This window comes from Caballeronia sp. INML2, assembly GCF_023631365.1.
Lineage (GTDB): Bacteria > Pseudomonadota > Gammaproteobacteria > Burkholderiales > Burkholderiaceae > Caballeronia > Caballeronia turbans.
The window spans coordinates 1-40,416 of record NZ_JALQDH010000085.1 but is presented as its reverse complement, the minus strand read 5'-3'; the positions used below and the strand labels follow the sequence as shown (position 1 = coordinate 40,416).

37 protein-coding genes, 1 pseudogene and 2 riboswitches are annotated in these 40,416 nt (G+C 61.9%); of the genes and pseudogenes, 15 read left to right on the top strand and 23 right to left on the bottom strand.

The annotated features are described in order from the left end of the window. Window positions 1-292: 292 nt before the first annotated feature. Window positions 293-1,201 (bottom strand): transcriptional regulator GcvA, encoded by a 909-nt coding sequence (gcvA, locus tag NCT32_RS29370; RefSeq protein ID WP_250490851.1) that lies wholly within the window; start codon window positions 1,199-1,201, stop codon window positions 293-295. A gap of 105 nt (window positions 1,202-1,306) precedes the next feature. On the opposite strand from gcvA, the gene NCT32_RS29365 reads away from it, so the two are divergent. From NCT32_RS29365 to NCT32_RS29355, 3 genes are all read left to right on the top strand, one after another. Then, window positions 1,307-2,149, top strand: coding sequence for a DMT family transporter (locus tag NCT32_RS29365; RefSeq protein WP_250490850.1), 843 nt, complete (start codon window positions 1,307-1,309; stop codon window positions 2,147-2,149). A gap of 201 nt (window positions 2,150-2,350) precedes the next feature. Beyond that, complete coding sequence (locus NCT32_RS29360) at window positions 2,351-4,372, top strand: diguanylate cyclase domain-containing protein (protein WP_250490849.1); 2,022 nt, start codon at window positions 2,351-2,353, stop codon at window positions 4,370-4,372. 139 nt (window positions 4,373-4,511) lie between these two features. After that, complete coding sequence (locus tag NCT32_RS29355; protein WP_061121340.1) at window positions 4,512-4,730, top strand: hypothetical protein; 219 nt, start codon at window positions 4,512-4,514, stop codon at window positions 4,728-4,730. A gap of 99 nt (window positions 4,731-4,829) precedes the next feature. Here NCT32_RS29355 and NCT32_RS29350 read toward each other — a convergent pair whose 3' ends face one another. From NCT32_RS29350 to NCT32_RS29330, 5 genes are all read right to left on the bottom strand, one after another. After that, a complete protein-coding gene (locus NCT32_RS29350; RefSeq protein WP_250490848.1) occupies window positions 4,830-5,468 on the bottom strand; it encodes a hypothetical protein in 639 nt (212 codons plus the stop codon). Window positions 5,469-6,095: 627 nt separating this feature from the next. Next, the gene (locus NCT32_RS29345; RefSeq protein WP_250490847.1) at window positions 6,096-6,620 is read right to left on the bottom strand and encodes an SLATT domain-containing protein; all 525 of its coding nucleotides are present in this window, start codon (window positions 6,618-6,620) and stop codon (window positions 6,096-6,098) included. Between the two features lie 62 nt (window positions 6,621-6,682). Then, window positions 6,683-7,090 (bottom strand): VOC family protein, encoded by a 408-nt coding sequence (locus NCT32_RS29340; RefSeq protein WP_250490846.1) that lies wholly within the window; start codon window positions 7,088-7,090, stop codon window positions 6,683-6,685. Then, complete coding sequence (locus tag NCT32_RS29335) at window positions 7,087-7,596, bottom strand: helix-turn-helix domain-containing protein (RefSeq protein WP_250478100.1); 510 nt, start codon at window positions 7,594-7,596, stop codon at window positions 7,087-7,089. Before NCT32_RS29335 ends, NCT32_RS29340 begins: the two co-directional genes overlap by 4 nt. Window positions 7,597-7,823: 227 nt before the next feature. Further along, entirely contained in the window at window positions 7,824-8,708 is an 885-nt protein-coding gene (locus NCT32_RS29330; RefSeq protein WP_250478099.1) for a LysR family transcriptional regulator, read from the bottom strand. Between the two features lie 77 nt (window positions 8,709-8,785). On the opposite strand from NCT32_RS29330, the gene NCT32_RS29325 reads away from it, so the two are divergent. Further along, window positions 8,786-10,087 carry an aspartate aminotransferase family protein gene (locus tag NCT32_RS29325; RefSeq protein WP_061121346.1) on the top strand — a complete coding sequence of 434 codons (1,302 nt, stop codon included), beginning with the start codon at window positions 8,786-8,788 and terminating at the stop codon, window positions 10,085-10,087. Between the two features lie 63 nt (window positions 10,088-10,150). Here the strand turns inward: NCT32_RS29325 and NCT32_RS29320 are convergent, their stop codons facing one another. Next, complete coding sequence (locus NCT32_RS29320) at window positions 10,151-10,630, bottom strand: VOC family protein (RefSeq protein ID WP_250490845.1); 480 nt, start codon at window positions 10,628-10,630, stop codon at window positions 10,151-10,153. A gap of 39 nt (window positions 10,631-10,669) precedes the next feature. Beyond that, on the bottom strand, window positions 10,670-11,944 hold the full coding sequence (locus NCT32_RS29315; protein ID WP_250490844.1) for a D-amino acid dehydrogenase: 1,275 nt from the start codon (window positions 11,942-11,944) through the stop codon (window positions 10,670-10,672). Between the two features lie 65 nt (window positions 11,945-12,009). Beyond that, a riboswitch (glycine riboswitch) is annotated at window positions 12,010-12,114 on the bottom strand. A 10-nt stretch (window positions 12,115-12,124) separates the two neighbouring features. Beyond that, window positions 12,125-12,198: riboswitch (glycine riboswitch) on the bottom strand. Between the two features lie 120 nt (window positions 12,199-12,318). On the opposite strand from NCT32_RS29315, the gene NCT32_RS29310 reads away from it, so the two are divergent. The 5 genes from NCT32_RS29310 to NCT32_RS29290 all read left to right on the top strand — a co-directional run bounded on the left by NCT32_RS29310 (window position 12,319) and on the right by NCT32_RS29290 (window position 17,866). After that, entirely contained in the window at window positions 12,319-13,572 is a 1,254-nt protein-coding gene (locus tag NCT32_RS29310) for a cation:proton antiporter (RefSeq protein WP_250490843.1), read from the top strand. 56 nt (window positions 13,573-13,628) lie between these two features. Continuing rightward, a complete protein-coding gene (locus NCT32_RS29305) occupies window positions 13,629-14,447 on the top strand; it encodes a LuxR C-terminal-related transcriptional regulator (RefSeq protein ID WP_250490842.1) in 819 nt (272 codons plus the stop codon). 140 nt (window positions 14,448-14,587) lie between these two features. Then, entirely contained in the window at window positions 14,588-15,943 is a 1,356-nt protein-coding gene (locus tag NCT32_RS29300; RefSeq protein ID WP_250490841.1) for an MFS transporter, read from the top strand. A gap of 21 nt (window positions 15,944-15,964) precedes the next feature. After that, window positions 15,965-17,671, top strand: coding sequence for an FAD-dependent oxidoreductase (locus NCT32_RS29295; RefSeq protein ID WP_250490840.1), 1,707 nt, complete (start codon window positions 15,965-15,967; stop codon window positions 17,669-17,671). A 15-nt stretch (window positions 17,672-17,686) separates the two neighbouring features. Then, entirely contained in the window at window positions 17,687-17,866 is a 180-nt protein-coding gene (locus NCT32_RS29290; RefSeq protein WP_061121374.1) for a hypothetical protein, read from the top strand. A gap of 60 nt (window positions 17,867-17,926) precedes the next feature. Here the strand turns inward: NCT32_RS29290 and NCT32_RS29285 are convergent, their stop codons facing one another. Further along, entirely contained in the window at window positions 17,927-18,088 is a 162-nt protein-coding gene (locus tag NCT32_RS29285) for a DUF1328 family protein (protein ID WP_086961576.1), read from the bottom strand. A 513-nt stretch (window positions 18,089-18,601) separates the two neighbouring features. On the opposite strand from NCT32_RS29285, the gene NCT32_RS29280 reads away from it, so the two are divergent. Both NCT32_RS29280 and NCT32_RS37350 read left to right on the top strand, forming a co-directional pair. Further along, the gene (locus tag NCT32_RS29280) at window positions 18,602-20,521 is read left to right on the top strand and encodes an AAA family ATPase (RefSeq protein WP_250490839.1); all 1,920 of its coding nucleotides are present in this window, start codon (window positions 18,602-18,604) and stop codon (window positions 20,519-20,521) included. A 31-nt stretch (window positions 20,522-20,552) separates the two neighbouring features. Beyond that, window positions 20,553-20,678, top strand: a complete 126-nt coding sequence (locus NCT32_RS37350; protein WP_284502455.1) for a hypothetical protein — start codon at window positions 20,553-20,555, stop codon at window positions 20,676-20,678. A 21-nt stretch (window positions 20,679-20,699) separates the two neighbouring features. On the opposite strand, the gene NCT32_RS29275 is transcribed toward NCT32_RS37350, so the two are convergent. Then, a complete protein-coding gene (locus tag NCT32_RS29275; protein WP_061121355.1) occupies window positions 20,700-21,692 on the bottom strand; it encodes a GlxA family transcriptional regulator in 993 nt (330 codons plus the stop codon). Between the two features lie 546 nt (window positions 21,693-22,238). Here NCT32_RS29275 and NCT32_RS29270 point away from each other — a divergent pair. Next, a complete protein-coding gene (locus tag NCT32_RS29270; RefSeq protein WP_250490838.1) occupies window positions 22,239-23,006 on the top strand; it encodes a class I SAM-dependent methyltransferase in 768 nt (255 codons plus the stop codon). Window positions 23,007-23,039: 33 nt separating this feature from the next. Here the strand turns inward: NCT32_RS29270 and NCT32_RS29265 are convergent, their stop codons facing one another. The 9 genes from NCT32_RS29265 to NCT32_RS29225 all read right to left on the bottom strand — a co-directional run bounded on the left by NCT32_RS29265 (window position 23,040) and on the right by NCT32_RS29225 (window position 34,475). Further along, the gene (locus NCT32_RS29265) at window positions 23,040-24,416 is read right to left on the bottom strand and encodes an undecaprenyl-phosphate glucose phosphotransferase (RefSeq protein WP_250490837.1); all 1,377 of its coding nucleotides are present in this window, start codon (window positions 24,414-24,416) and stop codon (window positions 23,040-23,042) included. Window positions 24,417-24,474: 58 nt separating this feature from the next. Next, a complete protein-coding gene (locus tag NCT32_RS29260; RefSeq protein WP_250478095.1) occupies window positions 24,475-25,989 on the bottom strand; it encodes a mannose-1-phosphate guanylyltransferase/mannose-6-phosphate isomerase in 1,515 nt (504 codons plus the stop codon). A gap of 305 nt (window positions 25,990-26,294) precedes the next feature. After that, the gene (gmd, locus tag NCT32_RS29255) at window positions 26,295-27,413 is read right to left on the bottom strand and encodes a GDP-mannose 4,6-dehydratase (RefSeq protein WP_250490836.1); all 1,119 of its coding nucleotides are present in this window, start codon (window positions 27,411-27,413) and stop codon (window positions 26,295-26,297) included. A gap of 679 nt (window positions 27,414-28,092) precedes the next feature. Further along, complete coding sequence (locus NCT32_RS29250; RefSeq protein WP_250490835.1) at window positions 28,093-29,286, bottom strand: GlxA family transcriptional regulator; 1,194 nt, start codon at window positions 29,284-29,286, stop codon at window positions 28,093-28,095. Between the two features lie 598 nt (window positions 29,287-29,884). Continuing rightward, complete coding sequence (locus NCT32_RS29245; RefSeq protein WP_096031965.1) at window positions 29,885-31,225, bottom strand: MFS transporter; 1,341 nt, start codon at window positions 31,223-31,225, stop codon at window positions 29,885-29,887. A 79-nt stretch (window positions 31,226-31,304) separates the two neighbouring features. Continuing rightward, entirely contained in the window at window positions 31,305-32,516 is a 1,212-nt protein-coding gene (locus NCT32_RS29240) for a M24 family metallopeptidase (RefSeq protein ID WP_250490834.1), read from the bottom strand. A 140-nt stretch (window positions 32,517-32,656) separates the two neighbouring features. Further along, entirely contained in the window at window positions 32,657-33,673 is a 1,017-nt protein-coding gene (locus NCT32_RS29235) for a GlxA family transcriptional regulator (protein WP_250490833.1), read from the bottom strand. Window positions 33,674-33,695: 22 nt separating this feature from the next. Next, complete coding sequence (locus NCT32_RS29230; protein ID WP_250490832.1) at window positions 33,696-34,064, bottom strand: DUF1398 domain-containing protein; 369 nt, start codon at window positions 34,062-34,064, stop codon at window positions 33,696-33,698. Between the two features lie 66 nt (window positions 34,065-34,130). Then, window positions 34,131-34,475, bottom strand: a complete 345-nt coding sequence (locus NCT32_RS29225; RefSeq protein WP_250490831.1) for a MarR family winged helix-turn-helix transcriptional regulator — start codon at window positions 34,473-34,475, stop codon at window positions 34,131-34,133. Window positions 34,476-34,799: 324 nt separating this feature from the next. Between NCT32_RS29225 and NCT32_RS29220 the strand changes: the two genes are divergently transcribed. After that, entirely contained in the window at window positions 34,800-35,168 is a 369-nt protein-coding gene (locus tag NCT32_RS29220) for a DUF2784 domain-containing protein (protein ID WP_250490852.1), read from the top strand. 12 nt (window positions 35,169-35,180) lie between these two features. On the opposite strand, the gene NCT32_RS29215 is transcribed toward NCT32_RS29220, so the two are convergent. From NCT32_RS29215 to NCT32_RS29200, 4 genes and pseudogenes are all read right to left on the bottom strand, one after another. Beyond that, entirely contained in the window at window positions 35,181-35,621 is a 441-nt protein-coding gene (locus NCT32_RS29215; RefSeq protein WP_061121368.1) for a cupin domain-containing protein, read from the bottom strand. 240 nt (window positions 35,622-35,861) lie between these two features. Further along, a pseudogene (locus NCT32_RS37685) lies at window positions 35,862-36,092 on the bottom strand (winged helix-turn-helix domain-containing protein); the annotation flags it as partial. Between the two features lie 204 nt (window positions 36,093-36,296). Further along, the gene (locus NCT32_RS29205) at window positions 36,297-36,599 is read right to left on the bottom strand and encodes a protealysin inhibitor emfourin (protein WP_061121370.1); all 303 of its coding nucleotides are present in this window, start codon (window positions 36,597-36,599) and stop codon (window positions 36,297-36,299) included. A 74-nt stretch (window positions 36,600-36,673) separates the two neighbouring features. Continuing rightward, on the bottom strand, window positions 36,674-37,747 hold the full coding sequence (locus tag NCT32_RS29200) for a M4 family metallopeptidase (protein ID WP_250490830.1): 1,074 nt from the start codon (window positions 37,745-37,747) through the stop codon (window positions 36,674-36,676). A gap of 148 nt (window positions 37,748-37,895) precedes the next feature. On the opposite strand from NCT32_RS29200, the gene NCT32_RS29195 reads away from it, so the two are divergent. Both NCT32_RS29195 and NCT32_RS29190 read left to right on the top strand, forming a co-directional pair. Next, window positions 37,896-38,264 carry a hypothetical protein gene (locus tag NCT32_RS29195; protein WP_250490829.1) on the top strand — a complete coding sequence of 123 codons (369 nt, stop codon included), beginning with the start codon at window positions 37,896-37,898 and terminating at the stop codon, window positions 38,262-38,264. Next, window positions 38,261-40,087 carry a serine aminopeptidase domain-containing protein gene (locus NCT32_RS29190; protein WP_250490828.1) on the top strand — a complete coding sequence of 609 codons (1,827 nt, stop codon included), beginning with the start codon at window positions 38,261-38,263 and terminating at the stop codon, window positions 40,085-40,087. Before NCT32_RS29195 ends, NCT32_RS29190 begins: the two co-directional genes overlap by 4 nt. Window positions 40,088-40,416: the final 329 nt, after the last annotated feature.

Genomic DNA, 40,416 nt, shown 5'->3' with positions numbered 1-40,416 from the left:
TCTGGCAGCGATGCTAACCCGCGTCTGATTCCGCGCGCCAGGCCAGCCCCTGCCTCGCGGAGTCATACTGACTAATGCGAAACGCGGACCATCATCGATACATCAAAAAACCATCAAGCCTCGATGATGAAAACGGACCCGTCTTGCAGAAAGCGGCTGAAGCTCATTTCAGCGGACCGTGGCCCCAGTTCATCAGCGAATAACGCCAGTGCGAATGCTCGACGTCGTGCGGACGTTGCGCGAGGGTGCCGTTTGATATAGCCGATCACTTTGCGCACGTGCGCATAGGTATTCACCCTTCATGCTCGATTTCGAACGCCTGGCCCTCGTGCTCCAGCCACGAGCGAAACAGCACGATCAGATCGTCTTCGGCCTTTTCATCGGCGATATAGGTGCAGTAGCTGCGCGACGGCAAACGCGGACCGGCAAACGGCGCGACGAGCCGTCCCGCGGCGAGGTCGTCGGCGACGAGAGCGGTCGGACCCATCGCGATGCCCATGCCATCGACAGCCGCCTGCAAGGTCAGATAGAAGTGATCGAAAGTCAGCACCGCCGCGGGCGTGAGCGCGGACTGGCCCACCTGCGCGAGCCAGTCAGGCCAGACGCGCGGCAAGCTCGACGTATGCAGCAGAGTGTGCCGCCGCAAGTCTTCAGGCGTTCGCAGCGGCAAGCGGCGCAGCAGCGCCGGACTGCACACGGGCAAGCGCGACTCTTCCAGAAACGGCCGCATTGTGTACCCATAGAACGTGTCCGGGCCGCCACGGATCACGATGTCATGGGCATCCTTCAGGCGCTCCACCGGCTCGTTCGACGTCTCGATCCTGACTTCGACGTCGGGATGACGCACGCGGAATTTTTCGAGCCTCGGCACGAGCCAGCGCAAGGTAAACGTCGCGGGCGCATCCATGGTCAGCGTGCGCGACACCTTCGCCGACACGCCATAGCGCGCGGTGGCCTGCGCAAGCTGATCGAAAAGCGGACCGATCTCCGCGAGATAAGCCCGCGCCGCAGACGTCAGCACGACGCGCCGGTTATGGCGCTCGAACAGTGACGCGCCGAGCCACGCTTCGAGCAGGCGCACTTGCTGGCTGATCGCCCCGTGCGTCACATGCAATTCGGCCGCGGCTTCCTTGAAGCTGCCGAGCCGCCCTGCAGCCTCGAAGGCGCGCAACGCGTTGAGCGAAGGCAATGACGGTCTCATTCACAAGAGATTTTCTAACACGACTACGCAATTTATATGCTTTGTCGCCCGCAGACAAGATAGTTATTCTGTAAATCGTCCGTCACATAATCAACATAAAAACGCATGTTCACTTACACCGGCGGAGTGGTTCTCCTCGCAGCCGTGCTTCACGCGAGCTGGAACGCGATGCTCCATGGCAACCGCGACCGGTTCCTCTCGATGACATGGATGAGCATCGCGATCGGGGTCGTGTCGGCGCTCGTCGTCCTCTATCTGCCGATGCCCGCGAAAGCCGCGTGGCCGTACATCGTCGCTTCGGGGCTCGTGCATATCGTCTATAACGTGAGCCTCGTGCGCTCGTATCGTCGCGGCGATCTCGCGCAGGCTTATCCGATTGCGCGCGGGTCATCGCCGATGCTCGTTACGCTCGGCGCGGCGCTCTTCGCGCACGAAGGCATCGGCTTGCTGCATGCGTTCGGCATCGTGCTGATATCGGGCGGCATCATGGCGCTCGCGCTGCAGGGCGGACGCGTGTCGCGCGCGGGCGGGCTCGCCGCGCTGACGACGGGCGTGACCATCGCGATCTATACGGTCATCGACGGTATCGGCGTGCGTCTCTCCGATGGCCAAGCGCTCACCTACACCGCATGGATGTTCATGTTCTACTGGCTGATGCCGGTGATCTTCGTCGCGAAGCGCGGCCTTCCGGCGCTCTGGACGCCCGTGAAGGAAGCGCCGATGGCCGTGGGCTCGTCGCTCGCGGGCGGACTCGTGTCGATCGCCGCCTACGGCATCGTGATCTGGGCGATGCAGTCCGGCGCGATGGGCGCGGTATCCGCGTTGCGCGAGACGAGCGTCGTGTTCGCAGCACTCATCGGCCGCGTGTTCCTGCGCGAGCTGGTGAGCGCGAAGCGCTGGCTCGCATGCGTGGTCGTCGCGGGCGGGGCCGTGTGTCTGGGACTTTGAAGGCGGGCTTTGAAGCGGGCTATGAAGCATGCCGCGAAGTGAGGCTCAAGGCTGCCTTTGATCGACGAATCGGGATTGCGCAGGGTTCGATAAATTGCTCATCGTGGCATTGGGCGCGATGGCAAACCGCGGCGCACAGTGTCAGTGACGCGCGTAGCGCGATGTTGCCGTCTGTGTGACCGAGAAGAATCGAGAACGACCTTGCAACCCGTACACGAATGGCATGCGGCGCCTTTGCCCGCCGATGAAGCGAAGCGGCTCCAGGTGCTGCGAAGCCTCGACCTGCTCGACACTGCGCGCGAAGAAGTCTTCGACCGGGTGACGCGCGTCGTCGCTGAACTGTTGCAGGTGCCCATCGCGCTGGTGTCGCTCGTCGATGAACATCGTCAGTGGTTCAAATCGCGCGTCGGGCTGGATGTCTGCGAAACCGCGCGCGACGTGTCCTTCTGCGCGCACGCGCTGCATTCGGGGCGCCTGCTGCTCGTCGAGGATACGCAACACGACGTACGCTTCGCGGGCAATCCGCTCGTCACGGGCGCGCCTCATATCCGCTTCTATGCGGGCGTGCCGCTGCGCTCGTCGCACGGGCTCGTGCTCGGCACGCTGTGCGCCATCGACACGAAGCCGAGAACGCTGAGCGCATCCCTGCAAGCCGCATTGTGCGATCTCGCGGCCACGGTCGAGCGCGAGATCGTCCAGCGCGAAGCCGCACGCGAGACGCGCGAGCTTCAGGAAGCCGACCGTCGGAAACTGCGCCTGTCCGAGTCGCGCTTTCACACGATCTTCCAGCAGACGCCGACGGGCAAGGCGATCGTCGATCTGAACGGCCGCTTCGTCGAAGTCAATCCGAAGCTGTGCGACATCACCGGTTATAGCGCCGATGAACTCGTCACGATGACCTTCCAGCAGATCACCGAGGAAGCGGACCTTTCCGTCGATCTGCAACTCGTCGCCGAACTGCTCGACGGCGCCAGAAAAACCTATACGCTCGAAAAGCGCTATCGACGCCGCGACGGCGAACTCGTGTGGATCGAGCTTTCCGTCGCGCTGATTCGCGACGATCGCGGCGCGCCGCTGCACTTCGTGAGCGTGATGCACGACATCACGAGCCGCAAGCACAGCGAACAGATGTTGCGCGATTACCGGCAGGAGCTCGAACGCCGCGTGCTCGAACGCACTTGCGAACTCACCAGCAGCCGCGTCGCGTTGCAGACGATCACGGACAACCTGCCGGTGCTGATCGCCCATGTCGATGCCGACCTGCGCTATCGCTTCAACAATCAGGTGTATCGCGAGGTGTTCGGCATCGAGCCGGCCGCGTTGCGCGGCAAGCGCATTCGCGACACGATCGGCGCGACGGCGTTCGGGCGCTGCCTGCCGTTCTTCCGCCGCGCTCTCGCGGGCGAGCGCGTGACGCATGAGGACATCGTCTACGAAGGTGCGCCGGGGCGGATCTGGAACGCGACGTATATCCCCGAATTTCAGCGCGATGATGTCGGCGGCTTCTACATCATGTCGCAGGACATCACCGAGACGAAGCGGCGCGAGAACCAGATGCGCTCGGAAGTGATGCTGGACGCACTGACGGGCCTGCCCAACCGCCGCGCCCTTGCAGAGCAACTCGCCCTTTGCATCGAAGCGGCCCGCGACGACGACGTGCCCTTCGCGCTCTTCTTCATGGACCTCGACGGCTTCAAGAGCGTCAACGATCAGCACGGACACGATGCCGGCGACGCCCTCCTGAGACAAGTGGCCGCGCGTCTGAAGAAGACCACGCGCGCGGGCGATCTCGTCTGCCGCCTCGCCGGAGACGAGTTCGTGCTGCTCGCGCGAGGCATTTCATCGACGAGCGCGTGCAGCCGCATCGCGCAGGACATCTGCCGCGCGATCGGCCGGCCTTTCGAGCTCGGCTACGCCGAGGCGCGACTCGGGACGAGCGTGGGCATCGCGATGTGCGCCGGCGGCTTCGACACTTCCGCCGACGCGATTCTCGGCGACGCGGATCGCGCGATGTATGAGGCCAAACGAAGGGGCGCAACGGGTTTCGTTTCGCGCCCGTGCTGGCGGACTCGGCCGCGCATTCGACCAACTATCGCCGTGAAATTTTCACGATGCGGAATTGAGGTCCGTTGCCCGAAAATCCACGCTGCATGGCAGCACGGCGCGGGTTGCACATCGGAGGATGGGCTTTCTCATCATGAGAGTCCGCGCTTAACGCATTGATTCTCCTGCATTTTTATATTGCTGCCGTCACCCCGCAAGGCAACCGGCCGCCGTCGTTTCTTCGATAACCTCTTATACAAGAGGTGACGTTCGCCGATGCGAACCGCCCAGTGCTTTCCAATCACGCGGGAGTAACGCAATGCAGAATGTCTATATCGAACCGATGCCGAAGGGCCAGTGGGGACCAATCGATGGCTACACGCTCGAATTCCACGACGGCACGAAGATCACGCCGCAGGTTTATCGCTCGGAGCGGCTTGCCGTCGATGAAATCAAGCTGCGCGGGTATTCGCCGCTGGTCGCGACCGTGCGTGTGACGGACAAGACCGTCGATGATCACTGGCAGCCTGCCAATTAAAGAACCCACACGCGCTTCGCGTCTCGCGCGAAGCGCATTCTCCTTTCCAGTCTCGCCCCCGCCTGGCCGGAAGTTTTTATCCGGCGATTCGCCTTCCGCTCAATTCTTCGCTTTGCCCGGCTTCCAGCTTCCGTCGGCGGTCATGGCCGGTTTCACCGGTGATGGAATGGCCGCGACCTTTTGAAATTCCTTTGTCCCTGTTTTCGCTCGTGCAACCGGGGGAGGATTCGGCGATTTGTTCGCCTGCCGATGCTTCGGCTCCGCGCTAGCGACGCGGCGTTCCGGTTGCTCCGTACACGCACGACCGGTCTTATGCGCACACGCGGCGGCGGGTTTGGAGGCGACCTTGGACACGGGCTTGGAAACAGTCTTGGGCGCGGCTTTGCTCGAGTGCTGCACACGGGTCGCCGAAGGTTTGGCCGCGACCGGTCGTTCGCTCACGACGGCCTCGCGAGTGTGATCATCGCTGGATGCGGCAACCGCAATCAAGGGTGAAGCCGTTTCGACTGGAGGATTCGTCGAAGCGCGAGACGGCGCCTCGACGATTCGCTGCGGCGGCACGTCGGCTTTCGGCGCTGCCTGCCCAACGCTGCCGACCACCGCGACTGGGAGAGTCCCTGCGCGTGGCATCGAAGAATGCTGGTCGAAATAAGCGCGTATCAGGAAACACGCCGCAATCACGATGCCGCCCATTGCGACCGTAGCCAGTATCGAATTCGATGCGCGATGCGGTTCCATCACGGCCGCCGCGCTGGCGGACGCGCTCGCGGGCGCGGGCAAACGCGGTTCGCGCCGACGCGGACGCACGGTCCATCGCACGCGCGCCACTTCGTCTTGCGCCTGAAAATGGCGCGTCACGCCGCGCGCCGCTTCGACAGCCCGCAGCGACGTCTCCGCGCCCTTCGTCAGTACCGCCCCGTGCCTGTCCGCGCCGCAGAACGGGCATACGCTTTCTTCTACGGATGAAAGGCTTTCACATCGGGGGCAGATGACGAGATATAGCGACGAGCAGCCTGCCCGCTGGTCCATTGTCACACTCCATCCGAATCAGTTCGGAAGGCCGATCGACAATCAGCGATCGCCCGGTCGCAAGTAATACATACGAATCACCGTAGCATACCGGGCAACGTTTCGGAAGAACAAACAAACGCATTGGATGCGTTCAATCTTCAGGTGAATAAGTCTCTTTGAAAGATGCGTCCGGCTATGGATTCAAATGGGCGACGAGCGCGAGAAGCCGAGTGATTTCGCGCGTTCTGCGTTTCGCGCGACGGTGCGTTGAGGAAGACAAACGGTAGCGCCGGCGCAAAAATTTCAATGTACTGACCATTCAAGCTCTAATCGAGATACCGCGCCGGACCGAGCTTACCCCTTCGCCTCCATCGCCCCGCCACTCGCCAGCGTGCGCGGCAAATGCGGCGCGGTCTGCGCGATATGGTCGAGTTCGTCGCGCACTGCATCGATCACGCGGACATCGTGCATACAAGGGTCCGCTGCATGGATCGCCTCGAGACGCCGCCGCACCGCGCCGTACTGCGCACCCGCACGCCGATGGAGTTCGGCCCGCTCGCTGTAGCGCAGGAACGTCTGCAATGAGGCGAGCACGGCCGCGCTGAGACTCGTCATGCCGATGACGACGCGCACATCCGGCGACATCGCCGTCGCGACGAGCGACAGGAACGCCGACGTGCCCGTCGCCGCCGTGATGCCGATGACGCCGAGGCCGAGCCGTCTGCCGCAGCCTGTCAGCCTGTCGGCCATCGTGTAGTGACGAATTTGCGATTCGCGGGCACGCCTGATCCAGGCCAGCACGAGCGCCGGCGTGTCGCGAGGCGGATCGTACGAGCAAGCCGTGCCGGTTCGTTGCGGTTGAAGGTGCAAGTCGGTCATGTTCTAAACGTTGTATGAACAGACTTCATCTTCTTCGCAAGCACGGACAGAACATGTCCCGATCAGCGCGGCGCCTGGATCATCTTCCAGCCGTTGCCGGCGGGATCGCGGAATCCGGCATCGACGCTGCCGAAGCGATCGACCGGCTCCTGCGTGAACTCCACGCCGCTCGCCTTCAACCGCTCATAGGTGGCGCTGCAATCCGCGACGGACAGCACGAGCGGCGGCATCGCGCCCTTCGCGACCATCGCGCGCAAAGTGAGCGCGGTGGCGTCGTCGTGAATGGGCGGGCCGGGCGCGAACAGGCCGAGCTGAAACGACGGTTGATCCGGATGCTGCACGGTGAGCCATCGGTACGTGCCGTTGCGCACGTCGGTGTGAACGCGGAATCCGAGCTTGTCGACGTAGAACGCGAGCGCTTCGTCCTGATCGTCGACATAGATGCCCACCACGCTGATGCCCTGGTTCATGCGACCTCCTTCGTTGAAGATGGCCGCACTGTACCGTTCGCCCCGCGCCGCCGCTTCTCCAAAACTGCGATCGTGAGATCGGGGCGCTGCGCCGCCTTCAGCACGCAGGCGGGCACGCGCTCGAGCGCGGGAACGTCTGCGCGGGATTCGATGCGCATCGCGCCCGGACTGTGACCGGTGATATCGCGAAAGATGCGGCCGAAGGTGCCGAGGCTCTCCCAGCCGGTGACGAAGGCGATGTCCGTGACGGAAAGATCGGTGTCGCGCAACAGCGTGACGGCCTGCTCGATGCGCCGCGTCAGCAGATAGCGATGCGGCGGAATCCCGAACGCCCGCTTGAACGAGCGCGCGAAATGGGCTTCGGAAACGCCGCTGACTTCGGCGAGGCGCCTGACCGGCCAGTCTTCATGCGACGACGCATCCATGCGGTCCTTGGCGCGCAAGAGGCGCCGCAGCAGCGCCGGGTCTTGCGAGTCGTCGGCGCTGTCGTGGTCGCGAGATGGCATGGCGTTCAGGGCGCGGAAAGTGAGCGGCTAGTGTAGCCCGCGCGCGCAATCTTCCGCTGCAAAAGAAAAACGTCGTGCGGACGGAATCCGCACGACGCGAAGTCGCTCACTCCCTGGAGGGAAAAGAGCTGGAGGGGATGGAAAGCATCGTAGCGCGCGTCAGCAAATCGCCAAGCGCCGGAAAGCGGGCGATTCTCGGCCTACTTCGCCGAATCGAATCAATCTCATCAAAGCAACGGCAGCGTGAGCCGGATGTGGTCCGCAAATGCCGCCGTCAGCAGCGAAGGCCGGTCCCGCGCGAATTTCAGCGATATGCCCACGCCCGGCAAGGCAGGCAGGCCGGGGTCGGCATTCAGCACGCAGAGGTCCGCGGGCACCGCCGTCTGCGTGATGACCGCGAAGGCCTGCCCGGAGCGCACGAGCGCGGTGAGACCCGCGAGGCTGCTGCTCGCGTACGCGATGCGATACGCCTTGCCCGTGCGCTGCAACGCCTCACACGCGGCAATGTGATCGAGCGTATCCGGATCGGAGAGCGCGAGCGGCAACGGGTCGTAGTGCGCCGAATCCATCCCCGGACAGCCGATCCAGACAAGCTGCTCGCGCCGGATCACGTCGTCGCCGGGGCTGTCTTCGGGCAGCGAGAGCATCGCGAGATCGAGCGCCCGCTTCTTCAACTGCTCGGCGAGCCGGGGCGTCGGGCCGCACACGACTTCCACCAGCGCATGGGGATGCTGGCTCGAAAACTGCCGCAACAAGGCCGGCAGAAAAACGGCCGCGTAGTCGTCTGGACAGCCGAAACGGATGCTGCCCGACAGCCCCTTGCCGCATAAATCGGCCATCGCCTCGTCGTGCAGCCGCAGGATGCGCTGCGCGTGAACGAGCAGACGCTCGCCGGGATTCGTCAGCACGACGCCTCGGCCAGTGCGCTGAAAGAGCGGCTGATCGACGATCTCTTCCAGCCGCTTCATCTGCTGACTGAGCGCGGACTGCGTCCGGCCGATCCGCTCCGCCGCGCGGCTCAGCGCCCGCACTTCCGCGATGACGGCAAACGATCGCAGCAATTCGATCTCGAGCGAAAGACTCAAGGTATTAGCGCCTCTTCTATCTTGCATTAGAACTATTCGATTCTATAAAACCAGAGCGCCGACTACACTGCAAATTCCCTTCACCTTTCGAGAGGAGAAGCAAGGTGTCCCGGAACGACGACGCAATTTTTTGGCAGAACGCCAGACAGCACCTCATCCGCTACGGCGGCACATTCGAGCCGATGATCATCGAGCGCGCCCAGGGCAGCTTCGTCTACGACGCCGACGGCCGCGCGATCCTCGATTTCACGTCGGGACAGATGAGTGCCGTGCTGGGGCACAGTCACCCTGAAATCGTGTCGGTGATCAGCGAATATGCGGGCAAGCTGGACCATCTCTTCAGCGGGATGCTGTCGCGTCCCGTGGTCGATCTCGCGACGCGTCTCGCCGATATCACGCCCGCCGGGCTCGATCGCGCGCTTCTGCTCAGCACGGGCGCGGAGTCTAACGAGGCGGCGATCCGCATGGCGAAGCTCGTCACGGGGCGGTACGAAATCGTCGGCTTCGCGCAGTCGTGGCACGGCATGACGGGGCATGCCGCGTCGGCCACGTACAGCGCCGGGCGCAAGGGCGTCGGTCCGGCGGCGGTCGGCTCGTTTGCGATTCCCGCGCCGTTTCCGTATCGCCCGCGCTTCGAGCGCAACGGTCACTACGACTGGCTCGCGGAACTCGACTACGCGTTCGATCTCGTCGATCGTCAGTCGAGCGGCAATCTCGCGGCGTTCATTGCGGAGCCGATCCTGAGCTCGGGCGGCATCATCGAATTGCCGGAAGGCTACATGGCGGCGCTGAAGCGCAAGTGCGAGGCGCGCGGCATGCTGCTGATTCTCGATGAAGCGCAAACCGGCATCGGCCGCACGGGCACGATGTTCGCGTGCCAGCGCGACGGCGTCACGCCCGACATCCTCACGCTATCGAAAACGCTGGGCGCGGGTTTGCCGCTCGCGGCCACCATCACTTCGGCGGCGATCGAAGAAAGAGCGCACGAACTCGGCTATCTGTTTTACACGACGCACGTGTCCGATCCGCTGCCGGCTGCCGTCGGCTTGCGCGTGCTGGACGTGGTCGAGCGCGATGGGCTCGTCGCGCGCGCGAACGTGATGAGCGCGCGGCTCAGACGCGGGCTGCTCGATCTGATGGAGCGCTTCGACTGCATCGGCGATGTGCGCGGACGCGGTCTGCTGCTGGGTGTGGAGATCGTCAGGGATCGCCGCACGAAGGAGCCCGCCGATGGACTCGGCGCGAAGATCACGCGCGAGTGCATGAAGCTCGGGTTGAGCATGAACATCGTGCAGTTGCCTGGCATGGGCGGGGTGTTTCGTATTGCGCCGCCGCTTACCGTGAGCGAGGAAGAGATCGATCTCGGGATTGATTTGCTCGGCAAGGCTATCGAGCGTTCGCTGTAGGTCTTGCCGGATCCCGGCGAAAGCCCGATTAACAAAAGCTCCAAGCACGCCCTGGACGTAGCGTCAACGATGCGCGCCCGCCGCCGCGCGCTCGATCACGGCGATGTCGATCTTCTTCATCGTCATCATCGCGTCCATCGCGCGTCGCGCGGCTTCGCGATCGGGGCCGCTGAAAATCTCGAGCATCCGCTTCGGCGTGATCTGCCATGAAAAACCCCAGCGATCCTTGCACCAGCCGCACCGACTTTCCTCGCCCCCATTGCCGACGATCGCGTTCCAGTAGCGATCGGTCTCTTCCGCGCTGCCGGTATGCACCATGAAGCTCACCGCTTCGTTCGGCTTGAAGTTTGGGCCGCCGTTCAGTCCGAGGAAGCGCTGGCCGAGCACGGTGAACTCGACGGTCAACTCCGGCCCCTGCCCCACGCCCGGCTTCGCGGACGCATGGCCCGCGCCGACGCGGCTATCGGGAAAGGTGGCGGCGTAGAACTCCGCCGCTTCACGGGCATTACCGTCGAACCAAAGGCAATTGACGAGTTCGGCCATTTCGCGCTCCTTCGGACAGTGAACAGTGCGCCGACGATATCACGCCGGCGTATCCATCCTCACCCGCGACGACGCGCCAACGTGCACGCGCTTCGAAGGCAAACGCTGCAACACCGCCTCCGCAACGATCTCCGCCGTCGCGGCCGACAAGGTCCAGCCGAGATGCCCGTGCCCGGTGTTATAGAACACGCCCGGACGCCTGCCCTGCCCGACATTCGGCAACATGCCGGGCAGCATCGGGCGCAGGCCGCTCCACGAAATCACGCGCGCGGTCGACACATCGGGGAAATGGCGCCGCGTCCATTCGACGAGCGGCGCGATGCGGTCCGCGCGGATATCGCGATTGAAGCCGTTCAGCTCCGCCGTGCCCGCGACGCGGAAACGGTCCGCGCCGAGCCGGCTCGTGACGATTTTCGCGCGGTCGTCGAGCAGGCTGACCCACGGCGCGCGATCGCGGCTCTTCGCATCGTCGAGCCAGACGGTGATCGAATAGCCCTTGACCGGATAGACGTTGAGATGATCGCCCGCCATCGATGCAAACGCCCGGCTGCCCACGCCCGCGCAGATCACGATGCCATCGAACTGGAGCGCCTGCGCCTCGCCCGCATGCTCGACGGTCAGCGTGAGCCGCCCCGCCTGTTCGTCGATGGATGTCACCGACGTGTCGTAGCGGAACTCGACGCCGTGCCGCGCGCATGCATCGGCGAGTCCGCGCGTGAACTTGTGGATGTCGCCAGTGGAATCCGACGGCGTGAAGAAGCCGCCATGAAACGAGCCGCGCAAGGCCGGTTCGATCGATGCGATCTCTTCCGGCGCGACCGGGTGACAGTCGAGGCCCGCGTCGCGCAGGATTTCATTGACCCTCGATGCGGCGTCGAACTCCTTGCGGGTCGCGTAGAAATGCAGAATGCCGCGCCGTTCGAAATCGAAATCGATGTTCTCGTCCCGCGCGATGCGAAACAGATGCTCGCGCGCCGCAATCGCAAGGCGCACCGTCTCGGCGGTATTCGCACGATAGTTCGGAATCTGACGCAGGAACTCGCCGATCCAGCTGTACTTGTGCCAGCCCGGCCGCGGATTCATCAGGAGGGGCGCGTCGCGCGTGAACATCCACTTGAGCCCTTTCAGCACGGTGGAACGGCTATTCCACACTTCGGCGTTGCTCGCCGAGAGCTGACCGCCATTGGCGAAGGACGTTTCCATCGCCGCATAGCGATGACGCTCGAGAACGGTGACGCGAAAGCCGCGCTGCGCAAGGGCGTAAGCGGTCGTGACGCCGGTGATCCCGGCGCCGATGATGGCGATTCGTGACATGACATGATCCAGATTGATTGAGCATCGCCGGCCTTGGCCACATGCCGCAGCCGGCACCGATGCCCCATCTGTCCATGTACCTGAGAGTTTCGCCCGCGGGCCGCCCGACATTCGCGTCGGCAGCCGGGGCTCCCCTTCGGTGGGCGCGTTCAGGCGCCGCTCTCCAGATGTTCCGGCGCGCACGGTCCTTTTGCCTGAGAGTTTCCGGGGCGGTTGCTCCGTCGGCGTCGTCGCGGGGGACGAGCTCTTCCGTGGCGCGTTGTCGAACTTTTCGACAATACCGGTACAAAACTGACGTGGCAAGCCCCCGTCACGTTGACAGACCGCCGCGCTCGCCGTCAGACTCCCGTCGTTCGTTCTTTCGCAGCTCAAAAATGCCGTCTTCCCAATTGTCCGTCTACTTTTTCGCGCAGGCCGCGGTGATCGTGCTCGCGAGCCAGCTTGTCGGCAGGCTTGCGCAGCGCGTCGGCCAGCCGCAAGTGGTCGGTGAAATGATCGCGGGCGTGCTGCTCGGGCCGTCGCTCTTCGGAATGCTTCTCCCGCACTGGCAGCAGGCGCTCTTTCCCAAGCCGACGATGGGCATGCTCTACGTCGCAGCGCAGCTCGGCGTCGGGCTCTACATGTTCCTCGTCGGCACGGAGTTTCGCGCGGACCATTTCCGCGCCCGCGCAAGAAGCGCGATGAGCGTGTCGCTTGCCGGCATCGTGGCGCCGTTCGCGCTCGCGTTTGCGCTCACGCCGTGGCTGCACACGATCCCCGGTCTCTTCGCGGAGAAGGTGCGGCTCTACGAGGCGTCGCTCTTCCTCGGCGCGGCGATCGCGATCACCGCGTTTCCGATGCTCGCGCGCATCATCCACGAACGGGGGCTTGCCGGCACATCGCTCGGCACGCTCGCGCTGACCGCGGGCGCATTCGACGACGCCGCCGCGTGGTGCATCCTCGCGATCGTGCTCGCGAGCTTCGGCGGCTCGTGGATGGGCGCCTACGCGGCGATCGGCGGCGGCGCGGCCTTCGCGCTCTTCATGATCTTCGCCGGCGGGAAGCTGCTGCGCCGGCTCGCGGCCGGATTGAATCCGCACACACCGCTGCCCACGAGCGTGCTCGCCACCGTCATGGTGCTGTTCTCGCTCTGCGCATTCGCGATGGACGCAATCGGCATCCATGCCGTGTTCGGCGGCTTCCTGCTCGGCGTGGCGCTGCCGCGCGGCCCGCTGACGGAAAAGCTGCGCGACATGCTGCAGCCCTTCGTCGTCGTGTTTCTGTTGCCGATGTTCTTCACCTACTCGGGCCTCAACACGCGGCTCGACATGCTGATGGACCCGGCTATCATGCTTGCGGCCGTCGTCATCCTGCTCGCGTCGTTCGGCGGCAAGGGCATCGCATGCTGGGCGGCCGCGCGCGCCAATGGCGAGCCTTCCGGCGACGCAATGGCGATCGGCGCGCTGATGAATGCGCGCGGTTTGATGGAACTGATCATCATCAACATCGGACTCGCGGCGGGCGTGATCCTGCCCGGACTGTTTTCGATCCTCGTGCTGATGGCCGTGCTCAGCACGCTGATGGCCACGCCGCTCTTCAACTGGATCGTGCGCCGCAATGCGGCGCTGCGCTCGGCTATCGCGCGCTAGCGGGCGGGAGCGCGGGCTTAGAATAGCGGGACCCCACGTATCTCGTTCAGCCCATCATGCGCTCCTGGCGACTCGACCGCGTCTCATCGAACGGGCAGCTCGATCTCAGCCGCGCCACCGGGCTCGTGTCGTCGATCGGCAGCGAGGATTCCAACGCGCTCGCCGCCGAAGTGCTGAAGCTGCTCGGCGACGTCGCCTCGATTTCGCAGTGCACGATCTTCGCGTATGAATTCGGCAACCGGCCGCGCACGGTGTCGGTGGCGGATCATCGCGGCGGGCGTTTCCTGCGCGATGTCGCCGACACCTACGCGCGCCATTTCTACGCGCTCGACGGCAATCAGAAGATCGTTTCCTCGGCGCGCAACGACAAGCCCGGCTCCATGCTCGTGCTCCATCGGCAGACGAGCGAGGACATCGCGCACGAGGCGTATCGCGCGGCGTGCTATCACCAGCCGAACGTGTCGGACCGCGTGTCGCTGCTCGTGCAGCCGAGCGCGGATCTGTGGCTCTCCGTGAACCTGTATCGCGACACGCGCTTCGGCAACTACCATCCGCGCGAGATCGCGTTGATCGAAGCGATGGCGCCGCTCATCGCGCACGCGGCGAAACATCATTACGCGATCTGCGGGCAGCGCGACATGCCGATCTCGCATCTGATGCTCGCGCGCGTGCGCGGCCTGTGCCCGGAGCTGTCGAAGCGCGAACTCGACGTGCTGACCGGCGTGCTCGAAGGCCGCACCGCGCAGGAAATCGGCGATGCGATGGGCATCAAGGCGACGAGCGTCGTCACATATCAGAAGCGTGCATACCGCAGGCTCGGCATTTCGAGCCAGCGGCAACTGTTCGCGCTGTGCATCGGGCCGGGCAAGGTCTGACGATTCCCCTGCGTAAGTGTTTTCCCCGGGCCGCTGACGGCCTCGCGCTGTACCCAAATTGAGGACAAGCGGCACGATTGCGCGCTTCATACTCCGACGCATCAGATGTCCGACAGAGCGACACGACCGGAGACGACAGCATGGAAACCACGAGCGCAAGCGGCGCATTGAACGCGACGCAACGCACATCGAACCCGCACACGCAGGAGCCGCCCGTCATCGCGAAAGTTTCGCGGCATCTGCTGTGGTTCCTTTTCGTGCTGTTCTTCTTTTCGTTTCTGGACCGCATCAACATCGGCTTCGCCGGCCTGACGATGATGAAGGACCTCGGCCTCACCAGCACGCAATTCGGCCTTGCGACGACGCTCTTTTATGTCGCGTACATCGCGTGCGGCATTCCGAGCAACATCGTGCTCGCGCGTATCGGCGCGCGCCGCTGGATCGGCACGATCATGGTCGCGTGTGGCCTCGCGTCGACGGCCACGATGTTCGCGACGAGCCCCGCGTCGCTCTATGTATTGCGCGTGCTGGTCGGCGTGACGGAGGCGGGTTTCCTGCCCGGCATCCTGCTCTATCTCACGTACTGGTTTCCCGGCGCATACCGTGCGCGCGCCAATGCGCTTTTCATGATCGCGATGCCCGTGACCGCGGCCGTCGGCTCGGCGCTTTCAGGCTTCATTCTCGGGCTCGACGGCACGCTCGGCCTGAAGGGCTGGCAGTGGCTCTTTCTGCTGGAAGGCTTGCCGTCGGCAGTGCTCGGCCTCGTCGTCTATCGCTATCTCGACGACAACCCCGGCAACGCGCGCTGGCTCGATACCGACGAAAAGCGCGCGCTTGCCGACACGCTCGCATCTGACCATTCCGGCGACGCGAGCGCACCGGCGCGGCATGCACGCGGCACGAGCATCGTGGCGGAACTGCTTTCGCCGACCGTGGTGAAATTCGCGATCGCGTACTTCTGCCTCGTGAACACGCTCGCGATGGTCGCCGTATGGACGCCGCTCATCGTCAAGAGCTTCAGCGCCGATGCGAGCAATCGCACGATCGGCCTCCTCGCGGCGATTCCGCAGGTCTGCACGATCGTCGCGATGATCGTCTGGGGCCGCCGCTCGGATCGCAAGCAGGAGCGCAAATGGCACCTGATGCTGCCGATGCTCTTCTCCGCCGCGGGCTGGCTCTGCACCGCATGCTCGACGAACCCCGCGCTGCGCATGCTTGGCGTATGCCTCGCGTCGGCGGGCTCATACACGGCGATGTCGATCTTCTGGACCACGCCCGATCACGCACTGAGCTTCAGGGCGCGTGCTATCGGCATCGCGGTCATCAATGCGACGGGCAACATCAGCTCGGCGCTCAATCCGCTGATTGTCGGCTGGCTGAAGGACGCGACGCACAGCTTCACGTCGGGGTTGATCTATTCGGCGGTTTTGCTCGCAATCGGCGCGGTCATCGTCATGATGTTGCCGATCAGGCAAAACGCAGCGCAAGCCGTTTGAGGAACACGCAAGGAGCACTCGATGAACAAGCCATTCAAGCCGTATCCGTTCACGGCGAAAAAGTATGCGGCGCGCGTTCCGGCGCTGGAACAAGGCGTCGAAGTGAAGCGTCATGACGTGACGATCGTCGGCGGCGGTCCGGTCGGACTCGCGGTCGCGCTTGGGCTCGCGAATCATGGCGTGCGCTCGGTGCTGATCGAAGCAGACGATTCGGTCTGTCACGGCAGCCGCGCGATCTGCATCTCGCGGCGCAGCCTGGAAATCATCGAACGCCTGGGCGCGCTCGGCGGCTTTCTGAAAACGGGCCTGCCGTGGACGGGCGGCCGAAGCTTCTATCGCGACACGGAAGTGCTGCATTTCACGATGCCGCAGGACGAAAACCAGAAGCTGCCGCCAATGGTCAATCTCGCGCAGTATCACATCGAACAGTTTCTGCTCGATGCCGCCGAGAAGCGCGCCGACCTCATCGATATTCGCTGGCAAACGCGCGTGAAATCGATCGACGCGCGCGACGATGGCGCGACGCTGCAACTCACGACACCCGAAGGCGATTACGCGCTCGAAACCGGCTGGGTCGTCGCGAGCGACGGCGGCCGCAGCACGATACGCGAAGCGCTCGGTCTTCAGCTCGAAGGAACGAGCTACGAAGGGCGTTATGTGATCGTCGATATCGAACTGGAGAGCGAGCGGCCGACAGAGCGGCTCGCGTACTTCGATCCATCGTCGAATCCGGGCTCGACCGTGCTCGTGCACAAACAGCCCGACAACGTATGGCGCATCGACTATCAATTACGCGACGGCGAGGATGCCGACGAAGCCGTGAAGCCCGATAACGTCATGCCGCGCGTGCAAAGCCTGCTCGACATGATGGGCGAAACGGGCGCCTGGTCGCCGATCTGGATCACGATCTACAAGGCCAATGCGTTGACGCTCGAACGCTATCGCCACCGGCGCGTGATGTTCGCGGGCGATGCCGCGCATCTCGTGCCGATCTTCGGCGTGCGTGGCGCGAACTCCGGTATCGACGATGCCGACAACATCGCGTGGAAACTCGCGTTCGTCGTGAAGGGACTTGCCTCCGATACGCTGCTCGACAGCTATTCCGACGAACGCGTCGCCGCCACGCACGAGAATCTGAGCTACGGCACGAAGAGCACTGAGTTCATGGCACCGCCTTCGTTCGCCTTCGATCTCATGCGCACGGCCGTATTGAGTCTCGCGGCGCAACATCCCGAAGTGCGTTCGCTGATCAATCCGCGCCAGACGTCCGCGATCACGTACGCGGCCTCGCCCTTGAACGTCGTCGATCGCGATGCATTCGCATCGGGTCCTGTTCCCGGCGCGGTGCTGGCCGAGTATCCGGTGACGATCGTCGAGGCCGGGCACGGACGCGAAGCGCATCTGACCGATCTCGCCGGCCCCAGCTTCACCGCGCTGTGCTTTACCGACGATGGCATGCTGCCCGCCGCGTTCGCGACGTTGGCGCACGCGTTGCGCTCGCGCGGATTGCCGTTCAAGGCGGTGCCGTTGAGCGCGCATTTGGATCCGCGCACGCAGGGCGTGCATGCATGGGATCACACGGGACGCATCTTCGAGCGATACGACGCCCGGCCCGGCACGGTGTATGTGCTCAGGCCCGATGGCCATGTGCTCGGCCGCTGGCGCGATGCGCAACCCGGCGATATCGACGCGGCGATTGCACGCGCGCTGTGCGCATCAACCGATTGAACGATGGAGAACATCATGAACGATGCACAACTCGACGCTGTCTACACGCGTCTGTGCAAGACGATGACGCAACTCGGCGAAGCGAAGACGTCGCTGTTTCTCGCGCGCTTTGCATTGCTTGCAATCGGCGAGATGGACGATGCGAACGTGTCGCTCAGGTTGATCGATGAAGCGAGCGACGGTATCGCGAGTTGATTCGGGAAGAGAAGGCGTCGTGCCGGCCAGCCGCAACACGACGCCTTCGTCAGGAGGCCGTCAACGTCGCATGAGCCCCATCACCAGCGTCACGAGGAATATGACAAGGAATATGAAGAAAAGGATCTTCGCGATGCTCGCTGCGCCCGCCGCGATGCCGCCGAACCCGAGGGCGGCGGCGATGATCGCCACGATGAAAAAGACCAATGCGTAATACAACATGATGTTATGTCCCTCCGGTTCAGTATCCGCCGCGCGCCCCATGGTCGCGGACAGTGGACCACTCCAAGCAAGCAGTATTCCTTACCGGATGGAGCAGAGTTTTTTCCCGTGATATCCTTGGCTCCGTCCTGCATACGCCATCAAACCTGCATCACGCCGCGAGCGCGGATCATCCGCTTTTTACACGGTCGTCAAGAACACTCGTCACCTGCCGTTAATTAAAAAAAGGGACTAGAAGTTGAAACGACGTGTTTCGACGCTCGCTCGCGCTGTTCCGCGTTATCGAATGGTCATGCGATTTGGGCACCATTCCAGCGGAGCACTTCCCGATAAAAGGGCCATGCTCGCATGGTTGACGATCTGCGGATCAAGGTCGATCGCCTCGCCATCTTGTGCACAAGACATACGCGGCGGGCATCCCACCACCGAGAAATGAAGAGACACGTCCCGAGGCCATTTCCTCTGACGATAGATTGAAGGGTGCCGCTCATTCGGCCCCATTGGGAAAGATTGATGAAACCGGCAAGGAATTCGCTGCGGTCACGCGTTGGCCGATATATCGCGTATGGTTTGATCGCGGCCGCGCTCGTAGCGGGCGTGAGCTTTCTGCATTGGCGCCACGAGTCACGGACCGCGCAGTCGCAGTCCGCGGCACTCGCGGGCCTCGCGAGCCAGATGCGCCATGACGCGTCGGCCTGGACGCATCGGGAAAAGGATGCATCGGAAATGCTGACCGATATCCGCGACAGGAACGTCGCCACGATCGGCGTCAGTCCGGATGCGATCCTCGTCTCCACGCTCAAGGGCGAGAAATACTACGTGGCCGACCATAACGGCGCGTTCTCCAATGCACTCCTGCTCGGAGACATGAAGCCGGGCGCGAGTTCGCCCTATCAGCTCGTCTGGCTGCCCGACGCCGACGTGCGAACGGGCGTGGCGCGCTGGAGCGAGATGTTTGATCGCTCGCGCGACATCCTGAGCCTCATGTTGCCGCTGCTGATGCTCGGCGGCCTCCTATGGTTCATGCGCCGCGAGATGCGCGGCGGCGCGCAGTTGCTCGGCGACTCGCCGACGCTGCGTTTCGACGACGTCATCGGGGCGGGCGAAGCGAAGGCCGCGCTCACCGATGTCCGCGCGTGGCTGACCGAGCCTGAACAATTTACCGGCATGGGCGTGCGTGCGCCGTGCGGCATTCTGATGACGGGCGGCCCCGGCGTCGGCAAGACGCGGCTTGCGCAGGCGCTCGCGGGCGAATGCGGCGCGAACTTCATCGCGATCACGGGCAGTTACTTCAGCGCGAAGTATTACGGCGTGGGCATTCAAAAGGTGAAGCATCTGTTCGAACTCGCGCGCAAGAACGCGCCGACCGTGATCTTCATCGATGAAGCCGACGGCCTCGGCAAGCGCACCGATACCGGCGGCGGCCCGGTCGAAGCGGAGAGCAACCGCATCATCAATCAACTGCTCGCGGAGATGGACGGTTTCGCATCGAACGAAGGCGTGATCATCGTCGCTGCAACGAATCATCCGGACAATCTCGACGAAGCGCTGCGGCGCCCCGGCCGTTTCGATCGCACGGTGCAGGTGCGGCTGCCGAGCCTCGACGATCGCGCCGAGATCCTGCGTTTCTATGCGGCCAATTTGAAGAAGAAGAACGACGACATCGACTTCGAACAACTCGCGCGTCTGACGACGGGCCTGTCGCCGGCCACGCTGTCGATGATCGTCAATCAGGCCGGACTCGTCGCGCGCAAGGCCGGCGAACGCGAAGTGGCCGCGAAGCATTTCCTCGAAGCGATCAAGATCGCGCGCATCGGCGATGTCAACGGCGCGGAGCGCGCGCTGTCCGACGACGAACGCACGCGCATCGCGGTGCATGAAGCGGGTCACGGACTCGTTGCGGCGCTGCTCGGCACGGGCATGCTCGAAGAAGTGACGATCCTGCCGCGCGGCGGCGCTTTGGGCGTCGCTCTCATCACGAAGATGCAGGACAAGCATCTGTATCGTGAGACCGAACTGCGCAACGAGATTCAGGTGCTGCTCGGCGGACGCAATGCTGAACTGCTAATGTTCGACGAAGCGTCGAGCGGCGCGGCATCGGATCTTCAGGAAGCGTCGCGCATCAGTCTCGACATGGTGTCGAAATTCGGCTTCAACGAGGATGGCAACCTGTTCAGCCTCGCAGCACTTCCGCAGCAGTATGCGGGCTTGCAACTGAAGAATTCCATCGGACACGCGAACGCCTTGCTGCACGACCTGAGCGATGAATGCTTCGCGCTGCTGCGGGCGAACGAGTCGGTGTTGCGCGCGATCGCCGATCAACTGCTCGAGTCGGAGACCGTGCCGGGCGAGACGGTTTATCGGCTGATCCGCGAGCACGCTGCCGCTGTCGAGCATGTGCAAGCGGCGGTCGACGAAGTGCTGGCCGCCTGAGCGGTTCGCACCGCAAACCAAGAGCGTGGACATGTCCGCCTATCGCGCGAAAGATCCCGAGGGGCACATCTGGACCTTCGGCGTCACCGTGCAGCGCATGAAGCCCGAGCAATGGGACGAGGCGAGCGGCCTGAAAACGCGCATGCGCCTCGACTGATCCGCATCGTCGTACCGAAGGTCAGACCGCGTCGCCGCTTTTTCTTCGATACCGGTACTCGGTCGGGGACATCGAAAACTGCTTCCTGAATACCTTGGAGAATCGCTCGCCATTCGTGAGCCCCGTCCTGCGCGCGATCTTGTCGATGGGCAGATCGCTCTTGGCCAGCAGCTCGCAACTGAGATTGAGGCGGGCGCGCAAGAGATACTGCGATGGCGTCAGACCCATCTCGCGCTTGAACAAACGCAGAAAGTTGCGCTCGCTCATCGCCACGGTCCGCGCGGCGTCGCCCACTGAAATCGGACGGCCGCAATTGCGTTCGAGCCAGCGCGCGGATTCCTGTGCCTTCTCCGCCAGCGTCGTCGTGGCGATGGTGCTCAGCATGATTGGCAGGTGCTGGTCATGCGACGACGCGAGCCGGTCCGCCACCGCTGTCGCAATGTCGTAGCCGAGATCGCGCTTGACGAGCGTGAGCGCGTTGATCAGCGCATCGCCGCGTTCGGTCGTTGCCAGGCCTTTCGACGGGCCGCTGTTCCATATCCCGCGCTCCACCGAAGCCCATGCGCTGCGCGAAATGTCCGCCGCTGCGAGCAGCACATCACCGTTGCTGAGCGCGCTGACTACGACGCTTTGCGAGCATGCAATGCGCAGTAGCTCGATGAGCGTTTCGTCCGCGGCGGCGCGCGTCACGCCCGGACCGCCCGCGATAAACAGCGCGTCGAAACTCTGGAATCTCTGGCCGCCCAGCCGCTCGGTCCACACGCAAACCGACGACGAACACGCGATCGCGCCGCCGCGTGCCGAAACGAGCCGGACGCTGTAATCGATGTGATTGCCCGAACCGGGAGACTGAAGCTCGGTCGCGATATGAAATGCCTCGGCGAGCGTTCCCGCACCGAGCAGCGAAAAACCGTCATACAACAGAATGCCCATGCGCTTCGTTACTTTCTCATCAGACAAGCAATACACCTTGCTGATATCTGCATCGCCGAAGGTTATGGCTTGAGAAGACATGTCGATCTCCCTGATTTCGGTTGCAGATTCGATTCGTTCGCTGCGGTGCGAAGGCCACCCTTATTCCGTATACTTTCGTGATCGTAGTGGCCAATTCGCTCCGTTCTTTTCGCCGTGGCGGGCGAAAGCATGGTTTTGGCCGAGAAATGCCGCATCCGACAATTCGACTTCGGCCGCCGGCGATTTCACTATCCGATGGAAGCTGGCGAAGCGCCGAATCGCGAAGTTGACTTCGGACTCCGTATCTGTCTGTCTCCGGAGAATGCAGGTATCGAAAGCGTCGTCCTGACTGAGAAGCGGTTTAATCGATTGCGGGGCGTCGATGATGAGCAGAGTCCGCATTTTTATGCGGCCAACGCCTGGTCGAAACCCGCCTCGGCGACCGGCGCAAGGACCCGGCCAACACCTTGCCGAAATCCGTCACTCATGCGGCCGTGCACCGCATGGTGACTACCCTCTGTCAAGACCGGCCAGCTGACGAGGCTGACGAGTCGATAGCGCAAGCCGAGGCGGGTTGGCACCACGACGATTCATGGAGTCGCTCACATGAGTTTCAGCAAGCGATACTCGCAATACTACGATCTTTTCTATCACGAGAAAAACTACAAGGAAGAGGCGGCGTTCGTCACTGGCCTGCTCAGCCGCTATGGAATCGTTGGCGGCAATCTGATGGATCTCGGTTGCGGGACCGGTCGTCACGCGGTGGAACTGGCGGCTACGGGCTTCTTCGTTTCAGGTGTCGACATGAACGCGGATATGCTTGCCCGGGCCGATGCCCGACGCATCGCGCTGCCCGGCGCCGTCGCGAAGCGACTGAAGTTCCAGCAAGGCGACGCACGCACCGTCCGCACCGAAGAGATCTATAACGCCGTCGTCTCTTTGTTTCGTGTCGCAAGCTATCAGACGAGCAACGCGGACTTCATGGCGATGTGCCACACCGCCGCGACGCACCTGCCGCGCTCCGGCCTGTTCCTGTTCGACTGCTGGTACGGACCCGCTGTGCTTGCCGATCCGCCCAAGGTCCGCGTCAAGCGCGCGACCAGCGACGACACCGCCGTGATCCGCATCGCCGAGCCCTTGATGCGTCCGCATGACAACACCTTCGCGGTCAATTACACCATCATGATGACGGACTGGAAAACGCAGTGCGTCGAGACCGTGCTCGAAACGCACGTCATGCGCTACATGTTCAAGCCCGAAGTGGAACTGATGCTGGATCTGAGCGGCTTCGAAGTGCTGGACAGCGTGAGGTGGATGGGCGGCGAGCTGACCGCCGCCGATCGGTCCGCGACGTTCGTCGCCCGAAAAAGATGACGTGAAGCGTCGCGCGACGATCCGCCAGGCCTGTCAGTAAGCGTTCACGCCGCGCAGTCCCTTGAAGACCGTTGCAGCGATGATCCGCATATCCAGCCCGAACGACCAGTTCCCCAGATAGTACAAATCGTGCGCGACACGCGCCTCCATCTTTTCGATACGGTCGGTTTCGCCGCGCAGGCCGTTGACCTGCGCCCAGCCGGTGATTCCCGGCTTGATCCGGTAACGATGGATATAGCCGGACACCACCTTCTGATACAGATCGTCATGCTCGATCGCGTGGGGACGCGGCCCCACGACGGACATATCTCCGCGCAGAACATTGAAGAACTGCGGCAGTTCGTCGAGGCTCGTGCGCCGCAAAAAAGCACCGACCGGCGTCACGCGCGGATCGTTGCGCGTGGCCTGACTGAGCACGCCGGCCTGCTCGCTATGCAGGCGCATCGACCGAAACTTGTAGATCGTGAAGACGCGCCCGTCCGCGCCCTTGCGTCGCTGTCTGAAGAACACGGGACCGCGTGAGCTGAGCTTCACCGCAATGGCGATGCCGACGAGCAGCGGCGCCACCGCGCAGAGCGCGGCAAGCGCGAACAGCCGGTCGAATATTTCCTTCTGCAGCACCGCCCTCTGCGAGAGCGGCGAGGCAAGGAGATTGATCGCAGGAACGCCCAGTAACTCGGACACGCCGCTCTCGAAGAGCGCGAGGCTGCGCACGTCGGGGATAAAGCGCACGTTGACGAGATCATCGCGGAACTCGTTCACGAAGCGCAGGATCACGCGCTCCTGCGATAGCGGTAACGCAAGCCATACTTCATGTGCGTTGTGTTCGCGGACGTGCGCGACGAACGTATCGAAATCGTCGAAGACAGGTGCGCGGGATGTGATCGACACCTCGGGAGAGGCATTGAACACCGCGATCGTGCGAAAGCCGGAATGGCTCGCCTCCTCGATCTTCTTCGTGACCGATTCGCAATGCTTGCCGCAGCCGACGACCGCCACGTGGTGATAGTTCATGCCCGCCTGACGCATATGGGCGAGCACCGCATGCGTGACGAAGCGGCCCGCGATCATCAACCCGCCCGACATCGCGGTCCAGTAAGCGAACCAGAGGCGCGACACCTGATCAAGCCGGTGCAGCGAGAACATCAGTACGAGCGCGCAGGCCTGCACGACGAGCCAGACGAGCGACACTCGGCTCGCCAGCACGAGCTTGCTGCGCCCGCGCCACGATTCGTACACGCCGAAGCTCGGGAACAAGGTAAGCGAAAACGCAGCGGAAAACGCGGCGAACGGCATGTAATAGTCGGGACCGCCGATGTGATCGAACCTGATCCGCGACGCGATCGCTGCGCCGAGAACCACCATGCCGACATCGAACAGCCGGGCTAGCAATCCCTGTATATCGCGCATGAGAAACCCCAAGCCTGAGATGCGATGCCTTGTTCTTGACGCACCGGGTGGCGCGCGCTCAGATGCGGCCGTAGCAATCGTCCAGCCGCACGATATCGTCCTCGCCGAGATAGGAGCCCGATTGCACCTCGATGATTTCGAGTTGCACCTTGCCCGGATTCTCCAGTCGATGCCGCACGCCGAGCGGAATGAACGTCGACTCGTTTTCTGAAAGCAGGAATTGGTCCTCGCCACGCGTGACGAGCGCCGTGCCGCTCACCACGACCCAATGCTCCGCGCGATGATGATGCATCTGCAACGACAGTCGCGCGCCGGGCGCCACCACGATGCGTTTCACCTGGAAGCGTTCGCCATGCTCGATCGAATCGTAAAAGCCCCAAGGACGCCGCACCTTCCGATGCGCCTCGGCTTCGGGCGCGTGCTGCTCCCGTATGCGCGCCACGAGCCGCTTGATGTCCTGCGCATGGGATCGGTCGGCGACGAGCACGGCGTCGTCGGTATCGACGACCACGACGTTCGTCGTGCCGACGCACGCCACCAGCCGTCCGCCTTCGGAGCGCGCATAGCTGGACGTCGCGCCCTCGAATACGACGCGTCCGCTCGCAACGTTGCCGAGCCCGTCTTTCTCCATCGCTTCCCACACGGCATCCCAGGATCCGAGGTCCGACCAGCCCGCCGCAAGCGGCACGACCACGCCCTTGCATGGCGAGTCGGCCCCGCCGATATGTTCCATCACCGCGTAGTCGATCGAATCCGACGGCACGCGGCCGAACTGATGCGGACACGGGCGAATGAAGTGACCGTCCGTTTTGCCATCCTTGAGCGCCGCGATGCAGCCCGCATGCATCTCGCCGTTGAGACGCGCGAGCGCATCGAGCCAGACGCTTGCACGCACGACGAAGATGCCGCTGTTCCACCAGTAGGTTTGCGCGGCGATGTACTGCGCGGCCAGCTCGGCGGCTGGCTTTTCGACGAATCGATCGATCAGATGAGCGCCATCCCCGAGCGGCTCGCCGATGCGAATGTAGCCGAAGCCCGTATCGGGGCGCGTGGGCGGAACGCCGAGCGTCACGATCATTCCACGTTCGGCATGATTCGCCGCCGCGGAGATCGCACTGTGCAACGCGGTGAGGTCCGCGATGGAATGATCGGACGGCATGGCGACCATGATCGCGTCTTCGCGCGCATCGGCGATGGCGAGCGCCGCGAGCGTCAGCGCCGGCGCCGTGTCGCGTCGCGCCGGCTCGACGATGATGCGCGCGCCGACGCCGCATAGCCGCACCTGTTCTTCAGTCGTGAAACGATGCTCCTCGCCGCAAACGATGACCGGCTGCGCATCGACGTCGAACTTGCCCTTGAAGCCTTCCATCCGTGTGACCGTCGCCTGTAACAACGAATCGCGTCCGACGACGCCGATCAGTTGCTTCGGAAACTGTTCGCGTGACATCGGCCAGAGGCGCGTGCCCGATCCGCCTGCAAGAATGACCGGCACGATGCGGCGGCAGAGCGGCCGATCCGCTGCTTGCCCGGATGTCGCCGTCGTTGCGTCTGCAGAACTCGTTGCGATTTGCATGGCTGAACTCCGTGGTTTGCCACATTCGTCCGTCGAAAGGAACGCTGCACCCGAAGTCATGCCGGCTGGACGGAGGTGTGAAGTTGGACCATTACCGCTGGCATCGTTTGACGAAAACGCTGCACCGACTGCCCCGGGCACTCGCGAAACCGGATCATCATGTCAAGCACCGCGGCGACCCTCTGCTCCTGCTGCGCCAGGGCGAGCGCCAGTCTGCAAGGTAGATGGAATCCGCGCCGACTCATGCGCTCGGCGACCGGTGACGTTCTCCGTCGAAGCGCCCCCCGATCAGCGAACGCTCGGCCTCATTCGTGATGCTCCAGCGCCCGATATCCCGCAAGCGTGATCAGCGCATCCCGCTTTGCTATCTGGTAGTCGGACAGCACCATCTCCTTGACGAGCGCGGCGAACGTCACCGTGGGGGCCCATCCCAGCTTCGCGTGCGCATTCGATGGATCGCCCAGCAAGGTTTCGACTTCGGTCGGCCTGAAATAGCGAGGATCGACCCGAACGATGACCGTACCCGGGGCGACCCGGCATTCCTTGGCGGACACGCTTTCCACGATACCGACCTCATCGACGCCGCTACCCTCGAAGCGAATCTTCATGCCGAGCTCGGCCGCCGCGTGGTGAACGAACTCACGAACGCTGTATTGCACGCCCGATGCAATAACGAAGTCTTCGGGCTCCCGTTGCTGAAGCATGAGCCATTGCATCTGGACATAATCGCGTGCGTGTCCCCAGTCGCGCATCGCCGCCAGATTGCCGAGATACAGACAGTCCTGTGACCCGATCGCAATGCGCGCGATGGCTCGCGTGATCTTGCGTGTGACGAAGGTCTCTCCGCGAACCGGCGATTCGTGGTTGAACAAAATCCCGTTGCACGCGTATATCCCATAGGCCTCGCGATAGTTCACCGTGATCCAGTATGCATACATCTTCGCCACGGCATAAGGACTGCGGGGATAGAACGGCGTGGACTCGCGCTGCGGCACTTCCCGAACGAGGCCGAACAATTCGGACGTGGATGCCTGATAGAAGCGGGCCGTCTTCTCGAGGCCCAATACGCGCATTGCTTCGAGAATTCGCAGAGCGCCGAGGCCGTCTGCGTTGGCCGTGTACTCGGGTTCTTCGAAGGACACCGCCACGTGGCTTTGCGCGGCCAGATTGTAGATTTCGTCGGGCTGCACGCGCTGGATGATGCGCAGAATGCTGGTCGAGTCCGTCAGGTCGCCGTGATGCAAGTGAAAACGCCGCTTTGCGACATGATCATCCTCATAGAGATGATCGATCCGGTCGGTATTGAAAAGGGAGGAACGGCGCTTCACGCCATGCACCTCGTATCCTTTGTCGAGCAGGAATTGAGCGAGATAGGAACCATCCTGACCGGTGATCCCGGTGATCAGCGCGACCTTGTTCGACATCGTTCTTTCTCCTCGTGTGCGTGTGCGACTTTCGAAGTGCAATCAGACGGTGTCTACGGGCCTCGCCACATCCCCCGCCGAGCCGGCGCCACGATCATGCACGGCGCTGCATCCGGACTTGTCGGCGGAACATCCGCCCTGCATGCCCGGCAGGCGCGCTTATATGAGGGACGACGCGTCATGAAAGCGGGCACTCGGACGCGTTTCCTGGGTTCCTGAAGCAGAACAAGCTGAAGGGTTCGGAATTCGCCGACGAGAAACCAGATGAGCCTCGCTGCGTCCGTCGCTGTTGTGCACTGTACCTATGCCTTGCTCGCGCATGGCGATGCGACGGAAATCGCCAAGATGTTGTCGGCAGCGAAAGCACTGTCGGTAAGAACGAAACTGCGCCCGAAGCACCGGCGTGCTTCGGCAAGGCTTTGTCGGCCTACATACGGGGATAGGGAACATCGTCCATGCCGTCGGCGTCATGACCGAGCCGGGTAACGCGGAAGCACTGCCGGAGGCGATCGTAGGTCCGCTTTACCCCGCGCTAGAGAATCGTGGCTATGTTGCCGTCTTCACGGTTCTCTTTTTTGTGCATCGATCTCCTGAGTTGAAGGCATCCGTGGCGGCAACGCGGCCAATTCATCCGCAAGCGCTCCGACAGATTTTTTGATCGTCGGGTGGCCGGCGTCGCTCAGGATTTCTCGCGGCTTCGCGCGCGAAACTCGGTCGGGGACATCGAGAATTCCTTGCGGAAAAGTTTTGACAGCCTCTCTCCGTTGCTAAGCCCCGTCCGCCGCGCAATCTTGTCGACCGGGAGATCGCTACTCTCGAGCAGTTTGCATGTGAGTTCGAGCCGCGCGCGAAGCAGGTACTTCGAAGGCGTGACACCGATCTCGCGTTTGAACAAGCGCAGGAAGTTACGCTCGCTCATCGACGACATCTGCGCCGCGTGCACCACGGATATCGGCTTTGCGCAGTTTTGGACAAGCCAGCGCGCCGCTGCGCGCGCTTTCTCCGCGAGCGTCGCGTCGTACATCTCTTCGAACCTGTCGGCGAGCGAAAGGTCCGCACCGGAGCCGAGGCGGTCCGCCACACGAACGGCCAATTCCGCGCCGAGGTCTTTTTTGAGCAGCGCGAGCGAAGTCATCAAGGCCTGATCGCGCTCATGATCGTCCACGATCGCCGTTTGCGACTTGTGATGTATCTCCGGCTTCATCGAGGGCCAGTCACGTCGCGCCACGCCCGCCGCCGACAAGAGCATCTGTCCGTTACCGATCGCGGTTATCGTGACGCTCTTCGCGCTCACGCGTCGCAAGAGGTCGATGAGACCGTCATCGGCTGAAGCGCGCGCGATCCCGGTCCCACCGGCGACGAAAAGATTGTCGAGGCTTTCGAACTGCCGGCCCGCCAGTTGTTCTGTCCAGACCGACATTGAAGAGGAACACGAGACGGTTCCACCACGGGCCGATACGAGGTTCACGCGATAGGTCAGGGAACGGTTTGCATCTTCCGATTGCAATTCATTTGCCGCATGCAACGCCTCCGCGACCATCCCGGCCGCGAGCAGGGAAAATCCGTCGTACAGGACGATACCGACATGTTTTACCACTGCTGAATTCCGCATCGAATAGGCGTGCCTACCCATGCAATCCACAGCTTCGAGAACGTCAGATGAAGTTGACATCACGTAGCCTCCGAGTCGTTGCGTTAATGTTCTTCGTATTGAACGAGCGAATCGACTGACGGGCGTCGTCGGACTGAGAAGTCGCTTCTGAATTTGCACGTTCAGGTTACAGGCAAGAAAAAATTGCGTCGAGGGCTGGATAAAAAATAGGCATCCATATGAAAAAACTTCCCGATCCGTTTTTAGTCTACGAATGATCACGCACGTTCGTATAGACATCCTGCATGACGTGTACGATTTAGGAGACCTTTCGCAGCCTGCGAAGATGCGTGGTCAAACAGCAAGTTTGGCTATATACCGGTCAAGATAATCGGCCATTCAAATTTGAATAGCCCTGCTTCTGCTGGAAAACGTGGACGCGGCGCCCAATGGCGCCGAATAACATTCCCGCAATCGTTTGCGCGCGGCCGCATTGGCAACGCTACGACCGCTGCGAGGTTCGCCTTATCGACTGGTGAAGTCTTTTGTCTGAATACACCGGACGAAAATCAAAGACCGATGAGTGCGGATCGACCCATGGAACAAATGAATGGCGATCCGGCAATCGATGTCCAATGGAGGACAGGAAATGCCGGATCGTGAAAAGAAGCGACGGGTTAAAGATCCCGGGCTTGGGGAAAGTCCCTACGGGCTTGAGTAAAAGCACATGCTGAAACGGTCGAAAGATGCGAAAAGACAGCTTTAATTCGCCTTACAGGCAATATCATTTGGTGTGCTACGCATACAATCTTCCTGGCTGCCGCGCATTGTATCCTCTTATCAAATCGCAACGGGTTAGCGGTCCATCCGCGAACAATAGTTAATCCGGCAACGGCGCGTGTGAAGTTTCGCGACTTGCAAGCATTGCAATGAGTGCCACGCCCGCGGCTCCAACGAGATACCACGCGGGCGCCAGCTTGTTGCCCGTCGCGCTGATGAGCCACGTCGCGACGAGCGGTGCGGTACCGCCGAAGAGCGCATTCGCGGCATTGAAGCAGAACGCAAAGCCGCTATAACGGACGCGCGTCGGAAATATCTCCGACAAGAAGCACGGCAATGTGCCATCGTTCATCGTGAGCAGCGCGCCGAACGCGACCTGGATCGCGACGATCATCGCGAAGCTCGCGCCCGCCAGTCCCTTGAAAAGCGGTACCGTCAACACCGCGAACAAGATCGATGCACCAATCAGCATCGACTTGCGTCCTACGCGGTCGGATATCGCACCCATTACGAAGATCAGGCCGATGTATGCCGTGAGCGAAATGGTCGCCGCAATGAACGAGGCGCTCTCGCTCATCCCCATTTCAGTAGAGAGATACGTCGGCATGTAGCTCAGCACCAGATAGAACGCCACCGCATTCAGGCACGTTACGCCGAATGCAATCAGCATTCTCCCGCGATGCTTCGACAGCAATTCAGCTATCGGCGCCTGCGCGGCTTGATGATTTTTCTCCATTGCCTTGAAACGCGGCGTGTCTTCGAGCTTCACGCGGATATATCGACCGATAAGACCAAACGGCGCGGCCAGAAGAAAAGGCAGACGCCAACCGAAGGACTGCAACTGCTCGCTCGTGAGCGCGGCATGCATCAGAACAACGAGGACCGAGCCCAACAGCAAGCCCGCCGCCGTGCTGGCGGGCACGATGCTCGTATAGATGCCGCGCCGTTTGTCCGGTGCGTATTCGGCGAGGAACGCAGCCGCGCCCGCATACTCACCCGATGCAGAAAAGCCCTGCACGACGCGCACGAGAAGCAGCAGAACCGGCGCTAGCATGCCGACCTGCGCATAAGTCGGAAGCAATGCAATGAGAAAGGTCGAACACGACATGATAAGAATCGACAGAGACAGCGATGTCCGCCTTCCTATCCTGTCGCCAACATGGCCCCACACGATGCCGCCGATCGGCCTCACGATGAACGAGATCGCGAACACGCCGTAAGTGGCGAGCAAACCCGTCGCGCCGTCGGTCTTCGGGAAGAACACGACGGCGATGATGGTCGCCAGATAGCCATAAGACGCATAATCGAACCACTCGACGAAATTGCCGATGAAGCTCGCACAAGCCGCACGCTTCAATATCTGCGGATCGACTTGCGTGCTCTCCTTGTGCGATACCTCTGGCATCGCGACCTGCGCGGCGACTGCTCTTTCCGTATTCATCGACTGTCTCCCGACATGATGATGCGATTGCTTCATGCGAGCCGGCGGCGACGCCGCCGCCGGATCGTGCCTTGGCCGTTCAGGCCGGGATGATGTTGTGCTCCGGTCCGTAAGGGAAGCCTGTGATGTTCGTAGCGCCCTTCTCCCCGACGACGAGGATGTCGTGTTCGCGATAACCCCCGGCACCGGGCAGGCCTTGCGGAAGCATGATCATCGGCTCCATCGAGACGACCATGTTCGGTTCGAGCACCGTGTCGATGTCCTCGCGAAGTTCGAGGCCCGCTTCGCGACCGTAATAGTGCGAGAGCACGCCGAACGAATGGCCATAACCGAATGTGCGGTATTGCAATACGCCGTATTCGGCATAGATCTTGTTGAGCTCGCTCGCGATATCGCAGCATCGAGCACCCGGCTTGATGAGCTTCAGCCCCGCCTCATGAACTTCGACGTTGATCTTCCACAACCGCATATGGGCGTCGGAGCAATGATCGAAGAACATGGTGCGTTCAAGCGCCGTGTAGTATCCCGCGATCATCGAAAAGCAATTGAGGCTGAGGATGTCGCCCTTTTCCACCTTGCGCGTGGTGACGGGATTGTGCGCGCCATCTGTATTGATGCCGGACTGGAACCAGGTCCAGGTATCCATGAGTTCTGAATTGGGAAAGCGGCGGGCGATCTCGCGCACCATTGCCTGCGTGGATGCGAGCGCCACTTCATGCTCGGGCACGCCTTCGTGAACGGCCTTTGCGAGCGCAGCGCCGCCGACGTCGCACACGTTCGCACCATGCTTGATCACATCGATTTCTTCCGCCGATTTGATCATGCGCATGCGCATCGTCTGCACGCCGATATCGACGAGTTCCACCGACGGCAGCGCAGCCTTCAGCTTCGATAACATCTCGACCGAGAGCTGATCGAATTCGACGCCCACACGTCCCTTGTTTTCGATTTCACCTTGTACGGCGCGGAAAAAGTTATCGCGCTGCCAGTCGGTATAGACGACGTTATAGTCCCCCACGGTGCGCCGCCACGGCTGTCCGCCGTCGATGTTCGCGGAAATTGACACGACTTTCTTCGGCGTGACGACGAGACCGTACTTCCGGCCGAACGAACAATATAGAAAGTCGGCGTAATAGTTGATGTTGTGATACGACGTGAACAGGACGACATCGACGTTCTCGCGCGCCATCAATTCGCGCAGCCTGCCGTGGCGATTCGCGTATTCGCCATCGGAGAACGTGTGCGTGGCTTTGTCGCCGTTCTCGATGCGGATAAGGTTCTCCATTTTCATGCACTCAGCTCCTCGGTGAAAGTCCGTTGGTGTGAGTGAATGGTAGGAGCCTGGCGGCTTTGGATATTTCCCGATTCGACGTCAAAATTCGGCTTTTCGACATCGAGGGTTAACCACGAACGACGCCTGTGAGCGCTGCTTCAAAGGGCCTTTTGATAGCGCCGGCGATCGGCTATCGGCGAGATGTTGAACTGCGCCTTATAGCGCGTCGAGAAATGGGACAGGGACGTGAAGCCGGTGCGCTCGCATACGTCTTCGAGCGTGCGCGCGGTTCTATACAGCAATTGACGCGCGCGCAGCAGGCGTATTTCGAGGTAAGCCTGCGCCGGTGTCCTGTCGAGGCGCTCCTGAAACCATCGCTCCAGTTGACGTTGGGATACCTTCACGAATGCCGCGATCTCCGCGATGCTGAGCGTTTCCTCGATATTGCTTTCCATGACCTGCAGTGCTTCATCGAGCTTGGCGTGTGCGTCGCCGGTGTATTGCCTGAGCGACGTCACCTGGCGCTCTTCGTGACCGCGCCGCTCCGCGACGAGCAATTCGAGCACACGCGCCGAGAGTGCGGGGCTGCCCGGCGGAAGCGACAGCAAATGCACCATCAGATCGAGCGGGGCAACGCCGCCGCTGCACGTGTACCGGTCACGATCCACTTCATAGAGCCGATTGGATACGGTGAGCTTCGGAAACTGCTCCAGCAGCGTGTCCTGATCCTCCCAGTGAATCGTGCAGCGATAGCCATTGAGCAGGCCGGCGCGCGCAAGAAAATAGCTGCCCGTATCGAGACCGCCGAGCGCGCTGCCGCGACGCGCCTGCAAGCGGAGCCAGTCCATGATCGCGCCAATACCCTTGCGGGGAATCGGATTCGGCCCGACGACGAACACGGCGTCGAACTCGGCCGCCTCCGGCATCGCGACATCGGGAATCACGCGGATGCCGTCGCTCGAACGCACGGCGTTACCGTTCGTGCCAATGAGCGTGTACTCATAGACCACGCGCTCGACGAGCATATTGGCAATGCGGAGCGGATCGACCGCCGTGCCGAGAGCGATCAGCGAAAAGTTTTCCAGAAGCAAGAAGCCGATTCGCATCACACGCAGATCGTGCATGCCGAGATGGGCACGCCGCGTCTTGTCGGGCAGATTGGCGGCGGACGGCATGAGAGGTCGCTTGGCTCCCGTATCACACCATCACTTCGGGATAGTGCTCGATGTATTCCTCACCCTGGCACCCGGAATAGACAACACATCTGCGAATCAGATCGACGTCGTAGCGAACCACGCCGGCATTCCACGCGCTCTGAAGGAACTCGGGGAACGTGCTTTGGCCCGCCTGATCCGTCCGCAACGCTTTGATCAGTGCGCCGCGATCGAATGCCGGCACGTCGAGTGCGCCCTGCGCTAACGGCGCACCTTGCTGAATCACAGCACCGCGCGTCGTCATATAAAGACTCTGGCACGAGGGCAGAAACCAGACGTTCTTGCTGACGCCAGCCTGCCGAAGCACTTCCGCGAGATATGGAAATCCGCCGGACTTCGGTGTGCCGTTCATTGTGCGTCGTTGGGCAGCGGCAAGATTTTCGATCGCCTCACTCATTCCTTCTCCATTCATCGAGGATCATTCGATAGGGATCTCGCGAATCTGATTAAGCTCGGCGAGCTTTTGCAGGAGATCGCGAAGTGTGTTGCGCTCCGATTCGTCGAGCACGGAAAAGAAATGGTCGTCATTACCGTCGGCAATGGCGGTCAGTTTAGGTAGCAAGCGACGCGCGTCGCGTGTAAGCGACAGGATTTGCACACGGCTGTCATCAGCACTTGCGACGCGCGAGACGAGCCCTTTTGATTCGAGCTTGTCGAGAATCTTCGAAACGGCGCCCCTCGTCATCCCGATCGAAGCGGCCATTGCCGAGTTCGTCGAGTTGGCACGGTTCGCGATATGGTTCAGCGCAACCCATTCGGCCACGGAGATCTGCCGATCCGACAAGGCGCGTGCAAATGCGTCCGATACCTCGTTCGATACGAGCCTCATCCAGTATCCGAGGTGGCGCTCAAGAGGATCATGCGTGGCAGACAGGTTAGTCACAGATCGAATCACATTTTATGTTTCCGTGGAAACAATGTTAGTTTCCACGGAAACATATGTCAAGCTACCACCTGTGCATTTTTCAGTACGCTGCAATGCGTACGCGATATTGCCAGCGCCGTAGACGCATACTATGGAATGTATGTCCGGGGATGAACTCCGCAAAACGCCGGCTTGAAACGAGAGAAGAATCAACACTTGCAAATGATCTGGCTCGCGAACGCGACTCTCGTACTGCACGCGCTGATCGTGATTTTTATCGTCGGCGGATTGATCGCGATCTGGAGCGGCGCCGCGTTCAGACGCAACTGGGCGCGCAACCGCGCGTTTCGCAGGGCGCACATCTTTGCCATCGCCATCGTCGCGGCACTCGCCGTCGCGGGCATTCCCTGCCCGCTCACCGTTCTGGAAGATCAGTTGCGCGCCGGGGCGCCCGGCGCGCAAGGCTTCGTGCAGCGTTGGGTCGGCGCCTGCCTGTACTGGGACTTGCCGGGCTGGGCGTTCACGCTCGCCTATGTCGCATTCCTCCTCGCTGTGGTCGTGACTTGGCGCCGCATTCCGCCTGACGCGTGAACGGATTGAGATTCAGAACGACGTGCGGGGAAGATAGCCGCTCGGCCTGCCCTGGAGCTTGCGGCTCACCTTGAGGGCGAGCAATACCGGTTTGGTGATATGCGGGCGCAGGATCGCATGTTTGCGCACATACCTCGGAACGTACCATTCGGAACGCGTGCCCGCGTAGAACAGGGCAGCGTGTCCCGCGCGCAGCGTGCGCGGTTCTTGCCCTTCGGCGGTGATGATAACTTCGCCTTCGATCACGTAAATCGTCTCGTCTTCTTCGAAGTACCAGTTGAAACGGCCGGCGGTGCAGTCCCAGACCCAGGAGGAAGTCGTGGTATCGAGACTTTGCGACCACCTGCCGCTGCGGGCAACGGGATTGCCTTCGAGGATCCACGCCGGGTCGATCGGATCGGGCTCCAGCAACACGTCATCCAGACGCACGGACTCGAAAACGGGACTTGTCATGAAGGCTCCTTTTTACGTTGCAGCTCATCGGTCATAAACAGAGCGAGGCTCCGTCGGAAGGCGTCGGTGCCTTGCGCTCATGGCGATCCGCATTGGTCTGATCGCATTAATAGACAAATTCGCAAGAACCCGGTTCGCGACATACATTACAGTTTGTAATGTATGTCCATCATACCTTGCCGCAGAACGGTGCAAACAGAAAAGACGTTCCTTGTATGACAAATCGCACTCGACTTCGTCACGAACGTTGCGGATCAATGCGCACCGAAGCGCTTGCGCATCGAACGAAAGAGCACGTCGAGCATTGCTTTGCACTTCGTTTCCCCAACCGTAGATCCGGTCTGCGAGTTGCGCGCGGGAAAGAATTGCGTCAGGTCGCTCGAAAAGAGCGTGCATCAACGCGAATTGCCGTGCGGACAACGGCGACGCGACACGCTCGCGCCAAAGCGTGCGGCGGTCGATATCGATCGCATCGGGATTCGCTCGGCTGGGCGTGCGTCACATCACCGACAGCAAGCGCGAACGCGGCAAGAAGAAGGGAATGCACGCAAGAATTCTGCGCATGCGCCGCCGCGCTGAGCCGCGCGAATGTCCGGAAACGGTTGTGCCTCCAATCCGATCGTAGAGACACTAAACCAGCACACTGTTAGCGACTCTCGTTTCAGGCAGCGCGCTTCAACGATGCCCATGCCGCTTCACGAAATCCATCAAGGCAGCAAACGCGGGAGGAATGGCTGGATCCGCGGCCTTGAGACGCAGCGCGTCGCCGCCATCGATGTTGATCCGGTAAGTGCGGCCGTCCGGCACCGGCTTCGCGGCGCGCGGACCCGGCGCGCTTGCCTCGTCGCGCGCCGCAGCGACGAGGCGCGCGAACTCGGCGCCGTCTTGCGCCGACAGGTCGCCTTCGTCGAGTATCACAGGCCGTGCAAGTCCTGGAAAGGCGGCGAATCCGCCATCGGTCGTCAGCTCCGCATGCATCGAAGGCTCCCGTGACGTTTGATGCAAGGCGCAGCCCATGCAAATCAAGGCCGCACCAAGAAAGAGTCCAGTCGTCACAATACACCGACCTCGGTCCATCCTTTCCTGACCGCCGACGACTCCGCGCTGCTCGCGCCATAGAGCTTGCTCGCGGTGGAGAGCGTCAACTTCGCGAACGTCTTGAAGGTCGCCGTCGGCTTGAGATGCGAGTCGGTCAGGGTCTCGTACCAGATCCGTCCCGCCTTCTCCCACGCATATCCGCCGATTTCCAGCGCGGTCACGCAAAAGGCCTTGTTCGGAATGCCCGAATTGATATGCACGCCGCCATTGTCCTGCGTCGTGCGAACGTAATGGCTCATGTGGTCCGGCTGCGGGTCTTTGCCGAGTCTCGGATCGTCGTAGGCGGTGCCGGGATTTTTCATCGACCGCAACGCGACGCCGTTCACGCCCTTGGCGAGCAGTCCTTCGCCGATGAGCCAGTCCGCCTTGTCGGCCGTCTCTTTGTTCGCATACTGCTTGATGAGCGAACCGAACACATCCGACACCGATTCGTTCAACGCGCCCGCCTGCGCCATATAGTTCAGACTCGCGGTGTGCTCCGTCACACCATGCGTCAACTCATGACCGATCACGTCGAGCGCGATGGTGAAGCGATTGAACAGTTCTCCATCGCCGTCGCCGAAGACCATTTGCTGTGAATTCCAGAATGCGTTGTCGTAATCGGTTCCGAAATGAACCGTTCCGGTGAGCGGCAATCCCGCATCGTCGATGGAGTTGCGGTGGAACACCTCGAGATAGAACTCGAAGGTCGCGCCGAGTCCGTCATACGCCTCGTCGACTGCATCGTCGTTCACGGGCTTCCCGCCTTCAGCCCGAACCACCGTGCCCGGCAGCGTCTCTGTGTGGTTGGCCGTGTAGATCGTCCTGTTCGCGGAAGGGGCCGCAGCCGTGGGCATCGGCGCGGCACGCCGTGGCGCGAGTGCTGCCTGCACGGAACGGAAATGCCGCATCGTGTGGTCCGTCGACAAGGTGTCGATGGCGATCTCACGCTGTTTCGCATCACCATGTTTTGCGATGTGCTCGAGCATATGCGGCGGGAGAATGCAGTAAATCGAACGCGGACGTTTCGGCTTCGGGTGATTGCACATGATGCTGTCCTTTTTCATAGCGATTGGGATGGCGACCGCAGCTACGACGAAGAATCTAGTCGATGAAACTGAATAGTCAATGCGGCGCTTTTACCGAAACGTGGCGAGACGCGAGGTCCTCGTGAACTGCTTCATGCACGTGTAACGAGTGGACGGCGTTTTTCGAGTCTACAAAATACATGGGCATGCTTACTATATTGATGATAAAGAGAAAGAAAGTCACCGTTTGCGCCTTGCGGATAAACATCTGCTCCTGACCGGCGATTTTGAAGCTCGCCTGCATGCGTCTCCCGGTCATCTGAAGGTTTACGCAAATCATCAGTTTGTTGGCCACCGCACCGAAAAGACGAATCGAAAAGATGTTAAATCTTCCAAAACGTGCAATGAGAAACTCAAGAAAATGCGCGACCTTATTAGAAAATTCGGCGGCCGAGGGACGCGTGACGCTGCCAGCGTCGCGTTTTACCGAAGCACGCGCGCCTGCATCGGTAATTTCGGAAGGGGAGGCGACGCATGACGCCGCTTGTCTTCGGGGGCCGTTTCGGGTGGCTTCATGCGGGTCAGGGAAGCCACGGCGTCGTGCTGTGCAATCCCTTCGGACATGAAGAGGCGTGGGGACACAAGGCCATGCGCTATCTCGCCGAGGAGCTTTCCCGGCGGGACATTCCGGTCCTGCGCTTCGACTATCTTGCAACGGGCGATTCGGTGGGCATCGATCACGAAAGCGATCGGCTCGACGACTTCGTCGCGGATATCGGCGCGGCGGTCGAACGCTTGAGGCATGAAACAGGCGTGACCAGGGTCACGTTGTGCGGCTTGCGTCTGGGCGGAACATTGGCGGCGCTCGCATCGCATCATCCGCTCGTGGATTCGCTCGCACTGCTCGCGCCCGTCGTGAAGGGACGCCACTATCTGCGCGAATTGACTGCCTTGCGCAGCACGTGGGTCGAGAATCTTCCCCTCGACGTGCGCGCCCGGCAGATGGATTCGCCCTATCACGTGCTCGGTCAGGTTTATAGCGAAGCGTTTCGAAACCGGTTGAGCGGCCTCGATCTCGGCAAGTCCATGAGCCGTCATCCCGCTCTACCCAAGCGCGTGTTCGTGGCCGATATGCGGCCCGGCGCGAGCCAGTCGCTCTGCACCGCATTGCGCGATCGTGGCGTCGACGTGCAAGCGGACAGCTTCGACGACTATTTCGAATTCATGCAGGAGACGGCCTCGTCGACGTTGCCGGAGAAAACGCTCAAGCGGACTGCGCAATGGATCGCGCAAGGCATGGCCGAAGACGAGCTCGGCGACCTCGCGCCGGCTCGCACGAGAAAGGCGTCCCGGCCGAGCATGAGCGACGATGCGATCATCGAAACGCCGGAGGCCGTCGAGCGCCCGGTGATCTTCGGCGCGGCCGGACTCTTCGGCATCTTGTGCGAGCCGCGCGACAGACTCGCGGGCGGGCCTGTCATCGTCATCACCAACACGGCGGGCAGCGTGCATCAGGGCGACAGCCGTCTGTCCGTGCGCTTCGCGCGGGAAATGGCGCAACGCGGTATCGCATCGTTGCGCTTCGACGCGCGCGGCATCGGCGATAGCCCCGCCCGCTCGCCCGACGGAACGCTGGACACGACGGCCTCGATTCATGCGGAAAGCACGATCGATGACGTCGCGACCGCGGGCGCATGGCTCAAGCGCAAGGGCTACGACAACGTCATCGCGTTCGGCATCTGCTCGGGCGCGTATAGCGCGTTGCGCGCATCGCTCGTCGAGCCGGCTATCGCGGCCGTAATCGCCGTGAACCTCCAGCGTTTCTACATACCCGAGCGGCTGACCCTGCAGGAACTCAGGAACCAGCGGCGCAACACGATGGCGCGTCTCGGGCCGGCCATCCTGAAGCCCGGTAAATGGTGGCTCGTGCTGAGCGGTCAACGCGGGTTCAAGCCGATCCTCAAGGCTTTCGCATCGAATGCGGCGGCGCGGCTGCAGTCGCAGTTGCTCGGCGTAACGCGCAGGAAACCGGTGCATGCAGGCGGCAACGAATCGCTCACGGACCCGCACAGTGTCGTTCACGCGCTCGAACGCAAGGGCGTGCGCACGTTGCTCGTGTACGGCGCGGGTGACGAAGGCCTCGATCAACTCAATGCCCACTTCGGCCGCCATGGGAAGAAGCTCTCGCGAACGGCGAGAGTGAAGGCCGCCGTTTGCGGGGATGTCGATCACGCGCTCTATGACACGCGCGCGCTGGCGAGCGTGATTGCGCTGTCCGAGACGTTCATTCAGGATCTGCAGCCACGAAGCGTGCCGGTGATGGAACCTGTCGCACCGCTCGGCGTTTCCCAGCAACTTTGAGTTGAGCTTCATCACCTCGTCTTCGGTACGGTCGCGACCTGCTTTCTCTTGCGCGGGTCCGTATCGAAGACGACATGCCTCAATCGCGACGATGTTCGTCCGACGCCAACATCCCTCCCCGATCTGTTTTTCGCCGACCGACACGTTGCCTCGATTTTCGCTTCGAAGAAACGATGCAAAGCCGCGTCATCTTCTTGTTTTCTCCATTGATATCAGCCGGTTAGATTAACCGAACAGATCTTCTAGCCTTGCCTGGCACAGCCCTCGCATATGTAGCTGCGAGCGCAACGATTGATGCTCATCCAACCAAACCCAGTCCAGGAGCTACA

Excerpts from the sequence above, each read along its gene's own strand:
- NCT32_RS29190 (WP_250490828.1), top strand. The coding sequence starts at position 38,261 with ATGACGCCGCTTGTCTTCGGGGGCCGTTTCGGGTGGCTTCATGCGGGT.
- NCT32_RS29265 (WP_250490837.1), bottom strand. The coding sequence starts at position 24,416 with ATGCGCGATATACAGGGATTGCTAGCCCGGCTGTTCGATGTCGGCATG.
- NCT32_RS29320 (WP_250490845.1), bottom strand. The coding sequence starts at position 10,630 with ATGGCCGAACTCGTCAATTGCCTTTGGTTCGACGGTAATGCCCGTGAA.
- NCT32_RS29220 (WP_250490852.1), top strand. The coding sequence starts at position 34,800 with ATGATCTGGCTCGCGAACGCGACTCTCGTACTGCACGCGCTGATCGTG.
- NCT32_RS29330 (WP_250478099.1), bottom strand. The coding sequence starts at position 8,708 with ATGCAAGATAGAAGAGGCGCTAATACCTTGAGTCTTTCGCTCGAGATC.
- gcvA (WP_250490851.1), bottom strand. The coding sequence starts at position 1,201 with ATGAGACCGTCATTGCCTTCGCTCAACGCGTTGCGCGCCTTCGAGGCT.
- NCT32_RS29295 (WP_250490840.1), top strand. The coding sequence starts at position 15,965 with ATGAACAAGCCATTCAAGCCGTATCCGTTCACGGCGAAAAAGTATGCG.
- NCT32_RS29205 (WP_061121370.1), bottom strand. The coding sequence starts at position 36,599 with ATGCATGCGGAGCTGACGACCGATGGCGGATTCGCCGCCTTTCCAGGA.
- NCT32_RS29245 (WP_096031965.1), bottom strand. The coding sequence starts at position 31,225 with ATGAATACGGAAAGAGCAGTCGCCGCGCAGGTCGCGATGCCAGAGGTA.
- NCT32_RS29310 (WP_250490843.1), top strand. The coding sequence starts at position 12,319 with ATGCCGTCTTCCCAATTGTCCGTCTACTTTTTCGCGCAGGCCGCGGTG.
- NCT32_RS29355 (WP_061121340.1), top strand. The coding sequence starts at position 4,512 with ATGCAGAATGTCTATATCGAACCGATGCCGAAGGGCCAGTGGGGACCA.
- NCT32_RS29215 (WP_061121368.1), bottom strand. The coding sequence starts at position 35,621 with ATGACAAGTCCCGTTTTCGAGTCCGTGCGTCTGGATGACGTGTTGCTG.
- NCT32_RS29335 (WP_250478100.1), bottom strand. The coding sequence starts at position 7,596 with ATGCCATCTCGCGACCACGACAGCGCCGACGACTCGCAAGACCCGGCG.
- NCT32_RS29270 (WP_250490838.1), top strand. The coding sequence starts at position 22,239 with ATGAGTTTCAGCAAGCGATACTCGCAATACTACGATCTTTTCTATCAC.
- NCT32_RS29290 (WP_061121374.1), top strand. The coding sequence starts at position 17,687 with ATGAACGATGCACAACTCGACGCTGTCTACACGCGTCTGTGCAAGACG.
- NCT32_RS29230 (WP_250490832.1), bottom strand. The coding sequence starts at position 34,064 with ATGAACGGCACACCGAAGTCCGGCGGATTTCCATATCTCGCGGAAGTG.
- NCT32_RS29315 (WP_250490844.1), bottom strand. The coding sequence starts at position 11,944 with ATGTCACGAATCGCCATCATCGGCGCCGGGATCACCGGCGTCACGACC.
- NCT32_RS29305 (WP_250490842.1), top strand. The coding sequence starts at position 13,629 with ATGCGCTCCTGGCGACTCGACCGCGTCTCATCGAACGGGCAGCTCGAT.
- NCT32_RS29280 (WP_250490839.1), top strand. The coding sequence starts at position 18,602 with ATGAAACCGGCAAGGAATTCGCTGCGGTCACGCGTTGGCCGATATATC.
- NCT32_RS29345 (WP_250490847.1), bottom strand. The coding sequence starts at position 6,620 with ATGACCGACTTGCACCTTCAACCGCAACGAACCGGCACGGCTTGCTCG.
- NCT32_RS29340 (WP_250490846.1), bottom strand. The coding sequence starts at position 7,090 with ATGAACCAGGGCATCAGCGTGGTGGGCATCTATGTCGACGATCAGGAC.
- NCT32_RS29300 (WP_250490841.1), top strand. The coding sequence starts at position 14,588 with ATGGAAACCACGAGCGCAAGCGGCGCATTGAACGCGACGCAACGCACA.
- NCT32_RS29365 (WP_250490850.1), top strand. The coding sequence starts at position 1,307 with ATGTTCACTTACACCGGCGGAGTGGTTCTCCTCGCAGCCGTGCTTCAC.
- NCT32_RS29235 (WP_250490833.1), bottom strand. The coding sequence starts at position 33,673 with ATGCCGTCCGCCGCCAATCTGCCCGACAAGACGCGGCGTGCCCATCTC.
- NCT32_RS29260 (WP_250478095.1), bottom strand. The coding sequence starts at position 25,989 with ATGCAAATCGCAACGAGTTCTGCAGACGCAACGACGGCGACATCCGGG.
- NCT32_RS29285 (WP_086961576.1), bottom strand. The coding sequence starts at position 18,088 with ATGTTGTATTACGCATTGGTCTTTTTCATCGTGGCGATCATCGCCGCC.
- NCT32_RS37350 (WP_284502455.1), top strand. The coding sequence starts at position 20,553 with ATGTCCGCCTATCGCGCGAAAGATCCCGAGGGGCACATCTGGACCTTC.
- NCT32_RS29240 (WP_250490834.1), bottom strand. The coding sequence starts at position 32,516 with ATGAAAATGGAGAACCTTATCCGCATCGAGAACGGCGACAAAGCCACG.
- gmd (WP_250490836.1), bottom strand. The coding sequence starts at position 27,413 with ATGTCGAACAAGGTCGCGCTGATCACCGGGATCACCGGTCAGGATGGT.
- NCT32_RS29350 (WP_250490848.1), bottom strand. The coding sequence starts at position 5,468 with ATGGAACCGCATCGCGCATCGAATTCGATACTGGCTACGGTCGCAATG.
- NCT32_RS29200 (WP_250490830.1), bottom strand. The coding sequence starts at position 37,747 with ATGTGCAATCACCCGAAGCCGAAACGTCCGCGTTCGATTTACTGCATT.
- NCT32_RS29275 (WP_061121355.1), bottom strand. The coding sequence starts at position 21,692 with ATGTCTTCTCAAGCCATAACCTTCGGCGATGCAGATATCAGCAAGGTG.